The 56467-nt window shown below is 63.3% G+C and carries 50 protein-coding genes (1 of these 50 cut by a window edge); 14 read left to right on the forward strand and 36 right to left on the reverse strand.

Going from position 1 to position 56467, the window contains the following annotated elements; genetic code table 11:
- Nucleotides 1-56 precede the first annotated feature (56 nt).
- On the reverse strand, nt 57-1442 hold the full coding sequence (locus ACPZMI_RS12275; protein ID WP_426352314.1) for a heavy metal sensor histidine kinase: 1386 nt from the start codon (nt 1440-1442) through the stop codon (nt 57-59).
- The gene (locus ACPZMI_RS12280) at nt 1439-2113 is read right to left on the reverse strand and encodes a heavy metal response regulator transcription factor (protein WP_186668589.1); all 675 of its coding nucleotides are present in this window, start codon (nt 2111-2113) and stop codon (nt 1439-1441) included. Before ACPZMI_RS12280 ends, ACPZMI_RS12275 begins: the two co-directional genes overlap by 4 nt.
- A 269-nt stretch (nt 2114-2382) precedes the next feature.
- Here ACPZMI_RS12280 and ACPZMI_RS12285 point away from each other — a divergent pair, with 269 nt between their 5' ends.
- Nucleotides 2383-2586 (forward strand): hypothetical protein, encoded by a 204-nt coding sequence (locus ACPZMI_RS12285; RefSeq protein WP_186668587.1) that lies wholly within the window; start codon nt 2383-2385, stop codon nt 2584-2586.
- Nucleotides 2587-2658: 72 nt separating this feature from the next.
- Here ACPZMI_RS12285 and cmoB read toward each other — a convergent pair whose 3' ends face one another.
- The 7 genes from cmoB to ACPZMI_RS12320 all read right to left on the reverse strand — a co-directional run bounded on the left by cmoB (nt 2659) and on the right by ACPZMI_RS12320 (nt 13737).
- A complete protein-coding gene (gene cmoB, locus ACPZMI_RS12290) occupies nt 2659-3615 on the reverse strand; it encodes a tRNA 5-methoxyuridine(34)/uridine 5-oxyacetic acid(34) synthase CmoB (protein WP_426352315.1) in 957 nt (318 codons plus the stop codon).
- A complete protein-coding gene (gene cmoA / locus ACPZMI_RS12295) occupies nt 3612-4355 on the reverse strand; it encodes a carboxy-S-adenosyl-L-methionine synthase CmoA (RefSeq protein WP_186720699.1) in 744 nt (247 codons plus the stop codon). Before cmoA ends, cmoB begins: the two co-directional genes overlap by 4 nt.
- 91 nt (nt 4356-4446) lie before the next feature.
- The gene (locus ACPZMI_RS12300; protein ID WP_186668581.1) at nt 4447-4839 is read right to left on the reverse strand and encodes a protease inhibitor I42 family protein; all 393 of its coding nucleotides are present in this window, start codon (nt 4837-4839) and stop codon (nt 4447-4449) included.
- 104 nt (nt 4840-4943) lie between these two features.
- Nucleotides 4944-7364, reverse strand: coding sequence for an endopeptidase La (lon, locus tag ACPZMI_RS12305; protein ID WP_426352316.1), 2421 nt, complete (start codon nt 7362-7364; stop codon nt 4944-4946).
- Nucleotides 7365-7530: 166 nt separating this feature from the next.
- A complete protein-coding gene (locus ACPZMI_RS12310; RefSeq protein ID WP_426352317.1) occupies nt 7531-9942 on the reverse strand; it encodes a glucose/quinate/shikimate family membrane-bound PQQ-dependent dehydrogenase in 2412 nt (803 codons plus the stop codon).
- Nucleotides 9943-9972: 30 nt separating this feature from the next.
- Nucleotides 9973-11319 (reverse strand): carbohydrate porin, encoded by a 1347-nt coding sequence (locus tag ACPZMI_RS12315; protein ID WP_426352318.1) that lies wholly within the window; start codon nt 11317-11319, stop codon nt 9973-9975.
- Between the two features lie 366 nt (nt 11320-11685).
- On the reverse strand, nt 11686-13737 hold the full coding sequence (locus ACPZMI_RS12320) for a TonB-dependent receptor (RefSeq protein WP_426352319.1): 2052 nt from the start codon (nt 13735-13737) through the stop codon (nt 11686-11688).
- Nucleotides 13738-13949: 212 nt separating this feature from the next.
- On the opposite strand from ACPZMI_RS12320, the gene ACPZMI_RS12325 reads away from it, so the two are divergent.
- Nucleotides 13950-14171: a VF530 family protein gene (locus tag ACPZMI_RS12325; protein ID WP_186668572.1), complete on the forward strand. Its 222-nt coding sequence runs from the start codon at nt 13950-13952 to the stop codon at nt 14169-14171.
- A 2-nt stretch (nt 14172-14173) separates the two neighbouring features.
- Entirely contained in the window at nt 14174-14803 is a 630-nt protein-coding gene (locus tag ACPZMI_RS12330) for a Pr6Pr family membrane protein (RefSeq protein ID WP_186668570.1), read from the forward strand.
- Between the two features lie 55 nt (nt 14804-14858).
- Here the strand turns inward: ACPZMI_RS12330 and ACPZMI_RS12335 are convergent, their stop codons facing one another.
- The 4 genes from ACPZMI_RS12335 to ACPZMI_RS12350 form a co-directional block, all read right to left on the reverse strand.
- On the reverse strand, nt 14859-15620 hold the full coding sequence (locus ACPZMI_RS12335; protein ID WP_186710618.1) for a siderophore-interacting protein: 762 nt from the start codon (nt 15618-15620) through the stop codon (nt 14859-14861).
- Nucleotides 15617-16159 carry a PadR family transcriptional regulator gene (locus ACPZMI_RS12340; protein WP_186668566.1) on the reverse strand — a complete coding sequence of 181 codons (543 nt, stop codon included), beginning with the start codon at nt 16157-16159 and terminating at the stop codon, nt 15617-15619. Before ACPZMI_RS12340 ends, ACPZMI_RS12335 begins: the two co-directional genes overlap by 4 nt.
- A 114-nt stretch (nt 16160-16273) precedes the next feature.
- Nucleotides 16274-19390 carry a transglycosylase domain-containing protein gene (locus ACPZMI_RS12345; protein WP_426352320.1) on the reverse strand — a complete coding sequence of 1039 codons (3117 nt, stop codon included), beginning with the start codon at nt 19388-19390 and terminating at the stop codon, nt 16274-16276.
- Nucleotides 19391-19492: 102 nt separating this feature from the next.
- Nucleotides 19493-21112, reverse strand: coding sequence for an FMN-binding glutamate synthase family protein (locus ACPZMI_RS12350; protein WP_426352321.1), 1620 nt, complete (start codon nt 21110-21112; stop codon nt 19493-19495).
- Nucleotides 21113-21297: 185 nt separating this feature from the next.
- On the opposite strand from ACPZMI_RS12350, the gene ACPZMI_RS12355 reads away from it, so the two are divergent.
- Together ACPZMI_RS12355 and ACPZMI_RS12360 are read left to right on the forward strand one after the other, a co-directional pair.
- Nucleotides 21298-21558, forward strand: a complete 261-nt coding sequence (locus tag ACPZMI_RS12355; protein WP_186668560.1) for a type B 50S ribosomal protein L31 — start codon at nt 21298-21300, stop codon at nt 21556-21558.
- A 78-nt stretch (nt 21559-21636) separates the two neighbouring features.
- Complete coding sequence (locus ACPZMI_RS12360; RefSeq protein WP_426352322.1) at nt 21637-22050, forward strand: NUDIX hydrolase; 414 nt, start codon at nt 21637-21639, stop codon at nt 22048-22050.
- Here ACPZMI_RS12360 and metR read toward each other — a convergent pair.
- Nucleotides 22034-22951 carry a transcriptional regulator MetR gene (metR, locus tag ACPZMI_RS12365; protein WP_186668556.1) on the reverse strand — a complete coding sequence of 306 codons (918 nt, stop codon included), beginning with the start codon at nt 22949-22951 and terminating at the stop codon, nt 22034-22036. The two genes, ACPZMI_RS12360 and metR, sit on opposite strands and share 17 nt — an antisense overlap.
- A 197-nt stretch (nt 22952-23148) precedes the next feature.
- Here metR and ACPZMI_RS12370 point away from each other — a divergent pair, with 197 nt between their 5' ends.
- Entirely contained in the window at nt 23149-24144 is a 996-nt protein-coding gene (locus ACPZMI_RS12370) for an alpha/beta fold hydrolase (protein ID WP_426352323.1), read from the forward strand.
- 20 nt (nt 24145-24164) lie between these two features.
- Here ACPZMI_RS12370 and aauR read toward each other — a convergent pair whose 3' ends face one another.
- The 6 genes from aauR to ACPZMI_RS12400 all read right to left on the reverse strand — a co-directional run bounded on the left by aauR (nt 24165) and on the right by ACPZMI_RS12400 (nt 30682).
- Nucleotides 24165-25490, reverse strand: a complete 1326-nt coding sequence (gene aauR, locus ACPZMI_RS12375; protein ID WP_186668552.1) for a two-component response regulator AauR — start codon at nt 25488-25490, stop codon at nt 24165-24167.
- Between the two features lie 13 nt (nt 25491-25503).
- Nucleotides 25504-27408: a two-component sensor histidine kinase AauS gene (gene aauS, locus ACPZMI_RS12380; protein WP_186710621.1), complete on the reverse strand. Its 1905-nt coding sequence runs from the start codon at nt 27406-27408 to the stop codon at nt 25504-25506.
- A gap of 60 nt (nt 27409-27468) precedes the next feature.
- A complete protein-coding gene (locus ACPZMI_RS12385) occupies nt 27469-28203 on the reverse strand; it encodes an amino acid ABC transporter ATP-binding protein (RefSeq protein ID WP_186668548.1) in 735 nt (244 codons plus the stop codon).
- The gene (locus ACPZMI_RS12390) at nt 28200-28871 is read right to left on the reverse strand and encodes an amino acid ABC transporter permease (protein ID WP_186668546.1); all 672 of its coding nucleotides are present in this window, start codon (nt 28869-28871) and stop codon (nt 28200-28202) included. Before ACPZMI_RS12390 ends, ACPZMI_RS12385 begins: the two co-directional genes overlap by 4 nt.
- Entirely contained in the window at nt 28871-29617 is a 747-nt protein-coding gene (locus tag ACPZMI_RS12395) for an amino acid ABC transporter permease (protein WP_186710623.1), read from the reverse strand. The genes ACPZMI_RS12390 and ACPZMI_RS12395 overlap by 1 nt, the downstream gene beginning before the upstream one ends.
- A 147-nt stretch (nt 29618-29764) precedes the next feature.
- Entirely contained in the window at nt 29765-30682 is a 918-nt protein-coding gene (locus tag ACPZMI_RS12400) for a glutamate/aspartate ABC transporter substrate-binding protein (RefSeq protein WP_186668542.1), read from the reverse strand.
- Between the two features lie 341 nt (nt 30683-31023).
- On the opposite strand from ACPZMI_RS12400, the gene ACPZMI_RS12405 reads away from it, so the two are divergent.
- Nucleotides 31024-35313 carry an NEL-type E3 ubiquitin ligase domain-containing protein gene (locus ACPZMI_RS12405; RefSeq protein ID WP_426352324.1) on the forward strand — a complete coding sequence of 1430 codons (4290 nt, stop codon included), beginning with the start codon at nt 31024-31026 and terminating at the stop codon, nt 35311-35313.
- A gap of 41 nt (nt 35314-35354) precedes the next feature.
- Here ACPZMI_RS12405 and glpD read toward each other — a convergent pair whose 3' ends face one another.
- From glpD to ACPZMI_RS12425, 4 genes are all read right to left on the reverse strand, one after another.
- The gene (glpD, locus tag ACPZMI_RS12410; RefSeq protein ID WP_426352325.1) at nt 35355-36893 is read right to left on the reverse strand and encodes a glycerol-3-phosphate dehydrogenase; all 1539 of its coding nucleotides are present in this window, start codon (nt 36891-36893) and stop codon (nt 35355-35357) included.
- Between the two features lie 201 nt (nt 36894-37094).
- Nucleotides 37095-37850, reverse strand: a complete 756-nt coding sequence (glpR, locus tag ACPZMI_RS12415; protein ID WP_065863095.1) for a DNA-binding transcriptional repressor GlpR — start codon at nt 37848-37850, stop codon at nt 37095-37097.
- A 169-nt stretch (nt 37851-38019) separates the two neighbouring features.
- Entirely contained in the window at nt 38020-39519 is a 1500-nt protein-coding gene (gene glpK / locus ACPZMI_RS12420; protein ID WP_065863094.1) for a glycerol kinase GlpK, read from the reverse strand.
- A gap of 65 nt (nt 39520-39584) precedes the next feature.
- Nucleotides 39585-40436, reverse strand: coding sequence for an MIP/aquaporin family protein (locus tag ACPZMI_RS12425; RefSeq protein WP_426352326.1), 852 nt, complete (start codon nt 40434-40436; stop codon nt 39585-39587).
- A gap of 305 nt (nt 40437-40741) precedes the next feature.
- Between ACPZMI_RS12425 and ybaK the strand changes: the two genes are divergently transcribed.
- The gene (gene ybaK, locus ACPZMI_RS12430; RefSeq protein ID WP_186668530.1) at nt 40742-41212 is read left to right on the forward strand and encodes a Cys-tRNA(Pro) deacylase; all 471 of its coding nucleotides are present in this window, start codon (nt 40742-40744) and stop codon (nt 41210-41212) included.
- A gap of 20 nt (nt 41213-41232) precedes the next feature.
- Here the strand turns inward: ybaK and ACPZMI_RS12435 are convergent, their stop codons facing one another.
- Both ACPZMI_RS12435 and argF read right to left on the reverse strand, forming a co-directional pair.
- Nucleotides 41233-42342: an ABC transporter ATP-binding protein gene (locus ACPZMI_RS12435; RefSeq protein ID WP_426352327.1), complete on the reverse strand. Its 1110-nt coding sequence runs from the start codon at nt 42340-42342 to the stop codon at nt 41233-41235.
- Nucleotides 42339-43259: an ornithine carbamoyltransferase gene (gene argF / locus ACPZMI_RS12440; protein WP_186668526.1), complete on the reverse strand. Its 921-nt coding sequence runs from the start codon at nt 43257-43259 to the stop codon at nt 42339-42341. The genes ACPZMI_RS12435 and argF overlap by 4 nt, the downstream gene beginning before the upstream one ends.
- Before the next feature lie 366 nt (nt 43260-43625).
- On the opposite strand from argF, the gene ACPZMI_RS12445 reads away from it, so the two are divergent.
- Nucleotides 43626-45734: a molybdopterin oxidoreductase family protein gene (locus tag ACPZMI_RS12445; protein ID WP_186668524.1), complete on the forward strand. Its 2109-nt coding sequence runs from the start codon at nt 43626-43628 to the stop codon at nt 45732-45734.
- A gap of 116 nt (nt 45735-45850) precedes the next feature.
- Entirely contained in the window at nt 45851-46186 is a 336-nt protein-coding gene (gene grxD, locus ACPZMI_RS12450; protein WP_136913238.1) for a Grx4 family monothiol glutaredoxin, read from the forward strand.
- Nucleotides 46187-46257: 71 nt separating this feature from the next.
- On the opposite strand, the gene bfr is transcribed toward grxD, so the two are convergent.
- Both bfr and ACPZMI_RS12460 read right to left on the reverse strand, forming a co-directional pair.
- Nucleotides 46258-46731: a bacterioferritin gene (bfr, locus tag ACPZMI_RS12455; RefSeq protein WP_054891795.1), complete on the reverse strand. Its 474-nt coding sequence runs from the start codon at nt 46729-46731 to the stop codon at nt 46258-46260.
- Between the two features lie 203 nt (nt 46732-46934).
- Nucleotides 46935-47156 carry a bacterioferritin-associated ferredoxin gene (locus ACPZMI_RS12460; protein ID WP_426352328.1) on the reverse strand — a complete coding sequence of 74 codons (222 nt, stop codon included), beginning with the start codon at nt 47154-47156 and terminating at the stop codon, nt 46935-46937.
- Nucleotides 47157-47370: 214 nt separating this feature from the next.
- On the opposite strand from ACPZMI_RS12460, the gene ACPZMI_RS12465 reads away from it, so the two are divergent.
- Nucleotides 47371-47973: a peroxiredoxin gene (locus ACPZMI_RS12465; RefSeq protein ID WP_054891793.1), complete on the forward strand. Its 603-nt coding sequence runs from the start codon at nt 47371-47373 to the stop codon at nt 47971-47973.
- An 84-nt stretch (nt 47974-48057) separates the two neighbouring features.
- Here the strand turns inward: ACPZMI_RS12465 and rnt are convergent, their stop codons facing one another.
- Both rnt and pyrC read right to left on the reverse strand, forming a co-directional pair.
- A complete protein-coding gene (gene rnt / locus ACPZMI_RS12470) occupies nt 48058-48732 on the reverse strand; it encodes a ribonuclease T (RefSeq protein ID WP_186668520.1) in 675 nt (224 codons plus the stop codon).
- On the reverse strand, nt 48729-49775 hold the full coding sequence (gene pyrC / locus ACPZMI_RS12475; RefSeq protein WP_426352329.1) for a dihydroorotase: 1047 nt from the start codon (nt 49773-49775) through the stop codon (nt 48729-48731). Before pyrC ends, rnt begins: the two co-directional genes overlap by 4 nt.
- A gap of 130 nt (nt 49776-49905) precedes the next feature.
- Between pyrC and ACPZMI_RS12480 the strand changes: the two genes are divergently transcribed.
- Together ACPZMI_RS12480 and ACPZMI_RS12485 are read left to right on the forward strand one after the other, a co-directional pair.
- On the forward strand, nt 49906-50898 hold the full coding sequence (locus tag ACPZMI_RS12480) for a flagellar protein MotY (RefSeq protein ID WP_426352330.1): 993 nt from the start codon (nt 49906-49908) through the stop codon (nt 50896-50898).
- A gap of 128 nt (nt 50899-51026) precedes the next feature.
- Nucleotides 51027-52244, forward strand: a complete 1218-nt coding sequence (locus tag ACPZMI_RS12485) for an argininosuccinate synthase (protein WP_054891789.1) — start codon at nt 51027-51029, stop codon at nt 52242-52244.
- A gap of 62 nt (nt 52245-52306) precedes the next feature.
- Here the strand turns inward: ACPZMI_RS12485 and ACPZMI_RS12490 are convergent, their stop codons facing one another.
- Nucleotides 52307-52741: a hypothetical protein gene (locus ACPZMI_RS12490; RefSeq protein WP_186668514.1), complete on the reverse strand. Its 435-nt coding sequence runs from the start codon at nt 52739-52741 to the stop codon at nt 52307-52309.
- A 376-nt stretch (nt 52742-53117) separates the two neighbouring features.
- Between ACPZMI_RS12490 and ACPZMI_RS12495 the strand changes: the two genes are divergently transcribed.
- Entirely contained in the window at nt 53118-53744 is a 627-nt protein-coding gene (locus ACPZMI_RS12495; RefSeq protein WP_186668512.1) for a response regulator transcription factor, read from the forward strand.
- Between the two features lie 39 nt (nt 53745-53783).
- Here ACPZMI_RS12495 and ACPZMI_RS12500 read toward each other — a convergent pair whose 3' ends face one another.
- From ACPZMI_RS12500 to ACPZMI_RS12520, 5 genes are all read right to left on the reverse strand, one after another.
- A complete protein-coding gene (locus ACPZMI_RS12500) occupies nt 53784-53954 on the reverse strand; it encodes a PA3496 family putative envelope integrity protein (RefSeq protein ID WP_186668510.1) in 171 nt (56 codons plus the stop codon).
- A gap of 104 nt (nt 53955-54058) precedes the next feature.
- Nucleotides 54059-54697: an endonuclease III gene (gene nth, locus ACPZMI_RS12505; protein WP_186720712.1), complete on the reverse strand. Its 639-nt coding sequence runs from the start codon at nt 54695-54697 to the stop codon at nt 54059-54061.
- 4 nt (nt 54698-54701) lie between these two features.
- A complete protein-coding gene (locus ACPZMI_RS12510) occupies nt 54702-55223 on the reverse strand; it encodes an Rnf-Nqr domain containing protein (protein ID WP_186668506.1) in 522 nt (173 codons plus the stop codon).
- Nucleotides 55216-55818 carry an RnfABCDGE type electron transport complex subunit G gene (locus ACPZMI_RS12515; protein ID WP_426352331.1) on the reverse strand — a complete coding sequence of 201 codons (603 nt, stop codon included), beginning with the start codon at nt 55816-55818 and terminating at the stop codon, nt 55216-55218. Before ACPZMI_RS12515 ends, ACPZMI_RS12510 begins: the two co-directional genes overlap by 8 nt.
- Nucleotides 55815-56467: the 3' portion of an RnfABCDGE type electron transport complex subunit D gene (locus ACPZMI_RS12520; RefSeq protein ID WP_426352332.1), read on the reverse strand. The gene runs 319 nt beyond the window's last position; 653 of the gene's 972 nt are visible here — the last part of the coding sequence; its start codon lies off the right edge, out of view; the stop codon is at nt 55815-55817. Before ACPZMI_RS12520 ends, ACPZMI_RS12515 begins: the two co-directional genes overlap by 4 nt.

Genomic DNA, 56467 nt, shown 5'->3' on the forward strand with positions numbered 1-56467 from the left:
AGCGGGTACTTGTGGGAGCGGGCTTGTCCCGCGATTGGGCCGGTGTGACCCCCTCATCATTCCGCCCGAAACACCAGGGTAAACCGCGTAGGCCCCTGAGCCTGGCTGCTCACCTCGACCCGGCCGCCATGCAGTTGCATGATCGACTTCACGATCGCCAGCCCCAGCCCGGTTCCGCCTTCCTGCCGCGAGCGACCACAGCCGACCCGGTAGAAGCGCTCGAACAGATGCGCCAGATGCGCCTCGTCGATCCCGGGCCCCTGGTTCTGCACCCATAACCACACCTGGTCCTGACGCCGCTCGATACCCAGTTCGATCACCTGATCGTGTGGGCTATGGCGAATCGCATTGCTCAGCAGATTCGACAGCGCCCGCTGGAACATCAACCGGTCGGCCAGTACCGTGCCCCAGCCGTGTGCACGCAGCTCGATACCTTTCAGTTCGGCGCTGAAGTCGAACAGCGCCATCACCCGCGCGGTTTCATCGGCCAGGGACAGCGGCTTGAGCATGGCCAGCGCCTGGGGTTGGCTGACCTGGGCCAGGAACAACATGTCATTGATGATGCGGTTCAGGCGGGTGAGCTCCTCGACGCTGTCCTCCAACGCCTCGCGGTAGCGGTTGCCGTCGCGCTCGCGGGACAGGGTGACCTGGGCCTTGCCCATCAGGTTGCCGATGGGAGTGCGCAGTTCGTGGGCCAGGTCGTCGGAGAACTGCGACAGCTGGCGAACACCCTGGTCGAGGCGATCGAGCATGATGTTGATGCTGCCGGCCAGCTCCGCCAGTTCCTGGGGCAGGCCAGTGGTCGGCAGGCGGTGCGCCAGGTCGTGTGCGCAGATCTGCCCGGCGATGCGGCGGAACCGGCGCAGGGGGTCGAGCCCGCGCTGCACCAGTTTCCAGGCACCGATGCCGATCAGCAGCAAGAGTATCGGCAGCGCCAGCAAGGTCGAATTCAGGTAGGCCTGGAGCAGCGCATTGTCGTCGGCGCGGTCCAGCGACATCATCACCCGCACCGGCTGGTCGTCGCGCAGGCGCATCAATTGAGTGACGGTGAGGATCTGCCGCCCGTCGCTGTCGCGCCATTGCGTGAAGCTTGGTTGCTGCCCCGCCGGTAGCTGGCGCAAGGCCTGTGCCTCGAGCGCCGGGCCCAGGCTCAGCAGCGACGGATGCCGCCCGTTGATCGCCAGCACATTGAGGCTAAGGTTGTCGTGCCCCATCACCAGGTCGAGCAGGGGATGAGCGCGAGCGCCGAGGTCGTCGCTGCGCAGGTCCACCCGCAGGTTGTGCTCGACTTGCATCATCTTGCGCGCCAGGTCGCGACGGGCGCGGCTGTCCAGTTCGTGGTCGAGGGCGAACACTGCCAGGCAGGCCAGCAGCAGCACCAGCGCGGCGCCCATCAGGGTGACCGAAAGCCCCAGGCGCAGCGACAGGGTGCGGCCTTTCACGTGCGAGCCTCGAGTACATAGCCCACGCCGCGCAAGGTGTGTATGAGCTTGTTGTCGAAGGGGTCGTCGATCTTGGCCCGCAGGCGGCGGATCGATACCTCGACCACATTGGTGTCGCAGTCGAAATTCATGTCCCACACCAGCGAGATGATTTGCGTACGAGAGAGCACTTCGCCGCTCTGGCGCATCAGCAGGTGCAGCAGGGTGAACTCCTTGGCGGTGAGGTCGATGCGCTGGCCGCCACGCCAGGCGCGATGCCGGCCGGGGTCGAGCTCGAGGTCGGCGACTTTCAGGGTGTCCGGTTGCAGGTGCTGGTCGTTGCGCCGCAGCAGGCTGCGGATCCGTGCCAGCAGCTCCGGGAACTCGAAAGGTTTGAGCAGATAGTCGTCGGCGCCCAGGTCCAGGCCCTTGACCCGGTCGGCCAGGCGACCGTGCGCGGTGAGCATCATGATCCGAGTGGACGATTCGGCACGCAGGCGCTGCAGCACGCCCCAGCCATCGAGCTCGGGCAGGTTGACGTCGAGGATCACCAGATCGTAGCTGTGCTGGCGCGCCAGGTGCAGGCCATCGGTGCCCGTATATGCGCAATCGACCACGTAGCCGTTTTCGCGCAGGCCCTGCTGCAGGTAGTCGGCGGTGCGGGGTTCGTCCTCGATGATCAATAGGCGCATGGGGGGCTCTGTGGGGTGGAAAGGGCGCGATTCTCAAGCCTGTAGGGGCTTTAGGGTCAAGCTGCAGGATGTTACGGCATGAGAACGCGTTGTCGGCGCAAATAACCGATTTGTAATGCGGGCGTCATCTGGCTGCTTGTTCGAGCTCCGTCGCGGGTAAACACAGCCCACAGGACCACATTGCAAGACTGTAATGCCCACCTCACCTTGGCGTTAGCTGCCCCTCGCTAGGATGGCGCTGTCTGAACGGTGATCATGAGGCAAGCACGATGAACCTGACCAAATACCTGCTGCTGGCGATTCTCGCCGTGGGCAGCACCAGCGTTTTCGCCGAGGGTGGCGCGGAGCGTTCGCAGCGGTTCGTGGATACATTTCTCAAGGAACAGCAGCGGCTGTTCGGCGACCGGCAGGAAGTGCTGGTCAAGCGTGAGCGCCAGGCGCAGGAGACGGCTCGTGAGGTGGCCAAGGAATAGTCTTGGTGAGGCACCGGTGCTGCGACAGCTCCCCGCCGCCGGTGAACTTGGGCGCCCCTCGGGGCGCCTTTTTTATTTGCGCACCAGCAGCGTGGCGCGGCGGGGGGCCGGGAGGCCTTCGATGGTCTTGCTGTGGTCGTTCGGGTCGAGGAAGTCAGCCAGCGATTGGTAACGCATCCAGTCGGTGCTGCGCTGCTCCTCGACGCTGGTGACGCTGACATCCACGCAGCGCACATCGCTGAAGCCGGCGCGGCGCAGCCAGCGCTCCAGCGCGGGCACCGACGGCAGGAACCAAACGTTGCGCATCTGCGCGTAGCGGTCTTCTGGCACCAGCACGTGCTGCTCGTCGCCTTCGACCACCAGGGTCTCGAGTACCAGCTCGCCGCCTTTGACCAGGCAGTCCTTGAGCGCCAGCAGGTGCTCGATGGGCGATCGACGGTGATAGAACACGCCCATCGAAAACACGGTGTCGAAGCCTTCAAGGTTGGCGGGCAGCTCTTCCAGGGCGAAGGGCAGGTGCCAGGCGGGCAGCTCCGGCAGGTACTTCTGCACCGCCTGGAACTGGCAGAAGAACAGCCAGTTCGGGTCGACACCGACCACCATGTCGGCACCGGCGCCGAGCATGCGCCATTGGTAGTAGCCGTTGCCGCAGCCGACATCGAGCACGCGTTTGCCCTTGAGGTTCAGGTGCGGGCCGACCCGCGACCACTTCCAGTCCGAGCGCCATTCGGTATCCACGTGCACACCGAACAGGTCGAACGGCCCCTTGCGCCAGGGCGAAAGCCCCATCAGCGCCTGGTGTACCTGGGCGCGGGTGGCGGCATCGCAGTCGCTGTCCAGGCGCAAGCCGTCGACCAGGTCGATTTTCTCGGGCGTCAGGTCCGGCAGCGCATCCAGCGCGCCGCGCCAGCGCTCGAGGTCGCCATGGCCTTTTTCCAGCTTGGTGTCGAGTTGTGCTTGCAGCCCTTGGGACCAGGAAGCCAGCGGCGTGCCCGCCAGACGGCGGACGAGGGGGGACAGATCGATCATGGCAGGGCTATCAGCGAGGCGAAATTGAGGCATTGGAACCAGGGCACGACTTTCGAGAAGCCGGCGGCGCGCAGGCGCTCCTGGTGGGCTTGCAGGGTGTCGGGCTTCATCACGTGCTCGATGGCGCTGCGCTTCTGGGCGATTTCCAGGTCGCTGTAGCCATTGGCGCGCTTGAAGTCCAGGTGCAGGTCGTTGAGCAGCGCCTGTTCCTGTTCGTCGTCGAAGCGCAGTTTCTCGGACAGGATCAGCGCGCCGCCTGGCAGCAGGGCTTGGTGAATGCGTGCGAGCAGGGCCAGGCGTTGCTCCGGGGCGATGAACTGCAGGGTGAAGTTCATCGCCACCACCGAGGCAGGCTCGAAGGGCAGGGCGAGGATGTCGGCCTCGAGCACCTGCACCGGCAGCAGTTCCTGGAACATCGAGTCCTGGGCGGTGAGGTACTGCCGGCAGCGTTCGACCATGGCCGCGGAGTTGTCCACGGCGATCACCCGGCAGCCATCGTGGCGCACGTGGCGGCGCAGCGACTGGGTCACTGCGCCCAGCGAGGCGCCGAGGTCGTACAGGGCGGTGTGTGGCTGGGCGAAGCGTGCGGCGAGCACGCCGAGGTTTTCGACGATGGTCGGGTAGCCGGGTACCGAACGCTTGATCATGTCCGGGAACACGCGCACCACGTCCTCGTTGAAGACGAAGTCGGGCACTTGCTCCAGGGGCTGGGCGAAGAGGCGGTCGGGGTCTTTGCTCACGGCGGGTCCAGATTCAGCGGGTGATGTCGAGGGGCGGCATTCTAGCCAAACCGGGCCGAGGATGCATGGCCGGCTGACCAGTGTGGCGCGTTCATTTCACCCGGATGGCGCAATCGAAGGTTTCCACGGGCTGGACTTCCGGGGCCCAGGGCTGCTGGTAGACCAGCACCAGGTGCCCTTCGCCGGCACTGACCGCCTGGAAGCGCCAGGTGGCGACACCGGCACTGCCAACGATGCCAGCTTCCTCGGGCGAGTTGTAGACTTCCGGGCCGAGGCTGCGTAGCAGGCCCGAGGCCGGATCCTTGATGCTCCAGCGATACCCGGTGGAGGGGTTGCTGGCCAGCGACAGCGACAGGGTCTGGCCGACGTGCAGGCGCTGGGGGCATTCGCTGTCGGCATCCAGCTCGACGGTCTGCCGCGATTGCTGGGCGCAGGCGGCGAGCAGGCTGAGGCTCAGGGGGAGCAGCAGGCGGGAGAAGGTCATGATGGCTCCTGAGGCGGACGATGGCCCTGAGGATAACCGATGCGCTGGAGTGTGTGGGGCCTGTGAGGGCCCATCGCGGGGCATCGCGATGGGCCCTGGGTTTATCAGAACAACACTTTCGCCACGTCGGCAAAGCGTTTGGCGAAGTGGACGGTCAAGCCTTCGCGCAGGTACTCGGGCAGTTCTTCGAAATCACCCCGGTTGGCTTCCGGCAGAATCAGCTCGTGAATCTTCTGGCGCCGCGCGGCGATCACCTTCTCGCGCACTCCGCCAATCGGCAGCACCTGCCCGGTAAGGGTCAGCTCGCCAGTCATCGCCACACCTTTCTTCGGCGCCTGGTCCCGCGCCAGTGACAGCAATGCGCTGGCCATGGTTACGCCGGCACTGGGGCCGTCCTTGGGCGTGGCGCCCTCGGGCACGTGCAGGTGAATGAAAGCTTCGTTGAAGAAGCCTGGATCACCGCCGTACTGCTTGAGGTTCGAGCTGACATAGCTATAGGCGATTTCTGCGGACTCCTTCATCACGTCACCCAGCTTTCCGGTGAGCTTGAAGCCGCGGTTGAGCGTATGAATGCGCGTGGCCTCGATCGGTAGGGTGGCGCCGCCCATGCTGGTCCAGGCAAGGCCTGTGATCACGCCCTTGCCCGCCAGTACTTGCTCGCTGCGGAACACCGGCATGCCCAGTGCTGCCTCGAGGTCCTTGGTGCCGATCTTGAGCTTGGCGTCCGGGCTCTCCAGCAACTTGACCACTGACTTGCGCACCAGCTTGCCGAGCTGTTTCTCCAGCTGGCGGACCCCGGCTTCACGGGCATAGCCCTCGATCACCATGCGCAGGGCGCCGTCGCTGATGCTCAGGCTGGTCTTGGCAACGCCGGCCTTGTCCAGTTGCTTGGGCCACAGGTGGCGCTTGGCTATGGCCAGCTTTTCTTCGGTGATATAGCCGGACAGGCGAATCACTTCCATGCGGTCGAGCAGCGGGCCGGGGATCGAGTCCAGAGTGTTGGCGGTGCAGACGAACAGCACCTTCGACAGGTCCAGGCGCAGGTCCAGGTAGTGGTCGAGGAAGTCGACGTTCTGCTCTGGATCCAGCGTTTCCAGGAGTGCCGAGGCCGGATCACCCTGGTAGCTCTGGCCCATCTTGTCGATCTCGTCGAGCATGATCACCGGGTTCATCACCTCGACATCCTTCAGCGCCTGCACCAGCTTGCCGGGTTGGGCGCCGATGTAGGTGCGGCGGTGCCCCTTGATCTCGGCTTCGTCGCGCATGCCGCCGACGCTGAAGCGGTAGAAGGGACGCCCCAGGGATTCGGCGATGGATTTGCCGATGCTGGTCTTGCCGACACCCGGCGGGCCGACCAGCAGCACGATCGAGCCGCTGATCTCGCCTTTCCAGGCACCTACGGCGAGGAACTCGAGAATGCGCTCCTTGATGTCGTCGAGCCCGGCGTGGTGCTGGTCGAGTACCTTGCGTGCGTGCTTGAGATCGAGCTTGTCCTGGCCGTACTGCCCCCACGGCAATGCGGTAGCCCACTCGAGGTAGTTGCGTGTGACGGCGTATTCCGGCGAGCCGGTTTCCAGGATCGCCAGTTTGCCCATTTCCTCGTCGATGCGCTTTTTAGCCTGCTCGGGCAGGGTCTTGCCTTGCAGGCGCTGTTCGAACTGTTCGAGGTCGGCACTGCGGTCGTCTTTGGTCAGCCCCAGTTCCTGCTGGATGACCTTGAGCTGTTCCTTGAGGAAGAACTCGCGCTGGTGCTCGCCGATCTGCCGGTTTACTTCGGCGGAAATCTCGTTCTGCAAACGCGCGACCTCGACTTCCTTGCGCAGCATCGGCAGGACCTTCTCCATGCGCTTGAGCATGGGGACGCAGTCGAGCACTTCCTGCAACTGGTTGCCGGTGGCGGAGGTCAGGGCGGCGGCGAAGTCGGTGAGCGGCGAGGGGTCGTTGGGGCTGAAGCGGTTGAGGTAGTTCTTCAGCTCTTCGCTGTACAGCGGATTGAGCGGCAGCAGCTCCTTGATCGCATTGATCAGGGCCATGCCGTAGGCCTTGACCTCGTCGGTGGGCTGCGCGGGCTGATGCGGGTACTCGACCTCGACCAGGTAGGGTGGTCGATGGTGCTTGAGCCAGGTGCGGATGCGTACGCGGGTCAGGCCCTGGGCGACGAACTGCAGCTTGCCGTTCTCGCGGCTGGCATGGTGCACCTTGACCAGGGTGCCGTATTCCGGCAACGCCTTGGTGTCGAAGTGGCGGTGGTCTTCGGGCGGGGTGTCCATGAAGAACAGGGCCAGGGAGTGATGATCGGTCTTGGCGACCAGGTCGAGGGTTTCGGCCCAGGGTTCCTCGTTGACAATCACCGGCAGCACTTGCGCGGGGAAGAACGGGCGGTTGTGGATCGGGATCACGTAGACCTTGTCCGGCAGTTGCTGGCCGGGCAGGGCAAGGGCGCGGCTGGTCTCGGCCTTGGCCTCGAGGTGTTCGACTTCGCTGTGTGCGTCGGGGTGTTCCGGGAAATCCTGCTGGTCGCTCATGGGGCACCTGCGTGAATGACTATGGTGCTTAGATGGGGCAGGGAGGGATGGGTTTCAATGGTAGACGAAGGCAGGAGGGGGAGGCTTTCATCTTTGCCGGCCGGTGCCGGACCGCTCGCGGGCTTGCCCGCGAAGGCGGCGGTGAGGCCACCGCCGCCTTCGAAGGTTACTCAGCCAGTTTGTAAGCGATGATGTAGTCGCCCATCCTGGTGCCCAGCGAGCCATGCCCACCGGCCACGATCAGCACATACTGCTTGCCGTCCTTGCCCGTGTAGGTCATCGGCGTGGCTTGGCCACCGGCTGGCAGGCGAGCGCTCCACAGCTCCTTGCCGTTGTGCACGTCATAGGCGCGCAGGTACTGGTCCAGGGTGCCACTGAGGAAGCCCACGCCGCCGGCGGTGACGATCGAGCCACCCATGCTCGGTACACCCACCGGCAAGCCGATCGGCACAGGGGTGCTGTCACGAGTGGTGCCGTTCTTGCGCTTCCACACCACCTTGTTGGTGAACAGGTCGATAGCGGCCACATAACCCCAGGCTGGTGCCTGGCACGGCACGCCCAGTGGCGACATGAACGGGTGCATGGTCACGGCATACGGAGCGCCGGTATTCGGCTGCACGCCACTGGTCTCGCTTTCGCGCTTGCTGCCTTCGGCCACTTGCTCGCGCGGAATCATCTTCGACACGAACGCCATGTAGTTCGGCGAGGTGAACAGCAGCTGACGCACCGGATCGACCGACACGCTGCCCCAGTTGAACACGCCGACGTTGCCTGGATACACCAGCGAGCCCTGCTCGGACGGCGGGGTGTACTGGCCTTCGTAGCGCAGCTCGCGGAACTGGATGCGGCACAGCATCTGGTCGAACGGCGTGGCGCCCCACATGGCCTGCTCGGTCAGCTCGGGGCCGAGCAGGTTGAGATCGGAGCGGGCCTGGGTCGGCGCGGTGTGGTCACCCTTGACCGCGCCTTGCGGCACCGGAATCTCGCGGATCGGCACGATCGGGGTGCCGTCACGACGGTCGAGCACGTACAGGCTGCCCTGCTTGGTCGGCACGATGACTGCAGGTTTCACGCCATCGTCGGTCTTCAGGTGCACCAGGGTGGGCTGGCTACCCACGTCCATGTCCCACAGATCGTGGTGGGTGAACTGGTAATTCCAGCGTGCCTTGCCGGTGGCCAGGTCCAGGGCGACCACGCCAGCGCTGTACTTCTCGGCGCCTGGGGTGCGGTCGGCGCCCCATTGGTCAGGGGTCTGGTTGCCCAACGGCAGGTAGATCATGCCCAGCTCTTCATCGACGCTGGCCAGCGACCACATGTTCGCCGAGTTGCGGCTGTAGGTCTTGCCCGGCGCCAGGGGCTTGGTGTCGTCGGGGTTGTTGCTGTCCCAGTTCCACACCAGACGGCCGTCGTGCACGTCGTAGGCGCGGATCACGCCGGACGGTTCGTTGGTCGACTCGTTGTCGGTGACATGCCCGCCGATGATCACCAGATCACGGGTGATCGCAGCTGGCGAAGTGGAGTAGTAGCCGCCGGCGGTGAACGGGCCGATGCCGGTGGTCAGGTCGATCGCACCCTGGTTGGCGAAGCCTTCGCAGACCTTGCCGTTGTCGGCATTGATCGCGATCAGGCGGGCATCGGCAGTGGGCAGGTAGAGGCGTCGTGGGCAGGCCTGGGCAACGATCTGGCCGGCATCGGAGATCTTCGGCGCAGGGCTGCCGTCACGGCTGACGTAGCGGTTCTCGTCATAGTACGAAACGCCGCGGCAGGTCATGTGGGCGAAGCCCTTGAAGGTCTTGACCGGGCTCTTGACCTGCGGGTCGAAGCGCCAGATTTCGGCACCGGTGTCTGGGTCCAGGGCCAGCACCTTGCTGTGCGCGGTGCAGGCATAGAGCATGCCGTTGGCCTTGAGTGGGGTGTTCTCGTTGGTCAGCTCGACCGGGTCGTTGTCGGTCGGCAGGTCGCCGGTGCGAATACGCCAGGCTTCTTCCAGGCGATAAGCGTTCTGCGGGGTGATCTGGCGCAGTGGCGAGTAGCGGTCGCCGTGCTCGGTACGCCCGTAGGCCTGCCATTCGCCATCCGGCATGGAGGGAGCGGCACTGGCCATCTCGCTGCTGTCACGCCCCAGTTCGCCGAAGATTTCCCCGGGATGGGTGAACTGGCTACCGACTGCGATTGCGCCGGAGGCGACCACCGCGGCGGCCAGCAGGGCGCCGTTGACCTTCGATGCAGGCCCAAGCAGCGGGCGGCGCGCCCAGGGCAGCAGCAGGATCACGCCAAGGGCGAACCAGATGGCCAGGCGTGGCACCAGTTGCCACCAGTCCAGACCCACTTCCCACAGCGCCCAGGCGGTGCTGGCCAGCAGCACCACGCCATACAGGCCGAGGCCGATGCGGCGCAGGGCGATCAGCAGGATGCCCGAGAGGGCAAAGCCGATCCCGCCGATCAGGTAGTACAGGGATCCGCCCAGCTGGCTCAGCTTGATGCCGCCTGCGATCAGGGCCAGGCCCATCAGCAACAGCAGCACGCCTACGAGGCGCGGTAGCCAGCGGGTTCCATTCTTGGCACCGTCAGTGCTCATCGTATGTTCTCCGTTCGTTCAAGGTTGGGTTCAGAAACTGCTCTGGATCTTCAGGCCGCCGACCAGCGCGTCATCGACCTGCGACACCCCGCCCGGATGGCGGATGTACTGCAGGTTAGGGCGCACGGTAAGCCAGTCGGCCAAGTGAATGCCGTAGTAGAGTTCGGCGCTGTATTCGGTGTCCTGGACGGGCAGGAAGCCGGGATTGTCGTAGTCGACGACGGCGTTGGCCTGGTTGGCCAGGCGCGCGTTCTTGCGATAGGCGGGGTTGACGTGCACGCGGGCGAGGGCGAAACCGATATCGTCCTTGGCGCGGGCATCGAAGGGCCCCTTGTACACCACACCGGCCTGAACATAGTTGTCGATGGCATTGGTCTTCTTGTCGTGCATCGTGGCATTGGCGAACAGGCTGAGCCCGCGTGAGGCGTCCGAGGCGCGCGAGGTCACCTGCTGCTGGGCGCCGAGCCAGAAACCATGCTTGCTGGCGCTGCTGCGGTAAGCCTGGCCGCTCAAGGCCGCCGGTTGGCCGTTGCCGTCCTTGTAAACATCCTGTGCCTTGGCATTACTGTAGTAGTAGCCGGCGCGATATTCCCCTTTCAGGCCATTGACCCGTGGGCTCCATACCAGTTCGATCGGCATCAGTGCGCCTTGCGTGCCGCTGCCGCTGAGCTTGAAGCCATTGCCGGATTCGAGGTTCGAGGGGTTCTGTTCGAAGACGCCGACCTGGGCATAGAGATCGTCGGCGAGGTTGTAGCGCACGCGCAGCGCCCACTGGCTGACCGGCCAGTTGTACCAGATGCCGCCAACCCAGTTACCCACCTGCGAGCCGCAGAACGCCAGGTTCTGGAAGTCACAGGGGAAGCTGTTGAAGTCTTCGCCTTCGCCGAAGCGGCCGAGCTTCACGTCCAGTGCGCCATCGAAATATTTCTGCTTGATCCACATCTGCGTCAGGCGCCAGGTTTCGCCACGGCCCCAGACTTCCTGGGCGGAGGTGAAGCCGCCCACGCGCGGGTCGTTGATGCGGTCATTGCTGATGTTCTGGCCGTGGCGTTCGGTTACCGTCAGCTGGAATTCGCTGTCTCGCCAGCCCAGGATCTTCTGCAGGTCCAGGTGCGTGCCCAGGGTGAACTGGTCGCTGTAGCGCGCAGTGCGATCATGATCGAAGCCGCCGTGCAGGTTGCTGCCCATTTCGCCGGTGTAGCCGAAGGTGAAGTCGTAGCCCTGGGCCTTGAGTGAGGTGCGGGCGCCGCCCCAGTCGCCGAACATCCAGGGCGAGTCGTTGGCGGAGGCTGCGGTTGCGCTGACGCTGGGGGAAAAGCCGCTGAGCAGGGCGGTGAGGGCAAGGCCCGGGTATGGATTCTTCGGCAGTTGAAGCATGAGATAGCGCTGTCTTTTGATTATTGAGAAAAACGCAAGCGCATCGATGAGCGGGCTCTTCGATGGAAATGGCTGCAGGGATTTAAAAGTGAAGCGTTTCAGCTTGCGGTGGGCAGGATATAGCGGAAGTTGTAAGAAAAAAAGACAAAATGTCGCAGGGGATTGTTGTCGCAGAGGTAACAGTCGGCGCGGTTTCTGTAGGAGCGGCGGTTCGGCGCTCCGACTTGCCCGCGAAAAAGACCCCGCGCTGCCTGGCACTGGCTACGCCCGTGTTCGCGGCGGTTCGGCGCCCCGACAAGCCCGCTCCCACAGGGGGATTGGGCTGGCCTTTAGATTTTGAACAAGACAGTCGCTCCTGCACGCAGGTCAGAAGCTGGTGCGCAGCCCGACTTCGACGCTACGCCCCGGTGCCGGCGCGATGTCGCGCAGGATGGAGCTGGCGTAACGCACTGTCTGGTCTGTCAGGTTTTCGCCACGTACGAACGCCAGCCACTGGCTCTGGCCAATGTCGAAGCGATAGCCGACGCTGGCGCCGAGGGTGGTGTAGCCGTCGGTGCTGTGTTCGTTGTCCGGCTTGCGGTGCTGGGAGGCGGCGTGTTGCACGTCCACCCGCGCCTGCCAGCGATCCAGCTCCCACAGCAGGCCTGTTCCCAGCCGCAGCGGGGCGATGCGTGGCAGTGGCTCGCCGGTGTCGAGGTTCTTGGCGCGGGTATAGTCGCCGGACAGCTCCAGGGCGAAGCTGCCGTAGCGGTTCTCCACCAGCTTCCAGCGATCCTGGGCCTCGATACCGTAGAAGCGCGCACGCACGCCTTGATACAGGTACTCAGGAATCCCGCCGTCGTCGTGGTCATGATCATGGTCGTGGTCGTCGTCACCATGGCCATGATCATGCCCTTCGCGCAGATTACCGCTGCCGATCAGGCCGATGTAGTTGCGAAAGTGGCTGTAGAACACGCCGACACTGCCCTTGTGCGTGCCGTTGTCGAAGCGCAGTGCCAGGTCGCCGGAAATCGCCTTCTCCTTGTTCAGGTTCGGGTCGCCCACTTCATAGGCGCCGGTGGCGACGTGCGCGCCGTTGGCATACAGCTCGTAGAAGGTCGGTGCGCGCTCGGTGTAGGCCAGGCTCGCCGCCAGCGCCCAGACCGGGTCGAGCTGGTACACCGCGCCCGATGACAGGCTTGCGGCATTGAAGCTGGTCGATTTGTCGGCACCGACGAAGTTTTCGTTACCCTTGGCATCCGGATCGATGCGGGTGTGCTCCAGGCGCGCGCCCAGGCTCAGGTTCAGGCGTTCGGTAGCCTGCCATTGCTCGAGCATGAACAGCGCCAGGCTGTCGGTGTCGGTGTGCGGCACAAAGGCTTCTTCACCCAGCGCCGAGAATTCGTTGCGGCTGACGTGGGCACCGATCACCCCTTCGACGGGGCCGATGGGCTGGTGGCGGGCCTCGATGCGTGCCTCATAGCCTTTGTTCTTGAAGGTGGTGTGGACCTCGCCCTCCTCGATCTCGCGGTGCTGGTAGTCGGTGTAGCCAGCGTCGACCTTGATCGAACTGAACGGCCCTTCGAGTTCACGCAACTCCGAGGCGAAGGCGTAGTGGTCCTGTTGCATGTCCAGGCGCACGCCGGGCTCGGCCACCGAGCCGTAGTTGCTGTCGTAGCGGCTGTAGGACAGGCCGGCATAGCCATGATCCCAATGGTAGGCCCCGCCGATGGCGCCGCCGTCCTGGCGGCCGTCGCTGTTTTCCAGGCGATGCTTGCTGCCGGGGTCATCGGCGTCGCGCACCTTCGAGCTGCGGGCGTAGCCGGGGATGCGCAGGTCGTTGAACTGACGGCTGTTGGCGTCCAGGTGCAGGGCGAAGTTGCCGTCACCGGCTTCGAGCTTGCCGGCGCTGCTGCGTGTGGTATCGGCGCCGCCGTAGCGCAGCTCGCCGGCGCCATGGATGCCGTCGATGGGCGAGTCGGGAATGCGGTTGTCGAAGGTGTTGATCACACCGCCAATGGCGTTGCCGCCATAGAGCAGGGCGGCGGGGCCGCGGACGATCTCGACGCGGTCTACGGTGACCGGGTCCAGCGGCACGGCGTGGTCATAGGACAGCGACGAGGCATCGAGGGCACCGACGCCGTTGCGCAGGATACGGATGCGGTCGCCATCCAGGCCACGGATCACCGGGCGACTGGCGCCTGGGCCGAACCAGGTGGAGGCGACACCAGGCTGCTTGTTGAGGGTTTCACCGAGGCTGCCGTGCTGCTGTTGCAGCAGGTCGTCGCCTTCGAGCACGGTGCTTGGCGCGGCGAGTTGGCGGTTGCCGAGTGGGTTGGCGGTGATCACCTGGGGTTCGAGCTCCACCGCCTGGCTGGGCGATGACGCCAGCCACAAGGCGACGGCGAGGGGAGAGAGACGCAGGGGCTTGGACAACATGAGCGTGTGACGTTCCTTGGCAGATACTTATAGTAAAGATACGTATAGATACAATATAACATTACTATTTCATCACAGAGGTTGCGTCCTGGCCAGGGGGGGCGTGCTGTGGAAGGCTCTGGCCTGGGCTGGGAGCACAGGCGGTCCGCATCCTTGCACACCGGCCCACTACACTCGTGTAAGGTGCGCATCTTTCAACGCGGGAGCACTGCATGAGCACGGCCCAACACAACGCACTGCACGGCAAGACGCTGGAGCAGATCCTCATCGAGCTGGTGGCCCACTACCAATGGCAGGGGCTGGCCGAGCGCATCGACATCCGCTGCTTCAAGAGCGACCCGAGCATCAAGTCGAGCCTGACCTTCCTGCGCAAGACGCCTTGGGCGCGGGAAAAGGTCGAGCAGCTCTACATCAAGCTGTCGCGCAAGGCTTGAGGGTGCCGCGTCCCTGGCTGACCCTGGCCGCGCTGCTCGGCTGGACGGGGTTGGCGGTGCAGTTGTACCTGGTGCTGCTGGCGCGCTGGCAGGAACAGGCCAGCCTGATCGGTGGCATGGTCAATCTATTCGGGTATTTCACCGTGCTGAGCAACACCCTGGTGGCCACGGTGCTGAGCCATGCGGCGTTCGGCCGGGAGACGGCGGCACGGCGTTGGTTCCTGGCGCCGGCGGTGAGCTCCGGTGTGCTGGTCAGTATCGTGCTGGTGGCGCTGGCCTATAGCCTGCTGCTGCGGCACCTGTGGCAGCCCGAGGGTTGGCAATGGCTGGCCGATGAGTTGCTGCACGACGTGATGCCACTGGTGTTCGTGCTGTACTGGTGCGTGGCGGTGCCCAAGGGGCGCTTGCGGCTATGGCACCTGGGGGCCTGGAGCCTGTATCCGCTGGTGTATTTCCTGTTCACCTTGTGGCGAGGGCATGAGATCGGGGTCTATCCCTATCCCTTCGTCGATGTGGCGAGCCTGGGGTATGGGCGGGTGCTGCTCAATGCGCTGGCGATGTTGGCGGGGTTCTGGGGGATCGGGTTGCTGGTGATTGGGGTGGATCGGTGGTGGGGGCGGGTGAAGGGATGAGTCGGGACGAGTCGCTGCGACTCGTCCCGCGACAGGGCCGGATCGGTCTTACTCGCTACTCATCATCCGCAGTGCCCTCTGCACGCCAGTACGCAGCAGCTTTGAGCGCATTCTCTGGCACACCCTTTTCAAGCAGCAAGGCCTTGGCCTGCCGGGTCAGGCCTTTCTCCAGCGCCACCCAGCCATACAGACGGCCCTGGGGCAATGCCAGGTGTTTCACCTGCTCAAGCAGGTTCTCTTTCTGCCGACGTACCCAGATCACCTCCACCTGCGCCTTGCTGGGCAGCGGCTGGCGCTCCTGTTCATCCTCGATCTGGATGACCGCCAGCACCTGGCGTCCGGCTGGCAGTTCTTCGAGCCTTCTGGCAATGGCGGGGATGGCGGTTTCGTCGCCGATCAGCAGGTAGCTGTCGAAGATGTCCGGCACCACCATCGACGCGCGTGGGCCGGCGATATCGAGGTGCTGACCCGGCGCAGCCTGGGCAGCCCAGGTCGAGGCAGGGCCGTCGCCATGCAGAACGAAATCGATGTCCAATTCCAGGGCTGTCAGGTCGATGCGTCGCGGTGTGTATTCGCGCATGGTCGGCCGCACGCCGCCGTCGCGGCCCAGGTTGCGGGCGTCGATCGCCTGTTGCTCTTCGGGCGTGCAGCCGAACAGGACCTTGACGTGGTCGTCCGTGCCCACGCTGGTGAAACCTGCCAGTTCCGCACCGCCCAGGGTGATGCGGCGCATGCGCGGGGTCAGGTCGGTGACCCGCAGCACCTGCAGGCGACGTTGGCGGATCTCGTGGTTGACGCGGTGAATGGTGTCGCTCATGGGGTTTTCTCCTGAACGGAATCGCTCGGCCCGCCTGCGATGGCCTTGGCCGTGTCGTTGAGCAGATCGCGCACCCGCTCGATTTCCTCGGGTGTCCAGCGGCCGCTGTGCATGTGCAGGGCGTGGCGCAGATTGCCGACTGCCTCGTTGATCTCTGGCGGGCGGTCATGTCCGCGCAGGGCACGCTTGCTCAGCTCGATGCGCATGCGTACGCCGTCGAGGGCGACGGCTTGTTCGGCGAGTGAATGGCGGCCGACCTCGGTGATGACATAAAGGCGTTTGCTGCCCTGGATCTGGCCACTGATCAGCTCGGCTTCCTCGAGAAAGTTGAGGGTCGGGTAGATCACCCCGGGGCTGGGGCTGTAGCTGCCATCGAAGAGTCCTTCGATCTGGCGGATCAAGTCATAGCCATGGCCCGGTTGCTCGGCGAGCATCGACAGCATCAGCAGTTTCAGATCGCCAGGGGCGAACACCCGTGGGCCGCGCTCACCGCGACCGGGGCGGCGCTCGAAAGGGTCATGGGGGGCGTGGTCACGCATGGTGGGGAGGTTCCTTGTGTTTCGATATATCGCAAGATATTACTCAAGATATATCTAAACACAAGCCCTTAAATGCAGATGATTATCATCTTGTTTTTTGATGGATCGGCCATCTCAGTGCATCGCCAATTGCGGCGCCTTGCATTCATTGGGGTTCCCCGGCTCCAGGTACGGCATGAGAATCGGCGCCATGCCCTTGAGCACCTGCACGGGCAGGGCCGAGGTGAACTTGAACGACTCTGCCGTGCGCCCTGGTACGAAGGCGGTGAGCGTGCCGAAGTGGTTGTCGCCGAGGAAGAACACGAAGGTGGCGGTGCGGTTCAGCGAGCGTGAGCCGATCAGCCGCCCGCCGGCGCCGTAGCTCTGCAGGCGGTTGTCACCGGTACCGGTCTTGCCACCCATCACCAGCGAGGTGCCGTCGTGCAGCTTGAAGCTGCCGGAAATGCGCCGCGCGGTACCGGCATCGACCACCTGCGACATGGCGCCTTTCAGAGCCCGCGCCACTTCTACCTTGAGGATCCGCTGGCCGCGGTCGGGATCGCTGATCAGCTTGGTTTCATAGGGCGTGCCGGCTGCGAAGTGCAGAGTGTCGATGCGCAGGGTCGGCAGGCGTACGCCATCGTTCTGGATGATGCCCACCAGTTCGGACAGCGCCGCAGGGCGGTCGCCCGAGCTGCCAATGGCCGTGGCCAGCGACGGTACCAGGTGATCGAAGGGGTAGCCGACGCGCTTCCAGCGCTGGTGGATGTCGAGAAACGCCTCGATTTCGACCATGGTACGGATGCGACTGTCACGGGCGCCCTGGTGACGGCTCTTGAACAACCAGCTGTACACCTCCTGACGCTCGAAACGACTGGCGTTGACCATGTCGGTAGGGGTGGCGCCAGGATTTTTCAGCAGGTAGCCAAGCAGCCACAAGTCCAGGGGGTGGACCTTGGCGATGAAGCCCTGGTCGGGCAAGTCGTACTTGCCGGGACCGTAGGCGGCGTACATCTGCGAGAGGCGGCCGTCGTTGAGCTTGGCCATGGCGGCCTTGTCCTTGGCGCTGTGTGCGCGGACGAAGGCGTTGAAGGTTTCCTGGCTCGCCTCGGGGAACAGGTAGCGGTGCACTGCTGCCAGGCGCTGGGGGGTGACGCGCATGCTGTCGAGGAAGGTGTCCAGGCGTTGCTGGGAGGTCTTGCGCTGGTACTTGCGCCAGAAGCGCATCAGGTAGTTGGTGCCCTCGCGATCGGCGAAGCGCGCCAGGTACTCCTGGCGGCGCGGATCGGCGTCATCCTTGAGCAGTGGCTCGCGGTTGTAGGGTTGCTGGTAGGTGACGTAGCGCACCAGATCGCGCATCAGGCGGATGAACGGCAGGTTGATCGACTCGCGCAATGCGTCCTTGAGGGTCGGGTTGCGGCCGTTGTCCTCCTTGCGGAAGTTGTTGAACACGTGCATGCCGCCGCCGGTGAAGAATGCCTCGCCGGTATTGGCCGAGTATTTGCGCTCCAGCGCGGCGTCGAGCATGGCGTCGAGGTTCTGGTTCTTGCTGTTCTGCATCAGCCATTCCAGCGACCACTGGGTGATGCGGTCGAGGTCGGCCACTTCCACTTTCTTGAGCTCGGCCACCGGCTTGCCGGCGTACTTGTCGTGCAGCTCGGCGACGATCTCAAGGTAGGTGGTCAGCACCCGCAGCTTGGCGGTCGAGCCCAGCTCCAGCTTGCTGCCCTCGTTGATGTCGAACGGCTGGTTGGTGCTGTCGGTCTGCACCCGAACCCGCGAGCCGTCGGCGGTGCGCTCGAACAGGGTGAAGCTGTAGCTGACCTGGTCGGTGGTCTTGCTGGTCAGCAGGCGCTCGCCGATCAGGCCCATCTGCGCGGCGAACTCGGGGTCGGCGAGGTTTTTCAGGTACTGGCTGACCTGGGTCTGCAAGTCGGCCTGCAGGGTGCTGGTGGCGGAGAGATCGAGGCGATCGAGGTCGTACAGCGGGCGGTTGAGCATGGCCGCCAGGCGGTTGCGGGCCAGGCTGATGCCCTTGTTGGTGATGATCGGCACGATGGTCGGCTGGGCCACCCAGTCGCGGTACACCGCCTTGCTGGCCAACGCGGCGTCGGCCAGCGGGCGATCGATGATGCCATTGGCGGCGAGCACGCGGATGTGCGAGTCGGTGAGCTCGGCCAGCTCGACGCGGCCTTTGGACAGGTAATGCGAAGGCCGGCGCTGGGCGATCATCAGCGACAGCACCTCACGCAGGGCCAGGCCGCGAGCGGCCATGCTCTGGGGGGCGGTTTCGGTCGAGTTGAGCGCCTGGTTCACCTCGGCGAAGTCGGCGCCGTACCAGACCCTCAGCCCTTCTGCCATGCCATGCACTTCACCGTGCCCGGGTACCGCCGAGAGCGGCACGCTGTTCAGGTAATCGCGCACGATGCGCTGGCGCGCCTCGGTGGTGTCCGGCCCACCCTGATAGGCGCGTACGCTGGCGGAAATCATCTGGCGGATCTTCTCGGCGCCATTGACCGTCAGCCCATCCGGCGAGTGACGGTATTTTTCCAGTTGCGTGGCCAAGGTGCTGCCGCCTGCCGACTGGCCGGGCAGGGCGAGGTACTTGGCGACCTGGCTGTAGGCGGCCTTGGCGAAACGTGGCCAGTCCACCGCCGGGTTGTTCTGCGGATCCTTGCTGTCGAGCAGGTCGCGGTTCTCGATGAACAGCAGGCTGTTGACGATCACCGGCGGAATCGAGGCGAAGTCGCCGTACAGGTGCTGGGGGTAGTGATATTGGTAGAGAGTGTCGCCGCGGCAGTCGGTGATCGACAGGCCGGCCTGGATCTTCTCGACGTAGGGCACGAACAGGCCGTGGTCGACATAGCGCATCAGTGCCGGGGAGAACCGCACCTGCTCGCTGATCAGGTAGTCGCGCTTGAGCAGACGCGGCAGGAACTGGCCCAGGGCGCTGTAGCCCAGGCGCTTGTCAAAGGGGCCGTCGCCTGGGTAGACGATCGCGTCGCTCGGTCCGCGCTCCAGCGAGTAGGTGAGGGTGCTGGCCAGGCGGCTGAACTCACGCGATTGCAGGTCCGAGCTCTGCATCTCGTCATAGACGGCAAAGCCCACCGCAACCATGGCCACCAGCACGATCAGGATGATCAATCGCCACCACAACCGACGCTGACGAGGAGTCTTTGGCTGTGGGGGCTCGGCCAGAGGTGTTTCGGGTGCTTCCGTTCTGGTCTGTTCCGATTGCCACAGTGCGCCCATAGAGTTCAGTCCGGCCAAGTATTTTCGTCTTGCTTGTCTGAAGCTTAGACGCTGGCCGGACTTGGTGAAAAAATTGTGAGGGCGATGATCGGTGTATTCGGATCAGGCTGCGGCTTCGCTGTGCGGCTCGAAACTGTCGGCGCGGGCCAGTTGCCACATCCGCGAGTAGAACTGCCCGTCCACCTCGCCGGTCAGCAGCTCGCCGGGCTTGAGAAACACGTGCATCTGCGAGAACAGCTTGATCTCGGTGGCGGAAATACGCCGCACCAGGTGCTTGGCCTCCAGTTGCGCGGGGTGCTCGAGGCCTGCAGCGGCCAGCATTTCGGCCAGGGCGCGCAGGGTGTTGTGGTGGAAGTTGAGCACCCGCTGGGCCTTGTCGGGCACCACCAGTGCGCGCTGGCGCAGGGCGTCCTGGGTGGCAACGCCGGTCGGGCACTTGTTGGTGTGGCAGCTTTGTGACTGGATGCAACCGATGGCGAACATGAAGCCGCGTGCAGAGTTGGCCCAGTCGGCGCCGATGGCCAGCACGCTGGCGATGTCGAAGGCACTGACGATCTTGCCACTGGCGCCGAGCTTGATCTTGTCGCGCAGGTTCAGGCCGACCAGGGTGTTGTGCACGAACAGCAAGCCTTCGCGCATTGGTACGCCAATGTGGTCGGTGAACTCCACGGGGGCCGCGCCGGTACCGCCTTCTTTGCCGTCGACGACGATGAAGTCGGGCAGGATGCCGGTTTCCAGCATGGCCTTGGCGATGCCCATGAATTCCCATGGGTGGCCCAGGCAGAACTTGAAGCCCACCGGTTTGCCGCCCGACAGCTCACGCAGTTGGGCGATGAACTGCATCATCTCGATGGGCGTGGAGAAGGCGCTGTGGCGAGACGGCGAGATGCAGTCCTCGCCCATGACGATGCCGCGGGTGTCGGCGATTTCCTGGGTCACCTTGTGCTTGGGCAGGATGCCGCCGTGGCCGGGCTTGGCGCCCTGGCTCATCTTGATCTCGATCATCCGCACTTGCGGGTTGGCGGCCTGCTCGGCGAAGCGCGCGGGGTCGAAGCGTCCGTCCGCGGTGCGGCAGCCGAAGTAACCGCTGCCCAGCTCCCAGACCAGGTCGCCACCGTGCTCGCGGTGGTAGGGGCTGATGCTGCCTTCGCCGGTGTCATGGGCGAAGTTGCCGAGCCGGGCACCTTCGTTGAGGGCGCGGATGGCGTTGGCGCTGAGCGAACCGAAGCTCATGGCCGAGATGTTGAAGATCGACGCCGAGTAAGGCTGGCTGCACTGCGGGCCGCCGACGGTGATGCGAAAGCCTGCCGGGTCGGCCAGGGGGGCGGGACGCATGGAGTGGCCGATGAACTCGAAGCCCGACTCATAGACATCGATCAGGGTGCCGAAAGGTTTGTCGGAGGCTTCGTTCTTGGCGCGGGCGTACACCAGCGAGCGCTGGGCGCGGGAGAAGGGCAGGGCATCGCTGTCGGATTCGAGCAGGTACTGGCGGATCTCCGGGCGGATGCCTTCGACCAGGTAGCGGATGTTGCCCAGGATCGGGTAGTTGCGGCGTACCGCATGGCGTTTCTGCAGCAGGTCGAACAGGCCGATCAGGCTGAGCACGGCGGTGGTCAGGGTGAAGGGCCACAGCCATTCGTGGTGCAGGAAGGGTAGGCTGGCCAAGGTGAACAGCACGCAGGCGGCGAACACGGCGTAACGGCTGAGGAGTGACAGACTCATGCGAAAATCCTTGCGAATGCTTCGGTCAATCAGGCTCAGGGGCCTGGGCAAACCCCGACCATAGCCCGGTCGGGTCACAAATGGCCAGCGGACGAAAGGCGAGGAAAAATGAAATTTCGGGTATCGAAAATCATTCTCAATATAGTATGTTATAAAGTATCAACTTTATGAGCGAGGTGATTTTCATGAAAGCAGGTATCCATCCCGAGTATCGTCCGGTGCTGTTCCATGACACGGCGGCGGATGTGTTCTTCCTGATCGGGTCGACCGTGGAAACGGATCGCACCCAGGTCCACAGTGACGGCCAGACCTATCCCTACGTGGCGCTGGATGTCTCCAGCGCATCGCACCCGGTGTACACCGGGCAGCAGCGCAAAACGACCGTCGAAGGGCGAGTGGCCGGGTTCAACAAGCGTTTTGCAGGGTTTGCCGGGAAGGCGAAGTAACGCTCAGTTCGCGCGGCGGGTTACCCGCAAAAAGGCCTCATCAGGTATCCTCGCCAGCCTCTGTCCAGGAATGCCCCCATGACCAAGACTATCCACATCGCCGCCGCCCTGCTCATCGACCCGGCGGGCCGTACCCTGCTGGTACGCAAGCGCGGCACCCAAGCCTTCATGCAACCGGGTGGCAAGATCGATGCGGGTGAAACGCCGGTTCAGGCGCTGGTGCGGGAGCTGCATGAAGAGCTGGGCGTGCGTGTCGATCCTGAGCAGGCGGTGCACCTGGGGCGCTTCAGCGCTCCGGCGGCCAACGAGCCGGGGTTCGAGGTGCAGGCCGAGCTGTTTCGTGTCGAGTGTGCCGAAGCGGTGTCCCCAGCTGCGGAAATCGAAGAAGTGCATTGGCTGGCCGCTGATCGGGCGCCAGCGCTGGCCCTGGCACCCTTGACCCGCGACCTGATCCTGCCGCTGTGGCGTGAAGGCCTCAGCGCACCGCGCTGACACCGTCGAGGGTGGCGAACGAGGTATCCTTGGCGGTCAGCAGGAAATCACGCATGTACGGTGCATCGAGCATGTCGGTGCGCACCGCGGCATAGAGCGTGGCGAACAGGCCTTTTTCGCCCAGACGCTTGCCCTTCACGTAGCCACGCGAGCTGTACTCGTGCAATGCCCAGTGCGGCATGCCGCACACCCCGCGACCGCTGGCGACCAGCTGCATCATCATCACTGTCAGCTCCGAGGTGCGTACCGCGGCCGGTTCGATATCGGCCGGCTCGAGGAAGCGGGTGAAGATGTCCAGGCGATCACGCTCCACCGGGTAGGTGATGAGGGTCTGCTCGGCCAGGTCGTCCGGAACGATGTAGGGCTTGCTCGCCAGCGGGTGCTGGTTGGCCACCGCCAGCATGGCTTCATAGGTGAACAGCGGCACGTAGGTGATACCCGCCAGGTCCAGCGGGTCGGAAGTCACCACCAGGTCGAGATCGCCCCGGGCCAGGGCCGGCAAGGGGGCGAAGGCAAAGCCCGAGGCCAGGTCCAGCTCGACTTCGGGCCAGGCATCGCGGAACTGGTCGATGGTCGGCATCAGCCACTGAAAGCAGCTGTGGCATTCGATGGCCATGTGCAGGCGGCCCGCGGTGCCGCCGGCGAGGCGGGCGATGTCGCGTTCGGCGCCACGCAGCAGCGGCAGCGTGGCGTCGGCCAGTTGCAGCAGGCGCAGGCCGGCGCTGGTGAAGCGGATCGGCTTGGTCTTGCGCACGAACAGTTGCATTCCCAGGCGCTCTTCCAGCTCCTTGAACTGGTGCGACAGCGCCGACTGGGTCAGGTGCAGGCGCTCGGCGGCCTCCACCAGGCTGTCGGCTTCGCGCAGGGCATGAAGGGTTTTCAGGTGACGGATTTCCAGCACTCGCAACTCCGGGAGAAACACTTGGTAATAGATCGATTGGGTTGAGTTTCTCTCATGTTGGAGTGTCTGTCGACAGAACCCTGCAGATGACCGTTCGGCGACATTAATCAAACTGTCACGCAACTGTGGCAGCGCCACCGAATGGATTTCATCAGACTCGCGCTCTACTGGGGATTTGCATTCTGGTGTTTCCTTCCATGCGGGTTTTTCTGATCTTCTTTCTTTTGTTATGCGGGGTGCCGACAGGCTTCGCAGCCGGGCGTTGCGATGCCCATGTACCGGTGCAGCGTGCCGAGCTGGGTGAGTTGAGCCTGGTCTACCAGAGCATTGGTGCGCCGGGGGATCCGGCACTGCTGCTGGTCATGGGGCTGGGCGGGCAATTGATCCACTGGCCGGATGATGTGGTCGAGGCGTTGTGTCGCCAGGGTTTTCGGGTCATCCGTTATGACAACCGCGATGTCGGCCTGTCGCGCTGGAACCAGGCGCCGGCTTCGGCCAACCTCACCGTCGAGTTGCTGCGCTACAAGCTCGGCCTGCCAGTGGCGGCACCCTACAGCCTGACTGACATGGCCGGTGACGGCCTGCACCTGATGGATGTGCTCGGGATCGAGCAGTTCCATGTGCTGGGGGTCAGCATGGGTGGGATGATCGCCCAGCGCCTGGCCGCCATGGCGCCGCAGCGTGTGCGCAGCCTGACGCTGATCATGTCCAGTTCCGGGGCCGAAGGCTTGCCGGCGCCGAATCCTGCATTGGTGCAGTTGCTTGCCCGGCGCAGCGCACCGAGCCGTGAGGTGGCGCTGGAGCAGCAGGCTGACCTGCTGGCGACGTTGGGTAGCCCGGCGGTGCACGATGATCGCGCGGTGCTGTTGCAGCAGGCGGCGTTGGCCTATGACCGGGCGTTCAACCCGGAGGGCGTCAAGCGCCAGATCATGGCGATCCTGGCGGAGCCGAGCCGAGTGGCGCTGCTCAACCAGTTGCGTGTGCCGACGCTGGTGGTGCACGGCACGGCCGACCCGCTGCTTCCGGTGATGCATGGGGTGCATCTGGCGGCGCATATCCAGGGCAGCCAGTTGCGCTTGATTCCGGGGTTGGCGCATCGCTTCCAGGAACCGTTCAAGGCGCCGTTGCTGGCAGCGGTGCTGCCTTACCTGAAGTCGCATCGCCAGGATGTGACGCACCTGGCAGGGCTTTGAGTCGGGGGCGCGGCTCCCCCTCAGCCCAACCCGTACTTCTTCACCTTGTCGAACAAGGTGGTCTTGGCCATGCCCAGCTCCTGGCTGGCCTGGCTGAGGTTGCCGCCAGTGCGCTGCAAGGCATCGCTCAGCAGGTTGCGCTCGAACGCTTCCACCGCCTCGGCAAAGCCCAGCCCCTGGCTGGCACCGCCACCGGCCTTCTTGAACGCCGGCAAGCCCAGCGCATAGCGCTCGGCGACATTGCGCAGCTCGCGCACATTGCCGGGCCAGTCATGGGCCATCAGCCGCGACAAGGTCTGGCTGTCCAGCTCGGGGACTTCGCGGTCGAAGCGCAGCGCCGATTGCTGCAGGAAGTGCTCGAACAACTGCAGCACGTCCTCGCGGCGCTCGCGCAATGGCGGCAACTCGAGGGTGACCACGTTGAGGCGATAGTACAGGTCGCTGCGGAACTGCCCGGCCTGGCCCATGGCGTCCAGGTCCGACTTGGTGGCAGCGATCACCCGGCAGTCCACCGGGATGCTCTGGTTCGAGCCCAGGCGTTCGAGGGTGCGCTCCTGCAAGACGCGCAGCAGCTTGATCTGCAGGTTGATCGGCATGCTCTCGACTTCATCGAGGAACAGTGTCCCGCCGTTGGCATGCTCGATCTTGCCGATCCGCCGTTTGCCGGCGCCGGTGAACGCGTTGGCTTCGTGGCCGAAGATTTCGCTCTCGAACAGGTTTTCCGGCAGGCCGCCGCAGTTCAGGGCCACGAAGGGGGCTGCCTGGCGACGGCTGAAATCGTGCAGGCAGCGGGCGACCAGTTCCTTGCCCGTGCCGGTCTCGCCTTCGATCAGTACGTTGGCCGAGGTGTCGGCGACGTTGGCGATCAGTTCGCGCAGGTTCTGCATGGCGGGCGAACGGCCGATAATGCGCCCTTCCAGCGAGCTGTGACCGGCCAGTTGCCGGCGCAGGGCGACCACTTCACGCGACAGGCCGCGCTGCTCCAGCGCCCGGCGCACGACATCGACCAGTCGTTCTGGCGAGAACGGCTTTTCCATGAAGTCGTAGGCGCCGTTGCGCATGGCACCGACAGCCATGTCGATGTCGCCGTGGCCGGTGATCAGCACCACCGGCAGGCTGCGGTCGCGGGCCTTGAGGCGATTGAGCAGCTCCAGGCCGTCGATGCCCGGCAGGCGAATGTCGCTGACGACGATCCCGGCGAAATCGTCGCCGATCCGCTCCAGGGCCTGCTCGGCGCTGCCGACGCCTTCGCAGGCGATATCCTCGAGCGCCAGCGCCTGCTGGCAGCCGAGCAGCACGTGGGGGTCGTCTTCGACGATCAGGACCGTCAAGGGTGCTTGGTTCATGGGGACCCTTCGTTCATGGGACATCGGCCGAGTCGGTGGGGGAGGTGACCAGGGGCAGGGTGAGGATGAAGGCCGTGCCGCCGCCAGCGGGGTGCTCGACGCTCAAGGTGCCCTTGGCGGCTGTGGCGAGGCTGGCCGACAAGGTCAGGCCCAGACCCAGGCCATGCTCGCCCGGTTTGGTGGTGAAGAACGGTTCGAACAGGTGCTTGCGTGCCTCGACGTCAATGCCGTGGCCGTTGTCGCGAACCCTCAGGCGGTATCTGTCGCCCATCAGTTCGCCTTCCAGCCACAACTGCGGTTGGGGTTGGGCGGTCATGGCGTCGAGGGCGTTGCCGAGCAGGTTGACCAGGATCTGCTCCAGGCGCGTCTGGTCGATGGCCAGCGGTTGATCTTCGAACTGGCGATGCAATTGCAGGTTGCATGCGCCGATGCGATTGCCGAGCACCTGCAGGGACGCTTCCACCGCCACGCCCAGCGAGGCGCGACCGCTGTCCTCGCCGCGCCGGGCGAAGGAGCGCAGGCTGGCGGTGATACGCCCCATGCGATCGATCAGGTCATTCATGGTGCGCAGGTTGGTGCTGGCGGTCTCGAAGGCGCCGCGCTCGAGGAAGCGCACGGTATTGCCCGACAGGGTACGCAGCGCCGCCAGCGGCTGGTTCAGTTCATGGGCGATGCTGGTCGACATCTGGCCAATGGCCGCCAGCTTGCCGGCCTGGACCAACTCGTCCTGGGCATGGCGCAGGGTCTGCTCGGCGTGACGTCGTTCGCGGATCTGCCCCTTGAGCCGTTCGTTGCTGGCACGCAGGTCGGCAGTACGTTCGGCGATCCGCCGCTCCAGCAGGCTATTGGCTTCTTCCAGGGCTTCGCGGGCGGCCAGGCGGGTGGCGATCACCTTGCGCCGTTCGTTCCAGGCGATGCCGAGGATTGCCAGCAGGGCGAAGGCAACGCCGACCAGAATGCCCTGCACCATCGACTCGCGATGCAGATCCTGCAGCGGGGTAAGCAGGGTGAAGTCCCAGGGGGTGTCTGCCAGACGCCGCGTCTGAGCCAGGTAGGCGACTTCTCGCACTTTGCCCTGGACAGTTTCGCTGCTGGTCGGGAAGGTCAGCTTTTCTACACCATCGCCCAGCGTCTCGCGAGCCAGCGGTTGCAGTTCGTTGAGTGGCCACCAGTAGTACTGCAGGCTGCGCGCCAGCTCTTCCTTGATCTGCGGGGTAAGCGGGCGCACCGACTTCAACCGCCGGGCGGGGTCGCTGGAAAGGATGATGATGCCGTTCTCGTCGCTGACGAAAGCTTCGAGACGGGCGCGCTGCCAGCGCTCTTCCAGGGTGTCCAGGCGCACCTTGATCACCGCGACGCCGATGATCTTGCCGTGCTCCTCCAAGCCATGGGCCAGATAGTAGCCGGCTTCTCCGGTGGTACTGCCGATGCCATAGAAACGCCCAGGCTGACCGCGCACGGCGTCCTGGAAGTAGGCGCGGAAGGCCAGGTCTTCACCCAGGAAGGAGTCGGCGTCGCGCCAGTTGCTGGTAGCTTGCACTCGGCCGCTGGTGTCCAGGACGTAGATGGCCCGGCTGCGGCTGCGGCGGTTCAGGCCTTCGAGGTATTCGTTGACGACCTGCCGCGAGCCGCCGTCAGGGTCGGCGAGCAGTTGCGAGACGCTGTCTTCGAGCTCCAGCAGGCTTGGCAGGTAGGTGTACTTGCTGATTTCGCTTTCGACCGTGCGCGCGTGCAGCTCGAGCTGGCGCTCGCCGTTCTCGCTCAGGGCGCGGATGCCGTTGTTTTCGCTGATCATGTAGCCGACCAGACCCAGCCCGACCATCAGCAGGACGATCAGTGGTGGGAGGAACAGTTGGCGGATCAGGCGGGATTTCACGGCAGGCTTGGCAGGGCGAAGTAGCGAAGGATCGCATTTCATCACAGTGGCCTTGTCACGACCAGCGTCCGCTGCCCTGGCAGGCAGCGGACACCGGGATCATCAGTGCTGCAGGATCTTGCTGAGGAAGTGCTGGGTGCGTTCGTGGCGGCCTTCGGGGTTGCCGAAGAAATCTTCCTTCTGGCAGTCCTCGATGATGTTGCCCTTGTCCATGAAGATCACCCGGTTGGCGACCTTGCGGGCGAAGCCCATTTCGTGGGTCACGCACATCATGGTCATGCCTTCGTGGGCGAGCTCCACCATTACGTCCAGTACTTCGTTGACCATTTCCGGGTCCAGTGCCGAGGTTGGTTCGTCGAACAGCATGACGATCGGGTCCATCGACAGGGCGCGGGCGATCGCCACGCGCTGCTGCTGGCCGCCGGAGAGCTGGCCGGGGTGCTTCTTGGCATGGGCGCCGAGTCCGACCCGGTCGAGCAGGGCCAGGCCTTTCTTGGTGGCCTCCGCCTCGCTGCGGCCGAGCACCTTGCGCTGGGCGATGGTCAGGTTCTCGGTGATCGACAGGTGGGGGAACAGCTCGAAGTGCTGGAACACCATGCCCACCCGCGAACGCAGTTTGGGCAGGTTGGTCTTCGGATCGGCGATCGAGGTGCCGTCGACCACGATGTCGCCCTTCTGGAACGGCTCCAGCGCGTTGACGCACTTGATCAGGGTGGATTTGCCCGAGCCGGACGGGCCGCAGACCACCACCACTTCACCTTTCTTGACCTCGGTGGTGCAGTCGGTCAGCACCTGGAAGTCCCCGTACCACTTGTTGACATTCTTGATGGAAATCATACGGCGATCCTTTTTTGCAGACGCTTGACCAACCAGGAAGCGGAGAAACTGATAATGAAGTACACGACGCCGGCGAAGATCAGGAACTCGTGGGAGCGTCCGATGATGTCGCCGTTGGCGCGTGCCGAGTTGAGGAAGTCCACCAGGCCCACGGTGTAGACCAGCGAGGTGTCCTGGAACAGGATGATGCTCTGCTGCAGCAGCAGCGGGGTCATCTTGCGGAACGCCTGGGGCAGGATGATCAGGCGCATGCACTGGCCGTAGGTCATGCCCAGTGCCTGCGCGGCGCCCATCTGGCCCTTGGAGATCGACTGCACGCCGGCACGCACGATTTCGCAGAAGTAGGCTGCCTCGAACATCATGAAGGCCACGACGCAGGAGGTGAACGCGCCGATCGGGGTGTCTTCGCCGGTAATCCAGCGCAGCACGAAGGGCACGGCCAGGTAGAACCAGGTGATCACCAGCAGCAGCGGGATGGAGCGGAAGTAGTTGACGTAGGCGCCGGCGATATTGGCCAGCAGCTTGCTCGACGACAACCGCATCAGCGCCAGGACGGTCCCCAGCGCGATACCACCGACCACACCCATGACCATCAGTTGCAAGGTCATGACCATGCCGTCCCACAAGGCGGGCAGGGCAGGGATGATTTCGCTGAAATCCATGTCCATTATTTACCTCCCACGGAAATCAGGCCAGGCACGGCGACTTTCTTCTCGACCATGCGCATCAGCAGCATCAGGCCCATGTTCAGGGTGAAGTAGATCAGCGTGGCCAGGGTGAAGGCCTCGAACAGGTTGGCGGAGAATTCGGCGGTCTGCTTGGTCTGGGCCAGCAGCTCCATCAGGCCGATCAGCGACGCCACCGAGGAGTTCTTGAACACGTTCAGGAATTCGGAGGTGAGCGGCGGAATGATGATCCGGTAGGCCTGCGGCAGCAGCACGTTCATGTAGATCTGCGGAAGGCTGAAGCCCATCGCGCGCCCGGCAGACTCCTGTCCGCGGGGCAGGGCCTGGATACCGGTGCGCACTTGTTCACAGACACGCGCGGCGGTAAACAGGCCAAGGCAGATGATCACGCTGATCAATGCCGAGGTGGTCGGGTTGAGGTCCTGCTTGAACCACTCCTGCAGGCCCTCCGGAAGCAGGTCCGGTACCAGGAAGTACCAGATGAACAGCTGCACCAGCAGCGGTACGTTGCGGAACAGTTCCACGTAGGCAGTGGCGATGCCCGAAACCAGGCGGTTCGGCACGGTGCGCATGACGCCAAGCAGCGATCCCAGCAGCAAGGCGATGATCCAGGCAGAGATGGCGATGGCGATGGTCCAGCCCAGGCCGGTGATGTACCAGTCCAGATAGACTTCGCTGCCCACGCCGGTGGACTTGAAGAACACGCCCCAGTCCCAGTTGTAATTCATCGGGATTTCCCCTCAGACGGTTGTTTCACGGGCACCTTTGAACTTCCAAGGGCGCGGGCGCCCTCGGAAGTAAAGGTTAGACACTTATGCGTGGCCCGTCGGTTCGATTCGTGCTCGTCGGAGCACACGGGCCATTTCAGCAGGGGATCAGGACTGTTTGTCGTCCGCAGCCTTGTCGGTAGGCTCTGCGATCAGTTTCTTCAGCTCATCGCTCATCGGGAACTGCAGGTTCAGGCCTTTCGGTGGGATTGGCTGCTGGAACCACTTGTCGTAGCTCTTCTGCACTGCGCCCGACTTGTAGTAGGCGATGATGGCGTCATCGACCGCTTTCTTGAACTGCGCATCGTCCTTACGGACCATGCAGCCGTAGATTTCGTAGGATTGCGGGGTGCCGGTGATGACCCAGTCGGTCGGTTTCTTGGCCTTGGCCATTTCGCCGGCCAGCAGGGCGTCGTCCATCATGAAGGCTACGGCGCGGCCGCTTTCGAGCATGTTGAAGGCTTCACCGTGGTCCTTGGCGGAAATCACGTTCATCTTCATCTGCTTGTCGGCGTTCATGGCCTTGAGCAGGCGCTCGGAGGTGGTGCCGGCGGTGGTCACGACGTTCTTGCCAGCCAGGTCCGGGAAGTCTTTGTAGGAGGGCTGACCGTCCTTGACCTTGGTCAGCAGGCGGGTGCCGACTTCGAAGATGCCGACCGAGAAGCCGACTTGCTGCTGGCGCTCGACGTTGTTGGTGGTGGAGCCGCACTCAAGGTCGACGGTGCCGTTCTGCACCAGCGGGATGCGGGTCTGGGAGGTGACGAGGTTGTACTTGACCTTGATGTCGGTGCCCAGTTGCTTTTTCAGGGCCTCGACCACAGCCAGCTGGACGTCGTGGGAGTAGCCCACGGGCTCAGTGCTGCCAGCCAGGTAGGAGAATGGAATGGAGGAGTCACGGTGGCCCAGGGTGATGGTGCCGGAGTCCTTGATCTTCTTCAGGGTGCCGGTCAGTTCTTCGGCCATGACCGGCGAAGCGATAACGGCGGCGGCGATTGCAGCGCCCAGCAATTGACGAACGATACGCATCAAATTTTCCTCGACGTTTGTTTTTTTTATGGAGCCGTTGGCGGACTCTTCGTTCAACGAACACAACAAGAAGCGGTGTGCGTTCGGCTACCAAGTGTAGAGCATGACTCGTGCCAAGCCCCCATATTCATCATAACGCCGCGAATTTTCTGGAAATTAATCTTTTCTGACGAATTATTTCCAAGGGAAGGCGTGCGGGTTTCCGAATGGCTGGGCTGGTGTCGTTCGGAAATCCGAATGGATGGGCGCGGGGTGCCATACCGGGATCAGGTGGTACAGGGCTACCGACGTCGCCCACCGTGAAAGCGGTCAACTGGCGCTCCTTTCCAGGAGTGTGCGCCATGACCTACGCCCCCCACCCCGAGTCCATCGATAGCCTGATTGCCTCTCGCCTGCCTGCCTGGTTGACCGGTGCCTCCCTCGACCGCCTCAGGGCCCTGCAGGCGGCGATGACCCGCCAGGCCAAGGCCAACGAAGCCCTGAAGCCCATACTCGATGCCATCCCGTCTCTGGATGCCTTCGCCGAGCCCTTGATCGACGCTGCGCTGCGCAGGCGCGCGATTGCACGGCCGGATGTCAGGTACAGCACCGTGAAAATTCGCCAGCGCATCGTCACGCCCAGCATCTCGGCGGCCCTGCCTGCGCCGACCTTCACCCATGTTTCCCGGCAGACGCTGCTGGCTGCGGCACTGCACAACTACCACGTCACCGAAACCAAGCCGGCACCCGGGCGCACGGGGCAACTGATCGATGCCACCGGCAAGCACTTGGGAATGGGCTTCGAAGCGTTTGCCGGGCTGTGTCGCACGCTTGACCTGGGCAAGGCGTACCAAGCCGTGTTGGCGCAGCAACTGCGCCCGTCGGATTCGCCCGCCAAGGTGCATGGTCTGTTCGAAGAGAGTCTGGCCGCGCACCTGGAGGTCGCGGTGCGCGTGGCCGTGCTCAAGGGCGAGCTGGACGAGCAGAGCTATCTGGAACTGTTGCCGTTGATCGCGCCCAGGCCGATCGTTCCGCCGGTCTCGTCGTCGGTGATTCCACGCCAGTTGTACCTGCTGGGCAAGTGCATCCGTGGTGTGGTCACGCTGGAGGTGCGCGCCAGTCCAGACGCCGCGGTGCGCGGGGTGATCGCCTGGCTACCAGGCGATGCGCGGCAGCCAGTGGCGCGATACCCTTCATGGGCCGCGCTGTACCAGGCGTTGGCCGAGAAGTTGACTGACAAATCCTATCGCACGTTCTTTTCCCGTTTTGTCAGTGAGCGTGATCGACCTCGTTTCTTCTCCCGCCTCCTCGAGTTGAACCGGGCGCTGGGCACAGGTGAAACGTTGGCGCTGGATGGACGCCATCAGGCCATCGACGGAAAGCTGTTCGCCTACTTGCGTGAATTGCACATCGCCAAGCTCTTCGACGACGCGCGGGTACTGGCGGTGCCCACCGGCGATGAAGATGAGGAGGATCGGCGCGAGCGTCTGGATGCCTACCTCGGCCTGGGGCTCGATGTACTGAACCTGGCCGGGCTGTTCGTCCCGCTGCTCGGGCAGGCCATGCTGGTGGTGGGGGCCCTGCAGATTGCCGATGAAGTGTACGAGGGCTACCTGGATTGGAGCGTCGGTGATCGGCAAGGTGCGCTGGATCACCTCTTCGGTGTGGCTGAAAACATCGCGGTCGGCGTAGCCGTTGGCATTGGGGCTTCGGCAGCGAGGGAGGCGCTGCAGCGGGTGGCCTTCGTCGATGCCCTGGTGCCGCTGCGTAACGAGGCGGGGGCGTTGCGGCTGATCGATGGGCGCTTGCCGGGCTATCACGCCGGCAGCGAAGTGCCGGCGGACGCTACGCAAGGGCGGATGCTGGCGCTGCCCGATATGACCTTGCAGGTGATCGATGACCCGAAGGATCGCATCGCGCGGGCTCGGCACCCGGTGCGTGAGCACGCTCATCGGCCGCAGGTGCATGAAAACGGCAGAGGCGGCTGGCGCCATGCCTACGAGCAGCCCCAGTGCTGGCAGGGGGCCGGGCTGATATTGCGGCGCTTTGGCATTGCCTTCAGCGAGGTGACCGATCTGCTTGCCGAGCAACTGCTGCAGGTGACCGGCTTCGAGCAGGCGCAGTTGCGTCGGCTTCATCTGGAAAACGCGCAGGTGCCTGCCCGCCTTCACGAGGTGCTGGAACGCTATCAGATCCATGAGCAGTCGCCCGCATTGAATGCCGCCGACCTCGATGCGCAGTTGATTGCGCGGCAGCCGCTGGCAACTGCAGAAGACAAACTGGTGCTCGCCGCCTTCGCAGGGCTGCCGATTCGCTGCGTGCGTGAGGTGCTTGCCAACGCCAGCAGTGCGGAGCTTGACGAGATGGTCAGCCGTCAGCGCTTGCCGCTGGCCCTGGCGGAAAGGGCGCGCTGGAGCCTGCGCGAACACCGTATCGATCGTGCGTGCGCGGGCGTGCGCTGGCCCTGGGCGAGCAACGCCGACAGTGAGCGTCTGGTGCTGGGGTTGATCGACCAGGCGGCTGCCTGGCCCTCGTCGGTGCGTATCGAGTTGCGCCAGACAACGGCCGATGGTGCGCTGCTGGCGAGCCGGGGGGCGACGGATGCAGCGACTGTCGAGTACGTGTTGCGCAGCGCACAAGGCTATCAGCGCCAAGGCTCGTCGCTGACGTCACCTGACCTGCTGGAAGTCGTGTTGCCTAGCCTGGACGACACCCAACGCCAGGCGCTGATGCCCGAGGGCGACAGCCTGGCCACGCTGCGTGAGCATCTGATGACCCTGGCGTTCGCCGATCGCGCCAAGGTGGCTGAACTGATTGGCCTGACGCCCACCGCTGCCGGGTTGCGCCCGCCGCGGCGTTTTGCCGACGGGCGTCTGGGGTATGCCCTCAGTGGGCGGGGTGAAAGCAGCCGTGAGGCGATCCGCAGAGGTATCCAGCAGGTCTTTCCGTTGCTCAACGAGACTCAGCTCACCGCGTACCTGGAAAACTTGACCCGTGCAGGAGAAGGCCTATGGGAGCATTACAGTCGATTGCAGCAGCAGTTGGGTCGATTACGCCAGGGGCTGGAGCAGTGGCGTGGCCAACGGACCGGCCCGCTGGATGCGCTCAGGCGCCGCAGAGTCGCCGCGGCGATCCGGCGCAGCTGGCGACGCAAGCTCACCGATTCGGCGGATGACTATGTGCTTGAGCTTGATGGCGAGGTGCTCGACAGCTTGCCCGTGCTGCCGGTGGGCATCGACTTCGGGCATGTTCGGCGCTTGCGCCTGAGAAACATGGGTTTGCAGCGGGTCGAGGACGATTTTCTTTCACGTTTCTCGAACCTCGTGGAGCTCGACTTGTCCGGGAACCGGCTGGCGACCATTCCTTCGGGTGTTGCGCGCCTGGGGCAGTTGCAACAGTTGCGGTTGGCTTCCAATCGTATTGTCCTGGATCAGGCCGCAGACGACCTGCTGGCCAGGTTATCCACGCTGCAACTGCTCGACCTCGATCGCAACCCGCTCGGACGCCCGCCCGTGTTGCCCGCACGCTCGCGCCTGCGCGATGTCCGGTTGCGCTCGACCGGTCTTGAGGCCATGCCGCAGAACCTGCCATTGCGCGGCATCGTCGATCTGCGTGAAAACAGTATTCGCCAGTTGCGCCAGGACCTGGCGAGCTTGCGCGATCAACTTGAGGTGGTCGCGCTGCACGACAATCCACTGGACCAGGCCAGCGAGTCACTGCTGGACCAGGCTGCTGCCGGCTCTGCCACCGATGCGCATCGGCTGCCGTCGTTCAAGCACCACAGCCTGGACGATTCGGTGCGCGATGCATGGACCGGATCGGTCGCGGACGACATCCGTAGTCAGCGTCATCGACTATGGCACACGCTGCAGGGCGAGACGGGGTCGCAGGGATTGTTTCGGTTTCTGGCCGATTTCTCCAATAGCGAGGACTTCAGCGATGCGCCTGAGCGTTTTCGCGCGAGGGTCTGGCGTATCCTGGAGCAGTGCGAGCAGCACGAGCTGTTGCGTGACCGGGTGTTCCTCGAGGCGGCCGGACCACGGACCTGCGAGGACCGCTTGCTGCTGGTGCTGGAGCAGATGGAGATCAGCATCCTGGCCGAACGCGCCACCTGCGATCTACCTGCCAGCCAGACGGAATCGGCGTTGCTGCGTCTGGGGCGAGGGCTCTTTCGCCTGGATGAACTGGACCGGATCGCGGCCAGGCATGTCGAGTCCATGCGTCTGCACGCCTGGGCATTGGTGGATGAGGTGGAGATTCGTCTTTTCTACCGGCTCAAACTGGCTTACGCCCTGGACCTGCCGATCGAACCCGAGACGATGCATTACCAGAGTTTCGCCAACGTCAACACCAGCGACTTGTTGCGGGCCCGACGGGAGGTCCTGGCGGCCGAGAACACCCAGTCGCTCGCTGATTCCCTATCGCAGCGTCCGTTCTGGGAAGCCTATGCGCGACATCATTACAACGACAGGTTCGGCGAGGTAATAGAGCGCTTTCATACGCGCTTGGCCGATCTGGAGGCTTACGTAGGCAAGGGGGCGATCGACGAGTGGACGTTCGATCTGCGCAGCAGGGCCCTCAAGGACGAGTACGCTATCGCCGAACGCAAGCTGCTGCGCGAACTGGCCGAAGAGGCGTTTGCTCGTGTGTAGAAACAGGGACGGGCTGGCGCGGCGCCACCCCGTCGATGGACTCAGGCCGCGCGGACCCGGGCCCGGTTCGAGGCGGCCTGCTGCAGGTAGTCGGCCAGGGCCTGTTGCTCGGCAGCACTGGTGAACAGGCCCAGTTTGGTGCGACGCCAAAGAATATCGTCCACGCTGACGGCCCATTCCGCGGCGCACAGGTAGTCCACCTCGCGGCTGAACAAGCCGCCACCGATCGACTGACCAAGATCGTCCGGCCCTTGTACACCTTCGAGCAGACGCCAGACCCGACTGCCGTAAGTCAGTACCCAGCGCTTGGCGATGTCCACCGGCAGCCAGCCGTGGCGCGCCAGAACGGCATCGACCAGGGCCTGCACGCTGGTCATGCCTTCGCCGCCTGGCAATGGCGCACTGGCAGTCCAGCTGCCGCGCATCTGGGAGAAGAAGGGCTTGAGTTCGGCCATGGCCGACTCTGCCAGCTTGCGGTAGGTGGTCAGCTTGCCGCCGAACACCGAAAGCAGGGGCGCCTGCCCCTCGCTGGCGGACAACGCCAGGGTGTAGTCGCGGGTAACGGCCGAGGGGTTGTCCGACTCGTCGTTGCACAGCGGGCGTACGCCGGAGTAGGTGTGCTGGATGTCGGCGCGTGACAATTGATGATTGAAATGTTCGTTGACCACCTTGAGCAGGTAGTCGGTTTCCGCGTCGGTGATCGCCACCTTGGCCGGGTCGCCGCTGTATTCACGGTCGGTGGTGCCGATCAGGGTGAAGCGGTCCAGATAAGGGATGCAGAAGACGATGCGCTGGTCTTCGTTCTGCAGGATGTAGGCGTGTTCGCCTTCGTACAGCCGCGGCACGATGAGATGGCTGCCCTGGATCAGGCGGATGCCGTAGGGCGCATCCAGCTTGAGGTCGTCCTTGATGAAGCTTGCCACCCAGGGGCCGGCGGCGTTGACCAGGGCGCGGGCGCGGATGGTCTGCAGGCTACCGTCGGCATGCTGCAGCTCAACCTGCCACAGGCCATCGACACGTTCGGCGCGCAAGCAGCGGGTACGGGTGTGCAGGTGGGCACCTTTTTCGCGGGCAGCCATGGCGTTGAGTACCACCAGGCGAGCGTCATCGACTGCGCAATCGGCATATTCGAAACCGCGGGTGATCGTGGGCTTGAGCGGATATCCGGCACCAAAACGCAGGCTGCGCGAGGCGCCCAGGCGTTTGCGCTTGCCCAGATGATCGTAGAGGAACAGGCCGGCGCGAATCATCCAGGCCGGACGCAGGTGCGGACGGTGTGGCAACACGAAGCGCATGGGTTTGACGATGTGCGGCGCCTTGGCCAGCAGCACTTCCCGCTCGGCCAGGGCTTCACGTACCAGGCGGAATTCGTAGTGTTCCAGGTAGCGCAGGCCACCATGGATAAGCTTGCTGCTCGCCGAGGAGGTGTGCTGGGCCAGGTCGTCCTTCTCGCACAGGAAGACCTTTAGGCCGCGCCCAGCAGCATCGGCGGCGATACCGACGCCATTGATGCCACCGCCGATCACGGCGAGGTCATAGCAGTCGGCGAGGGGCGGCTGGGGCTGGACGGGCTGGGACACGGGCAAGGCCTCCTGGGAGCGGTTCACAGCGAATGTGAACATCTATGTTCGTTTCCGAAAATAGTAGCGCAACAAAATGGCCATCGCCAGTCGCTGATCATAGAAAATTCTGATCAGATGGCAATAAAGTGAACATTAGTGAACATTCCATGGCGCTGTCTCACCGGCGGATCACCACCGGCGAGGTGCAGCGGTGCGCGCTCAGACCACTTCCAGGCGGATCTTGTACTGGTTCAGCAGTTGCGTGAGTGTGGGAGTGGGATGCTGGTCGGTCACCAGGCAGTCGATCAGGTTGATCGAGCCCAGGCGCACCATGGCGTTGCGCCCGAACTTGCTGGAGTCGGCAGCAAGGATGACCTGCCGGGCATTGGCGATGATGGCCTGGGATACCCGTACTTCCTGGTAGTCGAAGTCCAGCAGGCTGCCGTCTTCGTCGATGCCACTGATGCCGACCAGGGCGAAATCGACCTTGAACTGGCTGATGAAGTCGACGCTGGCCTGCCCCACCACACCGCCGTCACGGCGAACCGTACCGCCTGCCACCAGGACTTCGAAGTCATCCTTGGCACCGAGGATCGACGCCACGTGCAAGTTGTTGGTGATGACCTTCAGGTGGCTGTGGTTGAGCAGGGCCCGGGCGATGGATTCGGTGGTGGTGCCGATATTGATGAACAGCGAGGCGTGATCGGGGATCTGCCGGGCGACGGCCTCGGCGATGCGTTGTTTCTCGTCGCGCATCTGGTCGGCGCGCATGGCGTAGGCAGTGTTCTCCACGCTCGAGTCATATGCGGCACCACCGTGATAGCGGCGCAGCAGGTTGACCTCGGCGAGCTGGTTGATGTCGCGACGGATGGTCTGGGGCGTGACGACGAACAACTGCGCCATTTCCTCGATACTGACGTAGCCGCGTTCGCGCACCAGTTCGAGGATTTGTTGTTGGCGAGGGGGCAGATTCATGGGCGGTCCTTTGGGGCTGCCGGACAAATGCTGCAATGATGCCGTAGGAAGGGGATGACGACCAGTAGACTGTTGTCGCTAGCCTGTGCTGGTACTTCTGTGGAAGCGGCCTTGCGCCGCGATCGGGCGTGCAAGGCCGTTCCTGAACGGATCAAGTGAGAGGCTGACGTCAGCCTTCGTGATCTTCCCAGTCGCGGGTGCGCTCGATGGCTTTCTTCCAGCCCGCGTACAACTTTTCTTTCTGCGCGTCATCCAGTTGCGGGCTGAACTCGCGTTCGATGATCGCCTTGTCGCGCAACTCGTCGAGGCTGCTCCAGAAGCCACAGGCCAGGCCTGCCAGGTAGGCGGCGCCGAGGGCGGTGGTTTCGCGCATTTTCGGACGCTCCACGCAGGTGCCGAGGATGTCGGCCTGGAACTGCATGAGGAAGTTGTTGGCCACCGCGCCACCGTCCACGCGCAGCTCCGAGAGGCGCTGGCCGCAGTCGTGCTGCATGGCGTCGAGCACGTCGCGGGTCTGGTAGGCGATCGACTCCAGGGCGGCACGGATGATGTGGTCGACCTTGACGCCACGGGTCAGGCCGAACAGCGCGCCGCGGGCGTACGGATCCCAGTAGGGGGCGCCGAGGCCGGTGAAGGCAGGCACCAGGTAGACGCCGTTGCTGTCCTTCACCTTGCTGGCGAAATACTCGGTGTCGAGCGCGTCGTTGACGATCTTCAGCTCGTCGCGCAGCCATTGGACCGTGGAGCCACCGTTGAACACTGCGCCTTCGAGGGCGTAGGCCACTTCGCCACGAGGGCCGCAGGCGATGGTGGTGAGCAGGCCATGGGACGAGGTGACGGCCTTGTCGCCGGTGTTCATCAGCAGGAAGCAGCCGGTGCCATAGGTATTCTTGGCCTGGCCCGGCTCCACGCACATCTGGCCGAACAGCGCCGACTGCTGGTCGCCGGCGATACCGGCGATGGCGATACCGCTCTTGGTGTGGCCGTAGACCTCCGAGGACGGGCGCACCTGGGGCAGCATCTGCCGCGGGATGCCGAGGATGTCCAGCAGCTTGTCATCCCATTGCAGGGTGTGAATGTTGAACATCAGCGTGCGTGAGGCGTTGGTGTAGTCGGTGACGTGCACCTTGCCGCCGGAGAATTTCCAGATCAGCCAGCTGTCGACGGTGCCGAACAGCAGTTCGCCCCGTTCGGCACGTTCGCGGGCGCCTTCGACGTTGTCGAGGATCCACTTGAGCTTGGTGCCGGAGAAGTATGGGTCGGTGACCAGGCCGGTGGTTTCGCGGATGTACTGCTCGTGGCCGTCACGCTTGAGCTGCGCACAGATCTCGGTGCTGCGGCGGCACTGCCAGACGATGGCGTTGTATACCGGGCGACCGGTTTCCTTGTCCCACACCACGGTAGTTTCGCGCTGGTTGGTGATGCCGATCGCTGCCACCTGGGCGTGGCTCAGGCCTGCCTGCGCCAGGGCCTCGACCATGGTCGCGCTCTGCGTGGCGAAGATCTCCATCGGGTCGTGTTCGACCCAGCCAGCTTGCGGATAGTGTTGGGCGAACTCGCGCTGGGAGGTGCCGACCACATTGGCGTCGCGGTCGAAGATGATCGCCCGCGAACTGGTGGTGCCCTGGTCCAGGGCGATGATGTAGTTCTTATCCTGGGTGTCTGTCATGGTCGTTGCCTTGCACGAAAAGGGAGTGAGTCAGGGAGGGCGGGCGAGATCGCGCAGCGCCGGTCTCAGGAAGTTTGAGTATCGCCCTGGGTAGCAGCATCTGTCTGTGGGTTCGTGGCGTCGGCCGTCGGCAGGTTGCGGGCAATCAGGACGCGATAGCCCGCAGCCCCCAGACACGCGCCGATGATCGGTGCGAACACCGGAACCAGGAAGTAGGGAATGTCCCGTCCACCCGTGAAGGCAATTTCGCCCCAACCCGCCAGGAATGTCATGAGTTTGGGCCCGAAATCCCGTGCCGGGTTCATCGCGAAGCCGGTGAGCGGCCCCATGGCGCTGCCGATCACCGCGATCAGCAGGCCGATCAGCAGCGGTGCGGTGGCGCCACGCGGCAGGCCGTTGTTGTCATCGGTCAGCGCCATGATCACGGCCATGAGAATGGCAGTGATCACCACTTCAACCAAGAACGCCTGGCCGATGGACAGCGACGGATGCGCATAGGTGGAAAACACCGACGCCAGCTCGAGACTGGCCTGGCTGCCCCTGACCATGCTGTGCGCCTGTTCGAAATCGAAGAACAGCGTGCTGTACAGGGTGTAGACCAATGCCGCACCACAAAACGCGCCGCAGACCTGGGCGAGTATATAGAAAGGCAGTTTGCGCCTGTCGAAACCGGCGAACAGGGTCAGCGCGATGCTGACGGCCGGGTTCAGGTGCGCACCGGAAACGCCAGCGCTGAGGTAGATCGCCATGCTGACGCCGACACCCCAGATGATGCTGATTTCCCAGAGTCCGAAGCTGGCACCCGCGACCTTGAGCGCGGCCACGCAACCGGTACCGAAGAAGATGAGCAATGCTGTACCCAGGAACTCGGCCATGCACTGGCCGGAAAGCGTTGGTTGTCGTAGAGCTGTCGTCATGTAGGACCTTCGGTTCTTGTTGTTGTGAGGCGCTGGGCGCTCGGGTGTCGACGCCGGTTGTCCATCCCCATGAACGACCGGCGAGTGTACGGGTGTGCACTATTTATGTGCGCATTTTCTTCATAAACGAAAAAATATAGACAAGAAACGCTGATGTCAAAGGTCGAAAGTGAACGGTCGGCCACATTCTGACCCACGAACATGAACCTGCCTGCACAGGTCCGGTGCACGCCCCGAAGTCCGCTGGCTGGCCCCCGGGATTTGCCCTAAAGTAGCCGGCAAGCTGTCATTGACTGGAGCTGTACATGACCCCCGCACTCGACCTGCTGAAGAAGGCGCGCGCCGAACATCGCGTGCTCAGCTACGAACACGACCCCAAATCCGCCTCCTATGGCCTGGAAGCCGCCGAGAAGCTCGGGCTCGATCCGCAGCAGGTGTTCAAGACGCTGCTGGCCAGCAGCGAGAAAGGTGAGTTGCTGGTGGCAGTGGTGCCGGTGATCGGCACGCTCGATCTCAAGGCGCTCGCCCAGGCTGCGGGGGTAAAGAAGTGCGAGATGGCCGACCCTGCCGCGGCCCAGCGGGCCACGGGTTATCTGGTCGGTGGCATCAGCCCTTTAGGGCAGAAGAAGCGCCTGCGCACCTTCATCGATGAGTCGGCGCAGCAGTTCGCCAGCATTCATGTCAGCGCCGGACGGCGCGGGCTCGAGGTGGAGCTGGCAGCCGCGGTGCTGGCCGAGCATACCCAGGGCACGTTTGCCGGGATCGGCAGAGGCTGAGGGCGTGCAGGAAAGCGGCTTCAGGTCGCCGAGCTGTAGCGGCGCACGCCGTTTTCCTGTATCTGCAACTGCGCCGCGACACTTCCCGGTACGGCGAACAGCACCAGATGGTCAGCCGCTACGGCGATGCCTACGTCCTGGCCGACCTGGTGATCGACATGACTGGGGAAAATCGCCTCCAGCTGGCTACCGGTGGGCAATTCCAGGCGATAGAGCGTCGAGGCGCCCAGGAAACTCTTGCCATTGATGCGCGCGCGCAGCGTGCTGTCTGGTGCGTGCACGATGTCGTCCGGACGCAGCAGGACATCCACCGAACTGCCCACCGGCATCAGGTAGGCACGATTGCCGCGCAGTTCACCGAGCTCGGTGTTCACCGATTCCGGGCTGCTCATCTGGCCGCGGATGAAGTAGCCCTGGCCGATGAAGCTGGCCACGAACGGCGTCTGTGGCTCGTGATAGAGGTTGTAGGGCGTATCCCATTGTTCCAGGCGACCTTCCTTGAACACGCCGACATGATCGCTGACGGCGAAGGCTTCTTCCTGGTCGTGGGTGACCAGAATTGCGCTGGTGCCGCGGCTCTTGAGAATGTCGCGCACCTCGTGGCTCAGGCGTCGGCGCAGCTCCACGTCGAGGTTGGAGAACGGTTCGTCGAGCAGTAGCAATTGCGGCTCTGGCGCCAGCGCGCGGGCCAGGGCGACACGCTGCTGCTGGCCGCCGGAAAGTTCATGGGGGTAGCGTGCGCCCAGACTGCCGAGCTTGACCAGCTCGAGCATTTCCTCGACCACTTCGCCTTGGCGCGGATGCTTGCCGATGCCGAAGGCAATGTTCTGTGCCACGGTCAGGTGTGGGAACAGCGCGTAGTCCTGGAACACCATGCCGATCCGGCGTTTTTCGGGGGCGAGGGTGAAGCCTGCGCGGGAGATGACGTCCCCGGCCAGCTGGATCTCGCCGTCATGCACCGGCTCGAAGCCGGCGATGGCGCGCAGGGTGGTGGTTTTGCCGCAACCCGAAGAGCCCAGCAGGCAACCAATGTCGCCTGCGTTCAGGTGCAGGTTGAGGTTCTGGACGATGCGCTGCTCGCCATAGCCACAGGCGAGGTTGCGCAGGTTGAGCAGCAGGGGTTGACTCATGCGTGGTGGTAAGCCGGTTCTACAAGGAATTCAAGAAGGGCCTTCTGTGCATGCAGGCGGTTCTCGGCCTGGTCCCAGGCGACCGAACGTGGGTCGTCGAGCAGATCCTGGCTGATTTCCTCACCGCGGTGGGCGGGCAGGCAGTGCATGAACAGGGCGTCGGGTGCCGCCAGGTCGAGCAGTTCGCGGGTGACCTGGTACGGCGCGAAATGCGCCAGGCGCCGTGCAGTTTCCTCTTCCTGACCCATGGAAGTCCAGACATCCGTGGTCACCAGGTGCGCGCCGCGTACCGCTTCCTTCGGATCACGGATGATCCGTACGCGTTCGCCACCGAGCTCGAGGAAGCGTGGATCGGGCTCGTAGCCCTCCGGGCAGGCAATGTGCAGCTGGAAATCGAACTGGCGGGCCGCCTCGATGTAGGAGTTGCACATGTTGAAGCCATCGCCGATCCAGGCCACGGTCTTGCCCTGGATCGAGCCACGGTGTTCGACGAAGGTCTGCATGTCGGCCAGCAGTTGGCAGGGGTGCGATTCGTCGGACAGGCCATTGATCAACGGCACCTTCGAATGCGCGGCGAATTCGGTCAGGGTGCTGTGGGCATGGGTGCGGATCATCACCGCGTCGACCATGCTCGAGAGCACGATGGCGCTGTCGCTGATCGGCTCGCCGCGACCCAGTTGCGTGTCGCGCGGGGACAGGAAGATTGCCTGGCCGCCGAGCTGGATCATGCCCGCTTCGAACGATACGCGGGTGCGGGTCGATGACTTCTCGAAGATCATGCCCAGCACGCGGTTCTTCAGGGGTTCGAAGAGCACGCCTCGCTTGCGCAGGTCCTTCAGCTCGATGCCTCGACGGATCACGCCGAGCAATTCGTCAGCGGTGAAATCCAGCAGGGAGAGAAAGTGCCTGGTGCTCATGATTGACTACCTTATCTGCAACGGTTTGCAGGTCGACCGTATGGTTTTTTTTGACAACGGGAGTGACCTGCGGCGTAAGCCGCACGGGGCGGACGGAATAGGGAAAGGCGCAATACTATAATTAAATGTCGCCTGAAACCAAGAGGGGAAACAGCGGGGCTGTTTCAAAGGGTGTCGTAAACCCTTGTGGAAGGTCTGTTTTTTATTTTCTACAGGGGGTTGTACACGGCTTGGCAGGGCTTTGGCAAACGCCGTGTCGCGAATCGTGTGCCTGATGACGTCCGATTCACACGACTAAGCGGCGTGGCATCGGTGATCGGCCGGGGGCATAGTCGGAGCTTCCAGAACAACAAGGCAGAGGCGGCCATGACCAAGACCCTGCATCACCGTGCCTGTCACCTGTGCGAGGCCATCTGCGGCCTCAATATCGAAGTCAGCCATGCGCCCGATGGGCGGGCGTCGATCAGCGCGATCAAGGGCGATCCGCAGGACCCATTCAGCCGAGGACACATCTGTCCCAAGGCGGTGGCGCTGCAGGACATCCAGGAAGACCCTGACCGCTTGCGCCAGCCTCATCGGCGCGTGGGGGAGCGCTGGGAGCCAATCGCCTGGGATGAGGCATTTGCGCTGGCTGCCGAACGCTTGTGGAGCATCCAGCAGGCGCATGGGCGCAACGCCGTGGCGGTCTACCAGGGCAATCCCAGCGTGCACAATTACGGGTTGATGACTCACAGCAACTACTTTCTGGGGCTGCTCAAGACGCGCAACCGGTTTTCCGCCACCTCCGTCGACCAGTTGCCCCAGCACCTGACCAGCCACCTGATGTATGGCCATGGCCTGCTGCTGCCGATCCCCGATATCGACCACACCGATTTCATGCTCATCCTCGGCGGCAACCCATTGGCGTCCAACGGCAGCATCATGACCGTGCCGGACGTGGAAAAACGCTTGAAGGCGCTGCGTGCCCGCGGCGGGCGGCTGGTGGTGATCGACCCCCGACGCAGTGAAACGGCGGCGATGGCCGATCAGCACCTGTTCATCCGTCCTGGCGGTGATGCGGCGTTGCTGTGTGGCCTGCTCAACACCTTGTTCAGTGAAAACCTGGCGCGCGGCTCGCATCTGCCGATCGATGGGCTCGAGCAGGTGCGCGAGGCGATCTCGCCCTTCACGGCGCAAGCCATGAGCCCGCTGTGCGGTATCGAGGCCGGGCAGATTCGCCAGCTGGCGCGCGATTTCGCTGCGGCCGGCAGTGCCGTGTGCTACGGGCGCATGGGTGTCTCCACCCAGACCTTCGGCACGCTCTGCCATTGGCTGGTGCAACTGATCAATCTGGTCACCGGCAACCTCGATCGCCAAGGTGGTGCACTGTGCACCGAGCCTGCGGTTGACCTGGTCGCCAGTACCTCGGGCGGTCACTTCAACCAGTGGCAGAGCCGGGTCTCTGGCCTGCCGGAGTACGGCGGGGAGCTGCCAGTTGCGGCGTTGGCCGAGGAAGTGCTGACACCCGGCGAAGGTCAGGTGAGGGCGCTGGTGACCGTCGCCGGCAATCCGGTGTTGTCCACGCCCAACGGCCGCCAGCTCGACGGGGCGCTGGCGGGCCTTGAGTTCATGCTCAGCATCGACCTGTACATCAATGAAACCACGCGCCACGCCGACCTGATCCTGCCTTCCACGTCGGCGCTGGAAAACGATCACTACGACAGCACTTTCAACCTGCTGGCAGTGCGCAACGTCACCCGTTTCAACCGAGCGATCCTGGCCAAGCCAGAGGGGGCGCTACATGATTGGGAGATCTTTGTCGGGCTGGCGCGGGCGTTCGCCGAGCGTGCGGCGCTCGAGTTAAAGCCGACCCTGCCTCCGGCGCAGATGATCGACCTGGCGCTGCGCAAAGGCCCGCGCGGCGAGGCGTCGCCATGGGGGTTGTCGTTGCAGGCGCTGGACGCCTACCCTCATGGACTCGACCTGGGGCCGTTGCAACCCAATCTTGCTGCTCGGCTGCGTACCCCAGGTCAGGTTGTGCAGGCCGCGCCACAGGTGCTGCTCGACGATCTCCAGCGCTTGGCGCGGCAGGTGCCGATGGCGCACGACCAGTTGTTGCTGATTGGCCGTCGGCATGTGCGCAGCAACAATTCCTGGATGCACAACTTCCATCGCCTGGTCAAAGGCAAGCCACGGCACCAATTGCTGATGCATCCGCAGGACTTGCAGCAGCGCCAGCTCGAGGACGGGCAATGGGTAAGGGTTCGCTCGCGTACCGGTAGCCTGGAGGTGCAGGTTCTGGCCAGTGAAGAGGTGATGCCCGGGGTGGTCAGCCTGCCGCATGGCTACGGGCATGGTCGCCAGGGTGTTCGCTTGCAGATTGCCCACGCACAGCCGGGGGTGAGTGCCAATGACCTGACCGATGAACGGCTGCGCGATGCGTTGTCGGGCAATGCCGCGCTCAATGGAGTACCGGTGCAGGTGGAGGCGGCCTGATTGCGAAATGGGGCGGCTTGACGCCCCAGGTCCATTACCGAGCACGACACTCGGCTTTCCGATACAATGCGTCACCGTGCCGACGACCGTGTCGGAAAGTTCAGCCGAGGTGCTCCATGGATATCATCGAAACAATCAAAGAGCAGATTGCCAACAACACCATTCTGCTTTACATGAAAGGCTCGCCGAATGCCCCGCAGTGCGGCTTCTCGGCCCGTGCTTCGCAGGCTGTGATGGGTTGTGGCGAGAAATTCGCCTACGTCGACATCCTGCAGAACCCGGAAATCCGCGCCAACCTGCCCAAGTATGCCAACTGGCCAACCTTCCCTCAGCTGTGGGTAGGTGGTGAGCTGGTGGGGGGCAGCGACATCATGCTGGAGATGTTCGAGAAGGGTGAGCTGCAGACCCTGATCAAGGAAGCAGCCGCCAAGGCCAAGGCTTCCGAGGCCTGATCCAGGTTTACCGCCGGCATGAAAAAGCCCCGCCTAGGCGGGGCTTTTTCATGGGTGCTATCCAGGGAGGCTTATTCTTCGCCCATCTGCGACTGCAGGTAGTTCTCGATGCCGATCTTGTCGATCAGGCCCAGCTGGGTTTCCAGCCAGTCGATGTGCTCTTCCTCGGACTCGAGGATGTCTTCGAGCAATTCGCGGGAGCCGAAGTCGCCGACCGTTTCGCAGTGCGCGATGGCGGCTTTCAGGTCAACCAGGCCTTTCTGCTCGATCTTCAGATCGCACTCGAGCATTTCCTTGGTGTGCTCGCCGATCAGCAGCTTGCCCAGGTCCTGGACGTTGGGGATGCCTTCGAGGAAGAGAATACGCTTGATCAGCTTGTCAGCGTGCTTCATCTCGTCGATGGATTCCTTGTACTCGTGCTTGCCGAGCTTGTTCAGGCCCCAATCTTCGTACATGCGTGCGTGCAGGAAGTACTGGTTGATCGCGACCAGCTCGTTTCCGAGGATCTTGTTGAGATGCTGGATGACGCTTACGTCGCCTTTCATGATCGGGTTCCTGCCCTGTAGAAGTGTGCCAATGCAGGAAGTTTGAGCCCGACAACTTCGCGTTGTCAAACCTAAGTTCTTGAATAATAAGTGAAAATTAATAGGAATAAGAATGTTTGTGAACCGCGTTCGAAGGCTAACTTATTGAATTACAGGCATAAAAAAACCGGACACGAGGTCCGGTTCTTCAAAATCGGGGTGTTTCAGACGGCGTTAAATTCTACCGGATAAGGCAGGGCGGCCGTTTGACTGAGCTGAAGGTCTGTCAATGTTTCACGGACCACCTGCTTGGCGAGGCACGCACACTTGCCGCACTGGCTGGCGACGTTGGTGGCGGCACGGACTTCCTTGTAGCTGCAGCATCCTTCGTAGATCGCATCACGGATCTGTCCATCGGTTACGCCGACGCAGAGACATACATACATAAGGTCAGACCATCGCTGGTTGAGTCGATGGGGTGGAGCTTAATGGTAATGAGAATGCTTGTCAAAGCACTTGAAGAAAGCTTCATCTTCCCGCGACCGGTGGTTCGATTCGGCCTGTCACGATAAGCCGTGTATGATGGTCGGCCTTTGTTGGATGCCGGGCGTGCCAGCCTCGCCCGGGCAACGGTTTTTCACCATCATCAGGAGATAACGAATGAGCGTGCTCGTTGGTAAACAAGCCCCGGACTTCACCGTTCCAGCCGTGCTGGGCAACGGCGAGATCGTCGACAGCTTCAACCTGGCTTCGGCCATCAAGGGCAAGTACGGCCTGGTGTTCTTCTACCCACTGGACTTCACCTTCGTCTGCCCGTCCGAGCTGATCGCCCTGGACAACCGCATTCCTGACTTCGAAGCCCGTGGCGTGGAAGTGATTGGCGTGTCGATCGACTCGCACTTCACCCACAACGCCTGGCGTAACACCCCGGTCAACAACGGCGGTATCGGTCAGGTCAAGTACACCCTGGCGGCCGACATCACCCACGAAATCTGCAAGGCCTACGACGTCGAGTCCGAAGGCGGCGTAGCCTTCCGTGGTGCCTTCCTGATCGACAAGAACGGCGTTGTTCGTTCGCAGATCGTCAACGACCTGCCACTGGGCCGTAACATGGACGAGCTGCTGCGTCTGGTTGACGCCCTGCAATTCCACGAAGAGCACGGCGAAGTCTGCCCGGCCAACTGGAAGAAAGGCGACAAGGGTATGAACGCTTCGCCGGAAGGTGTTGCGGCCTACCTGAGCGAGAACGCTGGCAAGCTGTAATCGCCACGCGTAAAAAAACCGGCCCATGTGGCCGGTTTTTTTGTGTCTGGCATCCTGGAGCGCTGCGCGCCCCAGGATTTCGACTCAGTCGTTGAAGTCGCGCCAGCCGCCCATCTCTTTCCAGCGGTTGACGATCCCGCAGAACAGCTCGGCGGTCTTCTCGGTGTCGTAACGTGCCGAATGCGCCTCGCGCCCATCGAAGTCGATATCGGCACTCTGGCAGGCCCGCGCCAGTACGGTCTGACCATAGGCCAGCCCCGCCAGCGTCGCGGTGTCGAAGCTGGAGAACGGGTGGAAGGGGTTGCGCTTGAGATCGTTGCGCGCCACCGCGGCGTTGAGGAAGCCCAAGTCGAAGCTGCTGTTATGGCCGACCAGGATCGCCCGCTTGCAGCCATTGGCCTTGAGCGCTTTGCGCACGCCGCGGAAGATATCGGTGAGCGCGCTTTCTTCGCTCACGGCCATGCGCAGCGGGTGGTCCAGCTTGATGCCGGTGAATTCCAGCGCCGCCGCTTCGATATTCGCGCCTTCGAAAGGCTCGACACGGTAGAAGTAGGTGTGTTCCGGGAACAGGAAGCCCTTCTCGTCCATGCCGATGGTGACGGCGGCGATTTCCAGCAGCGCGTCGGTGGCGCTGTTGAAGCCGCCGGTCTCGACGTCCACGACCACCGGCAGGTAGCCACGGAAGCGCTCGGCCATCGGGTGGCGCGAGCTGCTGCCTACCTGACCGTCCTGGTCGTCATCGTAAAGGTCTTCGCTCACGCGTTGTCCTCCAGCAGGCGCCAGCGCAGCGTTTCGCCAGCTCGCAGCGGAACCACGGTGGTGTCGCCGAACGGCAGGCTCGCCGGGGCGGTCCAGTCCTCGCGCACCAGGGTGATGGTGTCGGCGTTTGCCGGCAGGCCGTAGAACGCCGGGCCATGCAGGCTGGCGAAACCTTCCAGCTTGTCCAGGGCATTACGCTGTTCGAAGGCTTCGGCGTACAGCTCGATCGCCGCGTAGGCGGTGTAGCAGCCTGCGCAGCCGCATGCAGCTTCCTTGGCGTGCTTGGCGTGTGGCGCCGAGTCGGTGCCGAGGAAGAACTTCGGATTGCCACTGGTGGCCGCGTCCAGCAATGCCACCTGGTGGGTGTTGCGCTTGAGGATCGGCAGGCAATAGAAGTGTGGGCGAATACCGCCGACCAGCATGTGGTTGCGGTTGTACAGCAGGTGCTGGGCGGTGATGGTTGCACCGACGTGGGCTGGCGCCTCGGTGACGAACTGCGCGGCATCGCTGGTGGTGATGTGCTCGAACACCACCTTGAGTGTCGGGAAGCGTTCGACCAGGCGACGCATGTGCTCGTCGATGAAACGCTTTTCGCGGTCGAACACGTCGATCTCCGAGCGCGTCACTTCACCGTGGACCAGCAGCGGCAGGCCAGTCTCGGCCAGTGCCTCGATCGCCGGGAAAATGTTGTCGATGCTGGTCACGCCCGAGTCGGAGTTGGTCGTGGCACCGGCCGGATAAAGCTTGGCGGCATAGACGATGCCGCTGGCCTTGGCTGCGCGGATGTCCTCGGGGCTGGTACGGTCGGTCAGGTACAGCACCATCAGCGGCTCGAAGCGACTGCCGGCCGGACGGGCGGCGAGGATGCGCTGGCGGTAGGCGTCGGCTTCAGTGGCGTTGCGTACCGGTGGAACCAGGTTGGGCATGATGATGGCGCGGGCGAAGGTGCGCGCCACGTCGCCGACGGTATGTTGCAGCACAGCACCATCGCGCAGATGGATGTGCCAGTCGTCGGGACGCAGGAGGGTCAGGCGATCGGACATTGGGGTTTCCAGGCGGTTCGAACTCAGGCGTCAATGCTACCGGAAAACCCAGTGGGCAGCACGGCTATCAAGTTTTCCGACGAGCGTCCGATAGCCTGCAGGTAAGCCGTCAGAATCTGTGGAGCCGCCCGTGCGCCAGCGTTACCTACTCCTGTTCAGCCTGTGTGCCAGCCTGCCGGCTGGGGCACTCACCTTCCAGACCCGCATGGAGAACATCGCCTGGAAGGTCGAGGGCGATCAGTTCGAGTGTCGGCTGATCCAGCCGATCGACGGCTTCGGCAGCGGTGAGTTCGTGCGTCGTGCAGGCGAGCAGCCAGTCTTCCAGCTGCGCTCGGACAGCAATGCGTTGGGCGCAGGTTCCGCAACGCTGCTGGCCGCCGCTGCCCCATGGCAGCCCGGGCGTGGCGACATCAACCTGGGTGCGGTGCGCATGAGCCGCAATGGCGTGCTGTTCAGCTCTTCGCAGGGCCAGGCCAGCCGGCTGATCAATGGCCTGCTGGACGGTCGCAGTACGGTGGTGCGCAACTATGCCGGCGAGGGCGGGCGGCCGATGGAGGTGCATGTACTGCCGGTGAGTTTCGCCAAGGCCTATAGCGATTACCAAGTGTGTGCCGCGAAACTGCTGCCGATGAACTATGACCAGATTCGCCAGACCCAGGTGCCGTTCCCCGGCACCGGTTTCGATCTGGACAGTGCGGCCCGTGCGCGTCTGGACGTGATCCTCGACTACCTGAAGGCCGATCCTACGGTCAATCACATCGAACTCGACGGCCATTCCGACAACAGCGGTAATCGCCTGACCAACCGCGATGCCTCGCGGCGTCGTGCGTTGGCGGTGGCTGAGTACCTCAAGGCCCATGGCGTGCCGGACGAGCAGATCACCGTGCGCTTCCACGGTGAGCGCTATCCCTTGGCCAAGAACAACACGGCCGCCAACCGGGCGCGCAACCGTCGGGTGAACATTCAGCTCGACCGCGTCACACCGATCGAGAAGCCCGTGGAGAAACCTCACGATGCGGCGCCCACCGCCCCGGCCCAGCCTGCAGCACACGCGCCTGCGGCGCCGGTGCCGACGACTCAGCCTCCGCCCCCGGCATTGCCAGCGGGCGCGAAGAAAGCCTGAGTGCGGCGACGGGTCGCGCTCACGACATTTCCTGTCGCTTTGTCATCACAAGCTGTCGCCCCACTGTAAATTCTTCACCGAGGTCGGTAGAATCGACGGCTTTCCGTACAACCCCGTGGAGTGATGGCATGGCGGACGTAAAAAAGGTCGTATTGGCGTATTCCGGCGGCCTTGATACTTCGGTGATTCTCAAGTGGCTGCAAGACACCTACAACTGCGAAGTGGTGACCTTCACCGCTGACCTGGGCCAGGGCGAAGAGGTCGAGCCGGCCCGTGCCAAGGCGCAGGCAATGGGCGTCAAGGAAATCTACATCGACGATCTGCGCGAAGAGTTCGTGCGAGACTTCGTCTTCCCGATGTTCCGCGCCAACACCGTGTATGAAGGTGAGTACCTGCTGGGTACTTCCATCGCTCGTCCGCTGATCGCCAAGCGCCTGATCGAAATCGCCAACGAAACCGGCGCCGATGCCATTTCCCATGGTGCCACCGGTAAAGGTAACGACCAGGTCCGCTTCGAGCTCGGCGCCTACGCGCTCAAGCCAGGGGTCAAGGTCATCGCACCATGGCGCGAGTGGGACCTGCTGTCCCGCGAGAAGCTGATGGACTACGCCGAGAAGCACGGTATCCCGATCGAGCGCCACGGCAAGAAGAAGTCGCCCTACTCGATGGACGCCAACCTGCTGCACATCTCCTATGAAGGTGGTGTCCTGGAAGATACCTGGACCGAACACGAGGAAGACATGTGGCGTTGGAGCGTCTCTCCGGAGAACGCGCCTGACCAGGCCACCTACATCGAGCTGACCTATCGCAACGGTGACATCGTCGCCATCGACGGCGTCGAGAAGACCCCAGCCACCGTGCTGGCAGATCTCAACCGCATCGGTGGTGCCAACGGCATCGGTCGCCTGGACATCGTCGAGAACCGCTACGTCGGCATGAAGTCGCGCGGCTGCTACGAGACGCCTGGCGGCACCATCATGCTGCGTGCCCACCGCGCCATCGAGTCGATCACTCTGGACCGCGAAGTCGCTCACCTGAAGGATGAGCTGATGCCCAAGTACGCCAGTCTGATCTACACCGGCTACTGGTGGAGCCCTGAGCGTCTGATGCTGCAGCAGATGATCGACGCTTCGCAGACCAATGTGAACGGTGTCGTACGCCTGAAGCTGTACAAGGGCAATGTTACCGTGGTGGGCCGCAAGTCGGATGACTCGCTGTTCGACGCCAACATCGCGACCTTCGAGGAAGACGGCGGCGCCTACAACCAGGCGGACGCCGCAGGCTTCATCAAACTCAACGCACTGCGCATGCGCATTGCCGCCAACAAGGGCCGTTCGCTGCTCTGAGTGTCGGTATGTGGTGAGAAACCCGGTCATTGTTGGCCGGGTTTTTTTTTGCGTTCCTGTACCTACAGCGCAACCTTTTCTCCTTTCTTGATGGCCCGCACCGACAGCTGAATGCAGGAGTGGGCGCTCAGGTTGTAGAGCGTCCAGCGGCGCTCGCGCTGCGGGGGTTGAATCAACTCGGGCAGGATCTGGGTTTCGATGGCTTGGCGCACATCCTGCCCTGGCAGAGTGATGACCGTGGCTGCTTCGCTGTCGCCACGATCGTCGAGTGGCGGGTGTATGGCCCTGTGTTCCGGAATGTAGAGCGATTCGCAGTTGAAGTTGAGGGTCAGGAAGAACAGGACGGTCAGAAAGAAGGGGAACCCCATTAGAAACCAGGTGTAAATGGCCTGGCTCTCTGGATTCAGGAACGGTAGCGAGGCGAGCGCCGACGCTTCGATGATGCTAGCGAAGATGGCGATAATTCCCAAGGGTGTGATCTTTGCGGGACTGTTCATGGCATTCGATCTCCTGGCGTTAGCGCATCTGTATCGCTTCTGGCGCCCCGTGGAAAATGTCTGCTGTTTCCTCACCAGTAAAGTATTCCCGCTTATATGGCGGGTGATAAATGTTTCTTTATCAAAAGATAGAAATATCCCACCGCTTTGAAGCGCTATCCCCACCTGCTGCTTTCCCGGTTCATGCTAGCTTTCACGAGCATCTGGTCGAACGGATGGACATCGATTCGAGTCACGCAATGAATGTAGGAAGTTTCTATTAACGATGTAAGTTTCATCTTTGAATGCCCTCTGTCAGGGAATGGCTGCGCCATTACGCTATTGGCTCGGTTATCTTGGCGCGTCACAACTAGAATAATGGATCAATGGATATCCCATGAATAAAGTACTTATCGTGGATGATCATCCGGTCATTCGCTTGGCCGTACGTATGTTGATGGAGCGGCATGGATATGAAGTGGTGGCGGAAACGGACAATGGGGTGGATGCGCTGCAACTGACTCGAGAGTGTTTGCCGGATATCGTGGTGCTCGATATCGGCATACCCAAACTCGACGGGCTTGAAGTGATCGCGCGCATGACTGCTGCCAGTCCCGGCAGCAAGGTGCTGGTTCTGACATCGCAGGCGCCGGGGCATTTTTCCATGCGTTGCATGCAGGCCGGCGCCGCAGGTTATGTGTGCAAACAGCAGGAACTGACCGAGCTGCTCAGTGCAATAAAGGCCGTGCTGTCGGGCTACAGCTACTTTCCCAACCAGGCGTTGCACAAGACCCGCAGTGGTGTCAGTGGCGGCAGTGAGACGGAGATGGTCGAACGCCTTTCGGGACGCGAAATGATGGTGTTGCAACAGCTGGCGAGGGGACGTACGAACAAGGAGATCGCTGACAGCATGTTTCTCAGCAACAAGACGGTCAGCACCTACAAGACCCGGCTGTTACTCAAACTCAATGCTCGGTCACTGGTCGACCTGATCGAGCTGGCCCAGCGTCATGGCTTGGCCTGAAACACAAAAGCCTCCTTTGCGGGAGGCTTTTTCGCAGGGCTACAGGTCGTAATCGAAATCAGCCAGCTGCCGTTGCAGGCGCCGCTCTTCCAACAGATTGTCGATGGTGCGGCGCTTGCTGAGGTTGGTCTTTGCAGGTTCTACCTGAGGTTCGTCTTCGTCCTGCGCAGGGAAGTCGTCTTCGATTAGCTCGTCTTTATCGGTGCTCATGTGTCACTCCAAGCCAAAGGGCCATTGGCCGTCCTTATAGCGAGAATCACGGAGTCGGTAAAAAAGATTTTTTCAATCGAATTGGTTGATTTTTCGCTATTGCCTCAATCGTCAGAGGTCTTGCCCCTGTACTCGCACAAGTCTTCGATCCTGCAGCTGCCGCAGCGTGGCTTGCGGGCCTGGCAGACATAGCGGCCGTGGAGGATGAGCCAGTGGTGGGCGTCGAGCAGGTAATCCCTTGGTACGAATTTCAGCAGCTTCCTCTCGACCTCCAGTACCGTCTTGCCCGGCGCGATGCCGGTGCGATTGCTGACGCGGAAGATGTGCGTATCGACCGCCATGGCCAGTTGGCGGAAGGCTGTATTGAGCACCACGTTCGCCGTTTTGCGCCCCACGCCGGGCAGTGCTTCGAGTGCTTCCCGGGTTTGCGGGACTTCGCTGCCGTGTTGCTCTATCAGCAAGCGGCAGGTCTCGATGACGTTCTTCGCCTTGCTGTTGTAAAGGCCGATGGTCTTGATGTATTCGCTCAAACCCTCAACCCCCAGGGCATAAATAGCCTCGGGCGTATTGGCGATAGGGTAGAGCCGCGCGGTCGCCTTGTTGACGCTGACATCCGTTGCCTGTGCGGAAAGGATGACGGCGATCAGCAATTCGAAGGGCGTGGTATAGGCCAGTTCGGTTTTGGGTTCAGGATTGTCTTCGTGCAGCCTGCGGAAGATCTCCAGGCGTTTGGCGGCATTCATGGGGTCAAAGCGTTCCTTGACGGCTTGAGGTGGCAGGGGCCGGACGCAGGCGATTGTACAAGGCCAGGAGCAGGCCGAGCAGTATCAATGCGCCGGGTGCCAGGTTCGCCAGGTGGATGCCGGCACTCTGTCCCAGCCATTGGCGGCAGGCGCCCAGTATCAGGCACAGGCCCGTCAGGCCAAGCAGGTGCCGGATGAGCGCCGACCAGCGTCCAGGGTGCGGTGCCAGCGCATCCACCGCGAGGCAGTGCAGGCTCAGCAGGGCAGGGTAATGGCCGAGGCTCAGGGCAAGGGGCAGGGCCCAGGCGTTCAGGCCCAATTGCAGGCAGCTCGCCAGGGCGGCGGCGAGTATCAGGCTGACGATAATCCGCGGCGCGCCGATCATGCGGTGCAGAGGTCGCATCAGCGCCTGGTGGCCGAGTACCAGCAACAGGGCGGACAATCCGATTGCCAGCGCGTTCGCCAGGGTCTGGGTGGCGCCCAGCAGGGGAGCCAGGGCACTGCCCAGGAGCCAGAATCTATTCATCGCTGGTGTGCTCCAACAGGCTGCTGCGCTGTGCATCGAAGTAGCGCAGAGCGTCCTGCAAGGCCGCCATTACTGCGCGTGAGGTGACGGTGGCACCTGCCAACTGGTCGAAGTCGCCCTTATCGCGCTTCAGCGCCCAGTTGGCCGCTGCGCCCTGCCGGTCGAATTGCTCAAGCCAGTGGCTCGCGGGGTCGCCAAGTTGACCGCCAAGCCCTGGGCTTTCTTCCTGCATCAGCACCCGGGTAGCGATCAGGCGGCCATTGGGATCGATGGCGATCGACAGCATTATGGGCCCCGCATACCCCTGGATCTGGCTGCGCAGCACGATGGCACTGGTCGTGCCGGCGAGGGTTGCGCGGTAGCCGCCCAGTAGCTGACTGTGCTGCAGTTGAGCGCTGGCGATGGGCAGAGGCGCTTGCAGGGGAGCGTTGTCGTACCGTTGCGGGGGCAGCACCGCGAGCCATTGTTGTTCTTGCAGCTCTCGTGCGGCATCGGCAATGGGGGCCGCGGTCCACTGCCGCCAGGCCAGGGTGGCGGCAACGGCCAGGAAAGTGAGCAAGGCAAGCAAGAGCAGGTCGCGCACTCTGGCGTTCATGAGGCGAGTGCCTGGCGTCGGGCTGCAATGCGATCGAGCGCCGGTGCTCCCAGGTTCATCAGCAGCACTGCGAAGGCCGTGCCGTCCGGGTAGTTGCCCCAAGTGCGAATCAAGTAGATCAGCAATCCGCAGCCGATGCCGAATAGCAGACGGGCCAGCGGCAGGCGAGGGCCGGACACCGGCTCGGTGGCGATGAAGAAGGCTGCAAGCATGGTCGATCCGCTGAACAGGTGCAGCAACGGTGAGCCGTGGGAGTCCGACCCTGAACCGTTCCAGCACAGCAGGCTGACGACCAGCAACGCACCCAACAGTCCCGCTGGGGCATGCCAGCTGAATACGCGACGCTGCAGCAGGAACACGCCGCCCAGCAGGAACGCTAGATTGATCCATTCGCTGGCGCGCCCACCTAGGTTACCGAAGCCTGAGTTACTGGCGAACAGCTCGTCGAGGGTCAGGCTGCGGTTGTGGCGCAGCACGTCGAGTACCGTGGGGCGGGCCCAGGCATCGATCTGCGTGCCGTGGCCGAACACCAGGCTCAGGCTGTCGGTCAGGTCGAGGTGGCCCGCCTGCCAGTGGGTCATCTGCAGCGGGAAACTCAGCAGCACGAAGGCGTATCCAAGCATGGCCGGGTTGAAGGGATTGCGGCCGA

The sequence above is a fragment of the Pseudomonas wayambapalatensis genome (assembly GCF_049942315.1).
In the GTDB taxonomy this organism is placed as follows: domain Bacteria; phylum Pseudomonadota; class Gammaproteobacteria; order Pseudomonadales; family Pseudomonadaceae; genus Aquipseudomonas; species Aquipseudomonas wayambapalatensis.

Excerpts from the sequence above, each read along its gene's own strand:
- ACPZMI_RS12280 (WP_186668589.1), bottom strand. The coding sequence starts at position 2,113 with ATGCGCCTATTGATCATCGAGGACGAACCCCGCACCGCCGACTACCTG.
- ACPZMI_RS12285 (WP_186668587.1), top strand. The coding sequence starts at position 2,383 with ATGAACCTGACCAAATACCTGCTGCTGGCGATTCTCGCCGTGGGCAGC.
- cmoB (WP_426352315.1), bottom strand. The coding sequence starts at position 3,615 with ATGATCGATCTGTCCCCCCTCGTCCGCCGTCTGGCGGGCACGCCGCTG.
- ACPZMI_RS12300 (WP_186668581.1), bottom strand. The coding sequence starts at position 4,839 with ATGACCTTCTCCCGCCTGCTGCTCCCCCTGAGCCTCAGCCTGCTCGCC.
- lon (WP_426352316.1), bottom strand. The coding sequence starts at position 7,364 with ATGAGCGACCAGCAGGATTTCCCGGAACACCCCGACGCACACAGCGAA.
- ACPZMI_RS12310 (WP_426352317.1), bottom strand. The coding sequence starts at position 9,942 with ATGAGCACTGACGGTGCCAAGAATGGAACCCGCTGGCTACCGCGCCTC.
- ACPZMI_RS12315 (WP_426352318.1), bottom strand. The coding sequence starts at position 11,319 with ATGCTTCAACTGCCGAAGAATCCATACCCGGGCCTTGCCCTCACCGCC.
- ACPZMI_RS12320 (WP_426352319.1), bottom strand. The coding sequence starts at position 13,737 with ATGTTGTCCAAGCCCCTGCGTCTCTCTCCCCTCGCCGTCGCCTTGTGG.
- ACPZMI_RS12325 (WP_186668572.1), top strand. The coding sequence starts at position 13,950 with ATGAGCACGGCCCAACACAACGCACTGCACGGCAAGACGCTGGAGCAG.
- ACPZMI_RS12335 (WP_186710618.1), bottom strand. The coding sequence starts at position 15,620 with ATGAGCGACACCATTCACCGCGTCAACCACGAGATCCGCCAACGTCGC.
- ACPZMI_RS12340 (WP_186668566.1), bottom strand. The coding sequence starts at position 16,159 with ATGCGTGACCACGCCCCCCATGACCCTTTCGAGCGCCGCCCCGGTCGC.
- ACPZMI_RS12345 (WP_426352320.1), bottom strand. The coding sequence starts at position 19,390 with ATGGGCGCACTGTGGCAATCGGAACAGACCAGAACGGAAGCACCCGAA.
- ACPZMI_RS12350 (WP_426352321.1), bottom strand. The coding sequence starts at position 21,112 with ATGAGTCTGTCACTCCTCAGCCGTTACGCCGTGTTCGCCGCCTGCGTG.
- ACPZMI_RS12355 (WP_186668560.1), top strand. The coding sequence starts at position 21,298 with ATGAAAGCAGGTATCCATCCCGAGTATCGTCCGGTGCTGTTCCATGAC.
- ACPZMI_RS12360 (WP_426352322.1), top strand. The coding sequence starts at position 21,637 with ATGACCAAGACTATCCACATCGCCGCCGCCCTGCTCATCGACCCGGCG.
- ACPZMI_RS12370 (WP_426352323.1), top strand. The coding sequence starts at position 23,149 with ATGCGGGTTTTTCTGATCTTCTTTCTTTTGTTATGCGGGGTGCCGACA.
- aauR (WP_186668552.1), bottom strand. The coding sequence starts at position 25,490 with ATGAACCAAGCACCCTTGACGGTCCTGATCGTCGAAGACGACCCCCAC.
- aauS (WP_186710621.1), bottom strand. The coding sequence starts at position 27,408 with ATGAAATGCGATCCTTCGCTACTTCGCCCTGCCAAGCCTGCCGTGAAA.
- ACPZMI_RS12385 (WP_186668548.1), bottom strand. The coding sequence starts at position 28,203 with ATGATTTCCATCAAGAATGTCAACAAGTGGTACGGGGACTTCCAGGTG.
- ACPZMI_RS12390 (WP_186668546.1), bottom strand. The coding sequence starts at position 28,871 with ATGGACATGGATTTCAGCGAAATCATCCCTGCCCTGCCCGCCTTGTGG.
- ACPZMI_RS12395 (WP_186710623.1), bottom strand. The coding sequence starts at position 29,617 with ATGAATTACAACTGGGACTGGGGCGTGTTCTTCAAGTCCACCGGCGTG.
- ACPZMI_RS12400 (WP_186668542.1), bottom strand. The coding sequence starts at position 30,682 with ATGCGTATCGTTCGTCAATTGCTGGGCGCTGCAATCGCCGCCGCCGTT.
- ACPZMI_RS12405 (WP_426352324.1), top strand. The coding sequence starts at position 31,024 with ATGACCTACGCCCCCCACCCCGAGTCCATCGATAGCCTGATTGCCTCT.
- glpR (WP_065863095.1), bottom strand. The coding sequence starts at position 37,850 with ATGAATCTGCCCCCTCGCCAACAACAAATCCTCGAACTGGTGCGCGAA.
- glpK (WP_065863094.1), bottom strand. The coding sequence starts at position 39,519 with ATGACAGACACCCAGGATAAGAACTACATCATCGCCCTGGACCAGGGC.
- ACPZMI_RS12425 (WP_426352326.1), bottom strand. The coding sequence starts at position 40,436 with ATGACGACAGCTCTACGACAACCAACGCTTTCCGGCCAGTGCATGGCC.
- ybaK (WP_186668530.1), top strand. The coding sequence starts at position 40,742 with ATGACCCCCGCACTCGACCTGCTGAAGAAGGCGCGCGCCGAACATCGC.
- ACPZMI_RS12435 (WP_426352327.1), bottom strand. The coding sequence starts at position 42,342 with ATGAGTCAACCCCTGCTGCTCAACCTGCGCAACCTCGCCTGTGGCTAT.
- argF (WP_186668526.1), bottom strand. The coding sequence starts at position 43,259 with ATGAGCACCAGGCACTTTCTCTCCCTGCTGGATTTCACCGCTGACGAA.
- ACPZMI_RS12445 (WP_186668524.1), top strand. The coding sequence starts at position 43,626 with ATGACCAAGACCCTGCATCACCGTGCCTGTCACCTGTGCGAGGCCATC.
- grxD (WP_136913238.1), top strand. The coding sequence starts at position 45,851 with ATGGATATCATCGAAACAATCAAAGAGCAGATTGCCAACAACACCATT.
- bfr (WP_054891795.1), bottom strand. The coding sequence starts at position 46,731 with ATGAAAGGCGACGTAAGCGTCATCCAGCATCTCAACAAGATCCTCGGA.
- ACPZMI_RS12460 (WP_426352328.1), bottom strand. The coding sequence starts at position 47,156 with ATGTATGTATGTCTCTGCGTCGGCGTAACCGATGGACAGATCCGTGAT.
- ACPZMI_RS12465 (WP_054891793.1), top strand. The coding sequence starts at position 47,371 with ATGAGCGTGCTCGTTGGTAAACAAGCCCCGGACTTCACCGTTCCAGCC.
- pyrC (WP_426352329.1), bottom strand. The coding sequence starts at position 49,775 with ATGTCCGATCGCCTGACCCTCCTGCGTCCCGACGACTGGCACATCCAT.
- ACPZMI_RS12485 (WP_054891789.1), top strand. The coding sequence starts at position 51,027 with ATGGCGGACGTAAAAAAGGTCGTATTGGCGTATTCCGGCGGCCTTGAT.
- ACPZMI_RS12490 (WP_186668514.1), bottom strand. The coding sequence starts at position 52,741 with ATGAACAGTCCCGCAAAGATCACACCCTTGGGAATTATCGCCATCTTC.
- ACPZMI_RS12495 (WP_186668512.1), top strand. The coding sequence starts at position 53,118 with ATGAATAAAGTACTTATCGTGGATGATCATCCGGTCATTCGCTTGGCC.
- ACPZMI_RS12500 (WP_186668510.1), bottom strand. The coding sequence starts at position 53,954 with ATGAGCACCGATAAAGACGAGCTAATCGAAGACGACTTCCCTGCGCAG.
- nth (WP_186720712.1), bottom strand. The coding sequence starts at position 54,697 with ATGAATGCCGCCAAACGCCTGGAGATCTTCCGCAGGCTGCACGAAGAC.
- ACPZMI_RS12510 (WP_186668506.1), bottom strand. The coding sequence starts at position 55,223 with ATGAATAGATTCTGGCTCCTGGGCAGTGCCCTGGCTCCCCTGCTGGGC.
- ACPZMI_RS12515 (WP_426352331.1), bottom strand. The coding sequence starts at position 55,818 with ATGAACGCCAGAGTGCGCGACCTGCTCTTGCTTGCCTTGCTCACTTTC.